General features: G+C 66.9%; 55 protein-coding genes and 1 pseudogene (2 of these 56 cut by a window edge). 18 read left to right on the forward strand and 38 right to left on the reverse strand.

From position 1 onward, the window contains the following. A protein-coding gene (locus ASF65_RS02150; RefSeq protein ID WP_055884413.1) for a hypothetical protein crosses the window boundary here: on the reverse strand, positions 1 to 5401 show its 5' portion. Its footprint begins 1628 nt before the window's first position; only the first 5401 of its 7029 coding nucleotides appear in the window; it begins with the start codon at positions 5399 to 5401; the stop codon falls past the left edge of the window. A 494-nt stretch (positions 5402 to 5895) separates the two neighbouring features. Here ASF65_RS02150 and ASF65_RS02155 point away from each other — a divergent pair, with 494 nt between their 5' ends. Continuing rightward, a complete protein-coding gene (locus ASF65_RS02155) occupies positions 5896 to 6216 on the forward strand; it encodes a 2Fe-2S iron-sulfur cluster-binding protein (protein WP_055884414.1) in 321 nt (106 codons plus the stop codon). Positions 6217 to 6233: 17 nt separating this feature from the next. Here ASF65_RS02155 and ASF65_RS02160 read toward each other — a convergent pair whose 3' ends face one another. Next, positions 6234 to 6791, reverse strand: a complete 558-nt coding sequence (locus ASF65_RS02160) for a DUF922 domain-containing protein (RefSeq protein ID WP_162239440.1) — start codon at positions 6789 to 6791, stop codon at positions 6234 to 6236. Positions 6792 to 6946: 155 nt separating this feature from the next. Here ASF65_RS02160 and folP point away from each other — a divergent pair, with 155 nt between their 5' ends. Beyond that, the gene (gene folP / locus ASF65_RS02165; protein WP_244486528.1) at positions 6947 to 7807 is read left to right on the forward strand and encodes a dihydropteroate synthase; all 861 of its coding nucleotides are present in this window, start codon (positions 6947 to 6949) and stop codon (positions 7805 to 7807) included. After that, complete coding sequence (gene folK / locus ASF65_RS02170; RefSeq protein WP_055884419.1) at positions 7804 to 8307, forward strand: 2-amino-4-hydroxy-6-hydroxymethyldihydropteridine diphosphokinase; 504 nt, start codon at positions 7804 to 7806, stop codon at positions 8305 to 8307. Before folP ends, folK begins: the two co-directional genes overlap by 4 nt. Positions 8308 to 8311: 4 nt before the next feature. Here the strand turns inward: folK and ASF65_RS02175 are convergent, their stop codons facing one another. From ASF65_RS02175 to ASF65_RS02190, 4 genes are all read right to left on the reverse strand, one after another. Then, entirely contained in the window at positions 8312 to 8845 is a 534-nt protein-coding gene (locus tag ASF65_RS02175) for a hypothetical protein (protein WP_055884422.1), read from the reverse strand. Between the two features lie 94 nt (positions 8846 to 8939). After that, entirely contained in the window at positions 8940 to 9980 is a 1041-nt protein-coding gene (locus ASF65_RS02180) for a TIGR01620 family protein (RefSeq protein ID WP_055884425.1), read from the reverse strand. Further along, positions 9977 to 11434, reverse strand: coding sequence for a YcjX family protein (locus ASF65_RS02185; RefSeq protein WP_055884428.1), 1458 nt, complete (start codon positions 11432 to 11434; stop codon positions 9977 to 9979). Before ASF65_RS02185 ends, ASF65_RS02180 begins: the two co-directional genes overlap by 4 nt. Positions 11435 to 11515: 81 nt before the next feature. After that, the gene (locus tag ASF65_RS02190; RefSeq protein WP_082505112.1) at positions 11516 to 12007 is read right to left on the reverse strand and encodes a histidine phosphatase family protein; all 492 of its coding nucleotides are present in this window, start codon (positions 12005 to 12007) and stop codon (positions 11516 to 11518) included. Between the two features lie 282 nt (positions 12008 to 12289). On the opposite strand from ASF65_RS02190, the gene dksA reads away from it, so the two are divergent. After that, on the forward strand, positions 12290 to 12706 hold the full coding sequence (gene dksA / locus ASF65_RS02195) for an RNA polymerase-binding protein DksA (protein ID WP_055884433.1): 417 nt from the start codon (positions 12290 to 12292) through the stop codon (positions 12704 to 12706). Between the two features lie 65 nt (positions 12707 to 12771). Here the strand turns inward: dksA and ASF65_RS02200 are convergent, their stop codons facing one another. Continuing rightward, positions 12772 to 14520, reverse strand: coding sequence for a flagellar biosynthetic protein FliO (locus ASF65_RS02200; protein WP_055884435.1), 1749 nt, complete (start codon positions 14518 to 14520; stop codon positions 12772 to 12774). Between the two features lie 252 nt (positions 14521 to 14772). Between ASF65_RS02200 and ASF65_RS02205 the strand changes: the two genes are divergently transcribed. Beyond that, entirely contained in the window at positions 14773 to 17319 is a 2547-nt protein-coding gene (locus tag ASF65_RS02205) for an ATP-binding protein (RefSeq protein ID WP_244486529.1), read from the forward strand. Between the two features lie 4 nt (positions 17320 to 17323). On the opposite strand, the gene ASF65_RS02210 is transcribed toward ASF65_RS02205, so the two are convergent. Beyond that, positions 17324 to 18235, reverse strand: coding sequence for a pseudouridine-5'-phosphate glycosidase (locus ASF65_RS02210; RefSeq protein ID WP_082505113.1), 912 nt, complete (start codon positions 18233 to 18235; stop codon positions 17324 to 17326). Between the two features lie 11 nt (positions 18236 to 18246). Next, complete coding sequence (locus ASF65_RS02215) at positions 18247 to 19215, reverse strand: PfkB family carbohydrate kinase (RefSeq protein WP_082505114.1); 969 nt, start codon at positions 19213 to 19215, stop codon at positions 18247 to 18249. A gap of 148 nt (positions 19216 to 19363) precedes the next feature. Between ASF65_RS02215 and recA the strand changes: the two genes are divergently transcribed. Then, on the forward strand, positions 19364 to 20437 hold the full coding sequence (gene recA / locus ASF65_RS02220; RefSeq protein WP_055884443.1) for a recombinase RecA: 1074 nt from the start codon (positions 19364 to 19366) through the stop codon (positions 20435 to 20437). A 56-nt stretch (positions 20438 to 20493) separates the two neighbouring features. Here recA and ASF65_RS02225 read toward each other — a convergent pair whose 3' ends face one another. The 14 genes from ASF65_RS02225 to phnG form a co-directional block, all read right to left on the reverse strand. Beyond that, positions 20494 to 21537, reverse strand: a complete 1044-nt coding sequence (locus ASF65_RS02225; RefSeq protein WP_055884447.1) for a zinc-dependent alcohol dehydrogenase family protein — start codon at positions 21535 to 21537, stop codon at positions 20494 to 20496. 74 nt (positions 21538 to 21611) lie between these two features. After that, positions 21612 to 22205 (reverse strand): phosphonate metabolism protein/1,5-bisphosphokinase (PRPP-forming) PhnN, encoded by a 594-nt coding sequence (gene phnN / locus ASF65_RS02230; RefSeq protein WP_055884452.1) that lies wholly within the window; start codon positions 22203 to 22205, stop codon positions 21612 to 21614. Continuing rightward, positions 22198 to 23346 (reverse strand): alpha-D-ribose 1-methylphosphonate 5-triphosphate diphosphatase, encoded by a 1149-nt coding sequence (locus ASF65_RS02235; RefSeq protein WP_055884455.1) that lies wholly within the window; start codon positions 23344 to 23346, stop codon positions 22198 to 22200. The genes phnN and ASF65_RS02235 overlap by 8 nt, the downstream gene beginning before the upstream one ends. Continuing rightward, on the reverse strand, positions 23343 to 24020 hold the full coding sequence (locus ASF65_RS02240) for a DUF1045 domain-containing protein (RefSeq protein WP_055884458.1): 678 nt from the start codon (positions 24018 to 24020) through the stop codon (positions 23343 to 23345). Before ASF65_RS02240 ends, ASF65_RS02235 begins: the two co-directional genes overlap by 4 nt. Then, a complete protein-coding gene (phnE, locus tag ASF65_RS02245) occupies positions 24020 to 24832 on the reverse strand; it encodes a phosphonate ABC transporter, permease protein PhnE (RefSeq protein WP_055884461.1) in 813 nt (270 codons plus the stop codon). The genes ASF65_RS02240 and phnE overlap by 1 nt, the downstream gene beginning before the upstream one ends. Before the next feature lie 70 nt (positions 24833 to 24902). Further along, positions 24903 to 25895: a phosphonate ABC transporter substrate-binding protein gene (gene phnD, locus ASF65_RS02250; RefSeq protein WP_055884464.1), complete on the reverse strand. Its 993-nt coding sequence runs from the start codon at positions 25893 to 25895 to the stop codon at positions 24903 to 24905. 26 nt (positions 25896 to 25921) lie between these two features. Beyond that, positions 25922 to 26770 (reverse strand): phosphonate ABC transporter ATP-binding protein, encoded by an 849-nt coding sequence (gene phnC, locus ASF65_RS02255; RefSeq protein WP_055884466.1) that lies wholly within the window; start codon positions 26768 to 26770, stop codon positions 25922 to 25924. Positions 26771 to 26802: 32 nt separating this feature from the next. Next, positions 26803 to 27465, reverse strand: a complete 663-nt coding sequence (locus ASF65_RS02260) for a DapH/DapD/GlmU-related protein (protein WP_055884468.1) — start codon at positions 27463 to 27465, stop codon at positions 26803 to 26805. Then, entirely contained in the window at positions 27465 to 28178 is a 714-nt protein-coding gene (phnL, locus tag ASF65_RS02265; RefSeq protein ID WP_082505115.1) for a phosphonate C-P lyase system protein PhnL, read from the reverse strand. The genes ASF65_RS02260 and phnL overlap by 1 nt, the downstream gene beginning before the upstream one ends. 2 nt (positions 28179 to 28180) lie before the next feature. Further along, on the reverse strand, positions 28181 to 28960 hold the full coding sequence (phnK, locus tag ASF65_RS02270) for a phosphonate C-P lyase system protein PhnK (RefSeq protein ID WP_055884471.1): 780 nt from the start codon (positions 28958 to 28960) through the stop codon (positions 28181 to 28183). Beyond that, positions 28957 to 29832: an alpha-D-ribose 1-methylphosphonate 5-phosphate C-P-lyase PhnJ gene (locus tag ASF65_RS02275; protein WP_055884474.1), complete on the reverse strand. Its 876-nt coding sequence runs from the start codon at positions 29830 to 29832 to the stop codon at positions 28957 to 28959. Before ASF65_RS02275 ends, phnK begins: the two co-directional genes overlap by 4 nt. Next, the gene (locus tag ASF65_RS02280) at positions 29829 to 30908 is read right to left on the reverse strand and encodes a carbon-phosphorus lyase complex subunit PhnI (RefSeq protein ID WP_055884475.1); all 1080 of its coding nucleotides are present in this window, start codon (positions 30906 to 30908) and stop codon (positions 29829 to 29831) included. Before ASF65_RS02280 ends, ASF65_RS02275 begins: the two co-directional genes overlap by 4 nt. Before the next feature lies 1 nt (position 30909). Continuing rightward, a complete protein-coding gene (gene phnH, locus ASF65_RS02285; RefSeq protein ID WP_055885039.1) occupies positions 30910 to 31515 on the reverse strand; it encodes a phosphonate C-P lyase system protein PhnH in 606 nt (201 codons plus the stop codon). 5 nt (positions 31516 to 31520) lie between these two features. Beyond that, the gene (gene phnG, locus ASF65_RS02290) at positions 31521 to 31997 is read right to left on the reverse strand and encodes a phosphonate C-P lyase system protein PhnG (RefSeq protein WP_055884478.1); all 477 of its coding nucleotides are present in this window, start codon (positions 31995 to 31997) and stop codon (positions 31521 to 31523) included. Between the two features lie 121 nt (positions 31998 to 32118). Here phnG and phnF point away from each other — a divergent pair, with 121 nt between their 5' ends. The 3 genes from phnF (at position 32119) to ASF65_RS02305 (ending at position 36143) form a co-directional block, all read left to right on the forward strand. Further along, positions 32119 to 32838 (forward strand): phosphonate metabolism transcriptional regulator PhnF, encoded by a 720-nt coding sequence (gene phnF / locus ASF65_RS02295; RefSeq protein WP_055884481.1) that lies wholly within the window; start codon positions 32119 to 32121, stop codon positions 32836 to 32838. A gap of 150 nt (positions 32839 to 32988) precedes the next feature. Then, positions 32989 to 35643, forward strand: a complete 2655-nt coding sequence (gene alaS / locus ASF65_RS02300; RefSeq protein WP_055884483.1) for an alanine--tRNA ligase — start codon at positions 32989 to 32991, stop codon at positions 35641 to 35643. Further along, entirely contained in the window at positions 35643 to 36143 is a 501-nt protein-coding gene (locus tag ASF65_RS02305; protein ID WP_055884486.1) for a hypothetical protein, read from the forward strand. Before alaS ends, ASF65_RS02305 begins: the two co-directional genes overlap by 1 nt. Before the next feature lie 62 nt (positions 36144 to 36205). Here the strand turns inward: ASF65_RS02305 and ASF65_RS02310 are convergent, their stop codons facing one another. Both ASF65_RS02310 and ASF65_RS02315 read right to left on the reverse strand, forming a co-directional pair. Beyond that, complete coding sequence (locus ASF65_RS02310) at positions 36206 to 36574, reverse strand: PRC-barrel domain-containing protein (RefSeq protein WP_055884489.1); 369 nt, start codon at positions 36572 to 36574, stop codon at positions 36206 to 36208. A gap of 449 nt (positions 36575 to 37023) precedes the next feature. Continuing rightward, the gene (locus ASF65_RS02315; protein ID WP_055884492.1) at positions 37024 to 38241 is read right to left on the reverse strand and encodes an NADP-dependent isocitrate dehydrogenase; all 1218 of its coding nucleotides are present in this window, start codon (positions 38239 to 38241) and stop codon (positions 37024 to 37026) included. A gap of 195 nt (positions 38242 to 38436) precedes the next feature. Between ASF65_RS02315 and ASF65_RS02320 the strand changes: the two genes are divergently transcribed. The 6 genes from ASF65_RS02320 to ASF65_RS02340 all read left to right on the forward strand — a co-directional run bounded on the left by ASF65_RS02320 (position 38437) and on the right by ASF65_RS02340 (position 42949). Next, positions 38437 to 39210 (forward strand): RNA methyltransferase, encoded by a 774-nt coding sequence (locus ASF65_RS02320; RefSeq protein WP_055884494.1) that lies wholly within the window; start codon positions 38437 to 38439, stop codon positions 39208 to 39210. Then, positions 39207 to 39989 (forward strand): glutamate racemase, encoded by a 783-nt coding sequence (gene murI, locus ASF65_RS02325; protein ID WP_055884497.1) that lies wholly within the window; start codon positions 39207 to 39209, stop codon positions 39987 to 39989. The genes ASF65_RS02320 and murI overlap by 4 nt, the downstream gene beginning before the upstream one ends. A 167-nt stretch (positions 39990 to 40156) precedes the next feature. Beyond that, a complete protein-coding gene (locus ASF65_RS20675) occupies positions 40157 to 40315 on the forward strand; it encodes a YqaE/Pmp3 family membrane protein (RefSeq protein ID WP_082505117.1) in 159 nt (52 codons plus the stop codon). Positions 40316 to 40524: 209 nt separating this feature from the next. After that, a complete protein-coding gene (gene rpsD, locus ASF65_RS02330) occupies positions 40525 to 41142 on the forward strand; it encodes a 30S ribosomal protein S4 (protein WP_055884500.1) in 618 nt (205 codons plus the stop codon). Between the two features lie 101 nt (positions 41143 to 41243). Continuing rightward, positions 41244 to 42125: a tRNA 2-thiocytidine(32) synthetase TtcA gene (ttcA, locus tag ASF65_RS02335; protein ID WP_055884501.1), complete on the forward strand. Its 882-nt coding sequence runs from the start codon at positions 41244 to 41246 to the stop codon at positions 42123 to 42125. Next, on the forward strand, positions 42122 to 42949 hold the full coding sequence (locus tag ASF65_RS02340) for an inositol monophosphatase family protein (protein WP_055884504.1): 828 nt from the start codon (positions 42122 to 42124) through the stop codon (positions 42947 to 42949). The genes ttcA and ASF65_RS02340 overlap by 4 nt, the downstream gene beginning before the upstream one ends. Positions 42950 to 42965: 16 nt before the next feature. Here the strand turns inward: ASF65_RS02340 and ASF65_RS02345 are convergent. The 9 genes and pseudogenes from ASF65_RS02345 to purC form a co-directional block, all read right to left on the reverse strand. Continuing rightward, a pseudogene (locus ASF65_RS02345) lies at positions 42966 to 44258 on the reverse strand (multidrug effflux MFS transporter); the annotation flags it as partial. Between the two features lie 123 nt (positions 44259 to 44381). Then, on the reverse strand, positions 44382 to 44726 hold the full coding sequence (grxD, locus tag ASF65_RS02350; protein WP_055884511.1) for a Grx4 family monothiol glutaredoxin: 345 nt from the start codon (positions 44724 to 44726) through the stop codon (positions 44382 to 44384). A gap of 105 nt (positions 44727 to 44831) precedes the next feature. Beyond that, positions 44832 to 45065, reverse strand: coding sequence for a BolA family transcriptional regulator (locus tag ASF65_RS02355; protein WP_055884514.1), 234 nt, complete (start codon positions 45063 to 45065; stop codon positions 44832 to 44834). 99 nt (positions 45066 to 45164) lie between these two features. Further along, on the reverse strand, positions 45165 to 47381 hold the full coding sequence (gene purL / locus ASF65_RS02360; protein WP_055884516.1) for a phosphoribosylformylglycinamidine synthase subunit PurL: 2217 nt from the start codon (positions 47379 to 47381) through the stop codon (positions 45165 to 45167). 69 nt (positions 47382 to 47450) lie between these two features. Beyond that, on the reverse strand, positions 47451 to 47855 hold the full coding sequence (locus ASF65_RS02365; protein WP_055884519.1) for a hypothetical protein: 405 nt from the start codon (positions 47853 to 47855) through the stop codon (positions 47451 to 47453). Then, positions 47848 to 48261 (reverse strand): hypothetical protein, encoded by a 414-nt coding sequence (locus ASF65_RS02370; protein ID WP_055884522.1) that lies wholly within the window; start codon positions 48259 to 48261, stop codon positions 47848 to 47850. Before ASF65_RS02370 ends, ASF65_RS02365 begins: the two co-directional genes overlap by 8 nt. Further along, positions 48258 to 48941: a phosphoribosylformylglycinamidine synthase subunit PurQ gene (gene purQ / locus ASF65_RS02375; RefSeq protein ID WP_055884526.1), complete on the reverse strand. Its 684-nt coding sequence runs from the start codon at positions 48939 to 48941 to the stop codon at positions 48258 to 48260. The genes ASF65_RS02370 and purQ overlap by 4 nt, the downstream gene beginning before the upstream one ends. Before the next feature lie 11 nt (positions 48942 to 48952). Then, complete coding sequence (purS, locus tag ASF65_RS02380) at positions 48953 to 49195, reverse strand: phosphoribosylformylglycinamidine synthase subunit PurS (protein WP_055884529.1); 243 nt, start codon at positions 49193 to 49195, stop codon at positions 48953 to 48955. A 67-nt stretch (positions 49196 to 49262) separates the two neighbouring features. Continuing rightward, positions 49263 to 50027: a phosphoribosylaminoimidazolesuccinocarboxamide synthase gene (purC, locus tag ASF65_RS02385; protein ID WP_055884531.1), complete on the reverse strand. Its 765-nt coding sequence runs from the start codon at positions 50025 to 50027 to the stop codon at positions 49263 to 49265. Positions 50028 to 50238: 211 nt separating this feature from the next. Between purC and ASF65_RS02390 the strand changes: the two genes are divergently transcribed. Further along, positions 50239 to 50556, forward strand: coding sequence for a DUF1476 domain-containing protein (locus ASF65_RS02390; protein ID WP_055884535.1), 318 nt, complete (start codon positions 50239 to 50241; stop codon positions 50554 to 50556). Then, a complete protein-coding gene (locus tag ASF65_RS02395; RefSeq protein ID WP_055884538.1) occupies positions 50556 to 51317 on the forward strand; it encodes an aldolase/citrate lyase family protein in 762 nt (253 codons plus the stop codon). Before ASF65_RS02390 ends, ASF65_RS02395 begins: the two co-directional genes overlap by 1 nt. A 4-nt stretch (positions 51318 to 51321) precedes the next feature. Here the strand turns inward: ASF65_RS02395 and ASF65_RS02400 are convergent, their stop codons facing one another. Next, on the reverse strand, positions 51322 to 51855 hold the full coding sequence (locus ASF65_RS02400; protein ID WP_055884540.1) for an alpha/beta hydrolase: 534 nt from the start codon (positions 51853 to 51855) through the stop codon (positions 51322 to 51324). 45 nt (positions 51856 to 51900) lie between these two features. Then, positions 51901 to 53346 (reverse strand): cardiolipin synthase, encoded by a 1446-nt coding sequence (cls, locus tag ASF65_RS02405; RefSeq protein ID WP_055884542.1) that lies wholly within the window; start codon positions 53344 to 53346, stop codon positions 51901 to 51903. A 170-nt stretch (positions 53347 to 53516) separates the two neighbouring features. Between cls and ASF65_RS02410 the strand changes: the two genes are divergently transcribed. After that, the gene (locus ASF65_RS02410) at positions 53517 to 54350 is read left to right on the forward strand and encodes an endonuclease/exonuclease/phosphatase family protein (protein WP_156369124.1); all 834 of its coding nucleotides are present in this window, start codon (positions 53517 to 53519) and stop codon (positions 54348 to 54350) included. Positions 54351 to 54356: 6 nt separating this feature from the next. On the opposite strand, the gene purB is transcribed toward ASF65_RS02410, so the two are convergent. Both purB and ASF65_RS02420 read right to left on the reverse strand, forming a co-directional pair. After that, positions 54357 to 55664 carry an adenylosuccinate lyase gene (purB, locus tag ASF65_RS02415; RefSeq protein ID WP_055884547.1) on the reverse strand — a complete coding sequence of 436 codons (1308 nt, stop codon included), beginning with the start codon at positions 55662 to 55664 and terminating at the stop codon, positions 54357 to 54359. A gap of 84 nt (positions 55665 to 55748) precedes the next feature. Further along, positions 55749 to 56224 carry the final stretch of a P1 family peptidase gene (locus ASF65_RS02420; protein WP_055884550.1) on the reverse strand. 538 nt of this gene lie beyond the right edge of the window, so 476 of the gene's 1014 nt are visible here — the last part of the coding sequence; its start codon lies off the right edge, out of view; it ends in the stop codon at positions 55749 to 55751.

Consider the following 56224-nt stretch of genomic DNA (forward strand, 5'->3'; position numbering starts at 1 on the left):
CCGAGATCAGCTCCGACGACGAATGGCTGAGACGCTGGACGCGCTCCTCCGTACGCTGGATGAAGTCCGCCACGACGGCGGCATTCTCGGCGCGCAGACGCTTCGCGACCTGATCCGAAGTTCCTTCCAGCGCTTCGATCGCCGCGGTTCCGGTCTGCGACAAGGCGTCGACGATGGGCTGCGTCCGGGTCTCGATGAGGGTCGCGAGTTCCGCGTTCCGATCAGCCAGAAGCTGCGACAGCGCGCGCGTGCGCTCTGCCATCCGCTCCGCGACGCGATCCGAGCTGTCCGACAGGTCGCGCTCGGAGGAGGCGACGCGATCGGCGATCTCGGCACCGAAGCCGGTGGTGACCTCGGCGATCTGGTCGCGAGCCCGTTCAGCTTCCAACCGCAGCGCGGTCGCGGCGGCCGAAAGGCCGAGCACGACCTGTGATCCTTCGGCGCTGAGCGCCGTGCGGGCCTGCTCGGCCTCGCGCAGGATCTCGCTGGAGACGTGAGCCGTCTCGTCGCGGATGTTGGCGGCGACCGCCAGGATGTCGCTGCGGATACTCTCCGACGTGCCATCGATCTCGGCGCGCAGGTCCATGATCGAACGCGACAGGCTCTCGTTGAGACCGCCGGACGTGTTGGACAGAAGCGTCGCGAGGCGATCGGACAGGGTCGCCAACTCTCCGACGAAGCCATCCGTCCGCTCGCCGAGCATCGTCACGCTGCGACCGGTTTCGTCGCGGATCAGCGTCGAAGCGCCGCGAACGCGCTCGGCGAAGCTCTCGGCATCCGACAGGAAGCGTTGGCGGGCGCTTTCGGCCTGCTCGGACATCGACGACGCGACGGCGTCGATCTCGCCGACCACGCGGGCAGCGTCGGCCGCGAACCGTTCGCGGACATCGCCGGAACTGGCTTCGAAGCGATCGGTCGCGCCGGTGAGTTCGGCAACGATCTGCCCGGCCGTCTCGCCGATCCGCTCGCGGACGCGGTCCGTCTCGCCGCGCATCGCCTCGACGACGCGTGCGACCTCGCCGGTGATGCGACCCGCATCGTCCAGAAGGTTGCGGCGCGACTGCTCGCCCGCTTCACGGAGATGACCGCTGGCATCGGTGAACTCGGCGCCGATGGCGGCGGTCTGTTCCGCAACCTCGCGACGGAGCGAGTCGGACTGCTCGCGCACCTGAAGGGCGGCCGCAGCGACCTCCTCGCGGATCTGCGCCGCGTCGGTCGCGAACTGCTCGCGCGTCCGGTCGCCGATGAGGCGAAGCCGGTCCGACGCATCGGTGATGTCGCCGGAGAGGGACTGCGCCTGGTCCTGAACGATCTGGCGAGCCGCTTCGGCGTCGTGACGCAGGCGATCCGCCATGGCTTCCAGGCCGCCGGCAAACTCGTTGGCGACTTCCGAGAGGCGCTCGCGCGCCGCTTCGGCCTCGCTGCGCATGGCGAGCGAAGCACCGCCGATCTGCGTGGTGAAGGCGTCGCCTTCGAGAGCCAGCGCCTCGCGAAGCTCCTCGGCGTCGGCGCGCATCCGCCCGGCGACGTCGGTGACCTGCCGGCCCAGCTGCTGGGCTTCGGTCGCGAAGCGCTCCTGCGCTTCCTGACCGATGCGGCGGATCGACTCCGCCGAAAGGACGATGCCCTCGGCGATCTGCGCGCTCTGACCCGTCAGTTCGTCCCGGGCCGTCCGGCTCGTCTCCTGAACAGACTGGACGACCGCCTTGATGCGCTCCTCGAAACGGCCGGCCTCGGCCACGAACTCGGCCTGGGCCTCGGCAGACGAGGACCGGAACGTGGAACCGAGTTCGCCGATGATGATGGCGATCTTCTGGGTTTCGGTCTCGAGCCCGGACCGAGCGCGGTCGGCTTCCTCGCCCATCCTCGCGGAGGCCGCCACGATCGACTCGCGCAGCGTGTCGGCGATCAGCGCCGTGCGGCCGGAGAGCGTGCGCTCGACGTTGCCGAGACCGCGCTCGAGGCTGGCCGTGATGGCGTTGGTCCGCTCGTCAACAGCAGCCGCGAGGCTGACCGTTCCGGCGGCGAGCGCCGCGACGATTTCCTCGCGCTTGGTCTCCAAAGCCGTCGTGACGTTGCCGGCGCTCTGCTCCAGCACGCGGCGAACGTCGTCAGCGCGATCGCCCAGGGTCGCGGCCAGCGAGCCGGCGACGTCCTCGATCGCTGAGGTGAGATTGTCGCGACGCTCGTCCATGGCGGTCGCCAGCAGGCCGTCGGATTCGACCAGCGCCTGGCGCAGCGCGGTGATCCGGGTCTCGAGCGTCAAGAGAATCGTCGCGTTGCCGCCGTCGAGAGTGGCGGCGAGGCGGGTCGTGCGCTCGTCGAGATCGGAGATCAGCGAGCTTTCCGACGCATCGACCATCTGGCGCATCGACAGGACGCGCTCGTCGAGGCCGTCGAGGATGGCGCCGCGCGCGTTCTCCACCGCATCGCGCAGCGACGTGCCGCGGCTGTCGAGGCCCTGGATCAGAAGCGAAAGCGCGTTCTCGACCGCAGACAAGACGGTGCCGGCGTTGTGGTCGATGTCACGGGCGAAGCGAGCGGTGCGCTCATCAAGGCTTGCGGTCAGACCCTGATGCGACGTGTCGACCGTGTCCGACAGTTCGCGGACGCGCACGGCAAGATCGTTGACCACACGTTCCACGGACTGTTCGAAGCTCGCCTCGATCCCGGCCGTACGCGTCTCGAGGTTGGCGAGGAATTCCTGGCGACGATCGTCGCCCATCATCAGAGCCGCCTCGAGCCGCCCGATCACGTCGTCGCCGACGCGGGTTGTGTAGAGATCGAGCGAGGTGGACAAACGCTCGCCGCTGTCGCGCATGAACGCTTCGCTGGCGGCGATCCGGTCCGAAAGGCCTATCGTCAGCGTTTCGTTGCGCTCGTCTAAGTCGGCCACGAACCGCTCCGTTCGGCTGGCCAGCATGCGGTCGAGCGAAACCAGGCGGGTCTCGAACTCGTTCGACAGAACTTCCGTGCGCTGGTCGATCGCCACCTCGATGGCCGATCCGCGTTCGGCGAGAAGCGCGTTCATCCGGTCGAGGCGAGTCTGGAACCGATCGTCGGCCTGGGTATCGGCCGCTGCGAGCGCCGCCTCGAGCTTCTCGGCGCGCTCCGCGACGCCCGACACCATCCGGCCTTCCGCACCGTCGATGATCGCCTCCATGCGAGCGACATTGCTTTCGATCGACTGGGTGAGGGCGCTTCCGCGTTCCTCGAACTGCGAAAGTAGCGTCTGCTGGGCGAAGGCGAGCGACGTGTCGATGTCGGCGGCGCGATCGCTGAGAACGGCGCCGAGCGAACCGATCTGGGCGTCGAAGGTCGATCGGACGTGATCGGAATGGTTCGTGAAGCTGGCGTCGATCCCCTGGCGGGCACTCTCGGCGGCCGCAGTCAAACCGTCGCGACCGCTGTCGATGGCCTGACGGATTTCTTCGGCGCGCTCGGCGACGGTGCGTGCGAAACTGCCCGAGCTTTCGGAAAGGGTAATTGTCAGTCGCTCGGCCGTGCGATCGATGGCCTGCGCCTGCCCCTCGATCGTCTGGACCAACTGGGCGCCCTTGCCGGACAGCGCCGCTTCCAACTGAGCCAGCCGGTCGTCGAAGCGGCCGAGGACGTCGTCGTTGCGCGAGCCGAGGAGGGCGGCCGCGTTCTGGATGCGGCTGTCGAAGGCCTCGTCGAGACGGCCGAGAAGGCGCTCGGTCTCGGTGGCCAGATGCGAAAGGCGCTGATCGAGGCCCGCGGCGAGCGAAGCGATCAGGGCCTCGTTCTCACCGATCATGCGCGCGGAGCGCTCGTCGAGCGTCTCGGTCAGGCGACGATCGAAGGTCTCCGAGCCGGTCGCGAGGTTCTCGGTTCGCTCGGCCAACTGGCGCAGGACCACCTCGTTGGACTGGCGCAGGCGCTCGCCGGCATCCTCGCTGATCGAAGAGACGCGCTGGACCAGTTCGTCGGAACGCGCCTGCAGCTCTTCGGCCTGGGCGCGCAGCGAACGCGCGAGGTCTTCGCCGGTCTGAGCCAGACGCCGCGTGGTTTCCTCGGCCGTCTCGCCGATCCGCTGAATGACCGTTGCGCTGCTACCGGTGAGTTCGCTCTCGATCTCGCGGCTGCGCGCATCGAACATCGCCGTCAGCGCCTGGCTGCGATCCTCGTAGGCCTGCGAAAGAGCGGCACCGCGTTCGTCGAGCAAGGCATGGAAGCGCTGTGTCGCTTCCTCGACCTGCCGGATGATGCGGGTGGAGGCGGTGTCGACGTCGCCGATCAGTCGGTCGTGCGAGCCCACCACGGAAGACCGCAGGTTCTCCGCGTGGCTCAGCATGGCCTCGCGCTCGGACGAGAGATCCGTCACGAGCGAGCGGATCTTGACCTCGTTGTCGGCGTAGGCCCGCTCGAGCGACGACACCTCGTTGTGCACGATGCCCTCGAGCTCGCCCATGCGCGAGAGGGCCCGCTCGACGCCTTCGCCGAGCGCCGCGACTTCGCGGCGGATCGCGTTGCCGACGCTGGCGACCTTCTCGGAGGCGATGTTCTCGGGTTCCGCTAGCCGCAGGGCGACTTCGGCGAGAGACCGGCTCATCAGGCGAAGGTCCTGAGAGCGGCGAACCATCACGGCGAACGCCATGATCAGGAGAGCCGGCAGGACCACGGCCGACGCGGCCAGCGCGAGCGTCAGTCCTTCGGGAACCGGCGAACTGCCGGAGCTGATGAAGGCGTAGGAGGCAGCGCCTGCCAGAAGCGCCCATGCCGCGGCGACGATGCCGCCAATCACGAGCGTTCGGCGGGAGGAACGACGGGTCAACAGCGCGTCGGCACGGACGGCTGCGGATCGCTGCTCATCGTTGGCGACGGCCGATTTGAAATCTCGGGTCCGAGAGGGGCGGACGGGTTCCGGCGCTACGCTGGGCTCGGAACGCTTCACGGCCGGTTCCGAACGAGCGGCGCGGGGAGGCGGAGCGTCGTGGGCGGCGGTGCTGGCCGTTCCAGCCGCGATGGCGGCGGCTACCGGCGGCACGGCGCTGCCGAGGCGATCGGAGGCAGCGGGCGGATCGACGCGCTCGATCTCGCCGAGCGAGGCGATGAGTTCCTCTTCCGCGATCTGGAAGTCGGGCTCGGGCGGAACCTCGTTCTCGGCGGCAAGCGGCTCGGCCGACGCAGCAGGCTGAACGGCGCTTTCCTCTCGCAAGGCGCTGGTCGCCTCCTCCACGGAGCGGTCGAACTCGTTCAGGGCGAACTCAATGTTGATCTCGGACGCGGCGAGCGTGTCGTTCTCGACATGCCCCTCGGCCGTGCCGCTGACCTGCGGTTGCTCGGGGTCGGATCCCAAGAAATCCGTATCCTGAAGCGCCGCCTCCAGCTCGGTGACTGCTTCGTCCGATAGCTGTTCAGCCGTCTTGATCTTCGACATGACCCGCCGCCCCGTACTCGTTTACTCGCAGGATGATCGGTGGCCCGCCGCCCTGTCGCGCGCCAACAAACATCCGGCCATTAACGGCTCACCCTCGAATACACGGAGGGCGGGCCTTTTACATGCCATCAAATTAGAGGCCCGCGCGGCGGAAGGAAACCCGCAATTCCGGGCTTTGATACAAGTTTAAACATTTGGTTAACGCCGATTTGGAAATGCCGGTTTCGCCGATAGCCTTCTCTTGACTACCATCGGAGGAACGGACGCCGGGTCCGCCTTCCACATGACGTCGCGTCGTCCTGCGTTTGCGGGGGCGAATCGAAACGAACGCTCCGCTGGGGCCAACGTCGCGTCGACCGCCTCTGTCGCATTCGATCGATCTTGGCCGGCGAGGCGGCAGTCCCAAGCGCTTGTTGATAACCATCGGACGTCGCTGCGGATCGACGGGATACGAGACGGTTGACCCGGAACCGGCGTCGTTCTACCGGCGGAGCATGACCGCGATCAGCTTCATCACCTCCGACGGGACCCGCTACGACCTTGACGCCCCCGACGGAGGGAGCGTGATGCAGGCTGCGATCCGCAACGACGTCCCCGGCATCGATGCCGACTGCGGCGGCGCATGCGCCTGCGCGACCTGTCATGTTTATGTCGACGAGGCCCGGCTTGCCGAACTCCCGCCAATGGAGGCGATGGAGGAGGACATGCTGGATTTCGCGCTCGATGTTCGGCCGAATTCGCGACTGTCCTGTCAGATCCGCGTCAGACCCGAACTGGCGGGACTGACGTTGACGGTTCCTGCCCGACAGGCTTGATCGGTCGCCTCGCGGTGCTAGCGCACGGATTTGATGGCCGCGCTCAGCTTGGCGTTCAACCGGGAATCGACGACACGCGTCTCCGCTCGGTCGAAGCCGTTCTGCTCTTTCGCGTGGGCGAGCTGCATTTCCTGCGAGCGTCGCCCGGCTGTCATTTCCATGCGGGCGCATGTGGCTTCGGCGGGAAGCGCCAGAAGCTCGCGGTTCATCCGGTCGAGCCAAGTCTTGGCGATGGCCGTGTGCTTCGCCTCGTGATCGGCGATGTCGCGCTGCAGCACCTTCCACATCGTTCGCGTATGGGCGTCCACCCCTCGCGGCGCGTTCCAGCGCGGCAGCGTCGTGACGAGGTCGAGACGAAGGTTCGTGCGCGAAACACGGCAGCCCGTCTTGTCGGTCTTGAACTCGAGGTCGCGGCTGAAGGTCACCTTGGTCGATCCCGCGTGCCGCTCGCCGCCTCCCAGAAGCGGGCCGTTCGACCCCAGCGCCTTGTCGAGTTCGGCAAAGGTCGCACCGCGCACCATGAAATAGGTGGTTCGCTCGGTGATCTCGGCCGCGTGGGCCAAGCCGGTGGACATGCATCCAGCCGCGAGGCTGCAGATCAGAAGTCGCCGCATCGTCGCTGGCCTCGACCCTTGAAACACCTGACCCCTACGCTACGCAGGTTCCCAAGAGATACAAGATACGATTGCGGAAATATTGCGGTCGTCAGTAACGGGCGGGGGAACTACGGATGATGTCGCCCACGGCCGTGACAACCGACCGCATGTGGCGCCTTGCGCACAGTCGTACGCTGCAACTCGGCACCAAATCGACGATCATGGGCATCCTGAACGTCACGCCGGACAGTTTTTCCGACGGCGGACGCTTCGATGGAAAAGTCGAACGGGCGGTCGAGGCTGCCTTGGCGATGGTGGCGGATGGCGCCGGGATCATCGACGTGGGCGGCGAATCCACGCGGCCGGGCGCCGAGCCTGTCGGGCCAGCGGAGGAGCAACGACGGGTCCTGCCGGTGATCGCGGCGCTGCGCGCCCGCTCCGACGTCGCCATCTCGATCGACACCTATCGCGCCGAGACGGCGTCGCTGGCTGTCGAGGCCGGTGCGTCGATCGTCAACGACGTGTGGGGTGCCCAGCGCGAGCCTGATATCGCACGCGTGGCCGCGCGAAGTGGCGCGGGGCTCTGCCTGATGCATACGGGCCGCGAGCGGCGGAAGCTGCCGGATGTGATCGAGGATCAGATCGCCTTCCTCACCCGTTCGATCGCAATCGCGCGGGCGGCAGGCGTCGCCGACGAGCAGATCGTCGTCGATCCCGGTTTCGGGTTCGCGAAGGATGCGGGCGAGAATCTCGAGCTGATGGTGCGCCTTCAGGAACTCGCATCGCTCGGACTCCCGATCCTGGTCGGTACGTCGCGCAAGCGCTTCGTTCGCGGCGTCCTCGATCGCGATGCCGGCGACATCGACGTGGCGACCGCCGCGACGAGCGTGCTCCTGCGCGAGCGCGGCGCTTCGATCTTCCGGGTGCACGCGGTCGCACCGACACGCGACGCGCTCGCGGTCGTGGACGCGGCGCTGGCGAGGGGGACGCGATGACCGCGGCGTATCTCGGGCTCGGCGGGAATATCGGCGATCCCGTCCACACGATGGCCGAAGCCCTGCGCGCGCTCGACCGGGAGAGCGGCACGCGCGTCGTGGCCGTCTCGCCTGTCTACCGCACGCCTCCGTGGGGGCCGATCGAACAACCGCCCTTCCTCAATGCCTGTGCATGCGTTGAAACCAGCCTCGAAGCGGAGACTCTGCTGGCGCTTTGCCTCTCGGTGGAGGCGGCCCTGCATCGCGACCGAAGCGTGCGCTGGGGACCGCGAACCGTCGATCTCGACCTTCTCGATTTCGGCGGCATGAGCTTGCGGAGCGACAGCTTGACCCTGCCTCACCCGCGGATGGCGGACCGGGCCTTCGTCCTCGTGCCCCTGGCCGACATTGCTCCGCAGCTGTCGGTCGACGGCGTTTCGATCGCCGAGCGCCTTCGCTCGCTCGATACCACGGGCATCGAGCGGCGCGATCTGGCGCCCGATTGGTGGCGAACGGCCTGACCGGTTAGTCGGCGAGCGCGGCGCGCTTGACGCTCTCGTCGCGCTTCAGCGTCATTCCGATGACCGGGACGAGCTCGCCCGCGACCTGCACCGAGATGGTGATCATCAGCTTGTTTTTGTCCTCGAGCCGGGCGACCATCGCGCCCTTGAGCTGCTTGCGATCGAGGCCGACGACCACCTTATTGCCGGACACGTCGCCCGACACGATATCGAGACCCTTGCCGCCCGATCCGTCCAGGAAGGTGCCCTTGTAGGAGGAGCCGCCCTTGGTGAACGTGGCGTTCATCGGCTGCGAGAACATGCCGACGCGGCAGGCGCCGTCCAGCGACATGCCGACCGCCTTCTCGGTCTGGAGCCCGGACAGGTCGCAGACGAACTTCGTGCCCTTGTACTTGCCGGCGACGATCTCGCCCGGTCCCGACCAACGCCCGAACACGGAGTTGAAGAAGGCTTGGTCGACATCAGCCGCGCGTGCCGGCAGGGAGCCGACGCAGGCGAGCGACAGAAGCGACAATCCGGCGACGACGGGACGGAACATGGCGGGCCTTCGGAGCGGCAAGGACATGGGCCTATCTATCGCGCGGAACGGTTAACCGAACCTTTCGCACGCCGCCCTCTCGTCTTGGCAACGCTCAGGGCTTCTCGCCACCCATCGGCTTGAGTTCGTTGAGGAAGTCTCCGATCCGGGGACGCTGGACCCCAAGAAAAGGCAGGGGGCGGCAGAGGTCCATCGCGGCAATGCCGATGCGGGCGGTCAGCAGGCCGTTGACGAGACCCTCGCCGAGTTTGGCCGAAAGCCGGGCCGCGAGGCCATGTCCCACGACCTGCCCGACGATGCCGTCGCCGATGGCGATGGAGCCCGTGACGGCCAGATGCGCCAGAACGTCGCGCACCAGCCGAACGAGGCCGAGGGCCCCTGGCCGGGCGCCGTAGAGCGACGACACCGCGCGGATCAGCCTGACCGTTTCGAACAGGACGAAGGCGAGATCCATGAAGGCCCGAGGGCTGACGGCCGTCACCACCGACACACGCTTCGACGAAGCGAGGACGAGCGCGCGCGCCCGCGCGTCGAGCGGCAGGAGGAGTTCGCGTTCGGCGAGGGTGATGAGGTCGCGCCCGTCGATGACGTCGTCGCGTGAGGCATGCAGCCTCTCGCGGCCGGCCGCAGTCTCGGGACGCGACGCCACGATCTTCGAGAGCCGAGCCACCACGGCCTCCGCCTCGGCGGCGGAGTCGGTCTCGAAGGCGCGGCGACCATCCCGCCGTTCGCGCTCCACGTCGTTCAGCCGCATGATTCCGATCGCCTCGCGGCCGACGACGCCGATGAGACCGACAATCAGAAGTCCGGCAAGGCCGAGGGCCGCCCAGCCCAGCCAGTCCGAGCGCTGGAAGAGGTCGCGCACGAAGCTGTCGAGGGCCAGACCGAAGGCGAGCGAGGCGAGGGCGCCGAGCGCGCCCATGGCCAGTTTTCCGAAGGAGAAACCACGTCGGCGGCGGGTGGCGGGATCCGCGTCCAGTCGCGCGGCGGCTTCCGCCTCCAACGTATCGTCCGGCTCGATCTTAACGCGCGCCAGATCGGAGATGCTGCGTGGCTCCCGGGCTGCCTGGATCGGCGGCAGCGAAGCGGGCGGATCGATCGGGAAGGCGGACGGGCGGCGGGGCGTTTCGCTCATGCCAGACGATCCCCCACCAGAAACTGAAGCGCGCGGTCGAGACGGATCTGCGGCAGCGACAGCGTCGCGCCCTCCGTGGTTCGCTCCAGCCGAGGCGGGCGGAACCTGACGAACGTCAACGGATCGAGCGCCCCCGTGCCGTCCGGGCGTGTTCGCAGAATGCGGGATGCATCGTCCGGCAGGTCGCCGGGGAACACCGCCGTCTCGATGCGACCGTCGAAGCGTTGTCCTCCGATCTCTTCGCCTTCGATCGGCGTGCCGACGATCACGGGCAGCGTCTCGCCCCGGTCGGTGACGGTCGCTTCATGGGTTGCGCGGACCGCGGCCATGGCGGCGACTTCGGTCTGCGCGCCCGAAAGCCGGGCGCGATCCACTGCGCCGTCGACAAGCCTGCGAACGATATTTTCGAGGCGCTGGTGGCTGGTGCGGTGAAGGTGATCGGCCTTGGTCGCCGCGACGAGAATGCGGTCGATGCGGGGCGTCAGGAGCGAGCCGAGCCAGGATGCCCGGCCCGGGCGGAAGCATGCCAGAATGTCGCTCAAGGCCGTTTCGAGGTCCTGGACAGCCTCGGGGCCGGCGTTGATCGCTTGGAGCGCGTCGATCAGGATGATCTGCCGGTCGAGGCGGGCGAAGTGGTCGCGGAAGAATGGACGAACGACCACGGTCTTGTAGGCCTCGTAGCGCCGCGCGTGGACGGCGCCGTAGCTGCCCTTCGGGTAGCTGCGGCCGGCCTCGACGGGCAGCGGGGCGAAGGTTAGGGCAGGCGAGCCTTCCAGATCTCCCGGCATCAGAAAACGGCCCGGCGGAAGGGTCGAAAGCGCCGTCCGGTCTTCGCGGCAGGCGCGCAGATAGTTGGCGAAGGTCGAACTCAGCCGTTGGCTCGTCGTCTCATCGGCCGCTGCGGCGGGATCGATCGCCGCGAGCGCCTCGAGAAAGGGGCGCGCCATCCGATCGCGGGACGGCAAACGCGCGCGCTCCAGCGATTCCGCCGAAAAGGTCGCGAAGTCCTTCTCGAGAAGCGGCAGGTCGAGGAGCCACTCGCCGGGATAATCGACGATGTCGATCGACAGCTTGCCCGGCGATAGGAACCGCATCCAGCCGGAAGCCGTCTCGTATTCGACCGTCAGGCGAAGCTGCGAGATCGCGCGGGTCGACTGCGGCCACACCCGATCCTCGAGCATCGCCCGCAGATGCTCCTCGTACTGGAAGCGCGGCACCGCATCGTCGGGCTGCTCCTCGAGGTAGGTCCGCGAAATGCGCCCGGAACTTTGCGCCTCGAACATCGGCAGCCGCCCGCCATGCAGGAGATTATGCACGAGCGCGGTGATGAAGACCGTCTTGCCGGCCCGAGACAGTCCCGCCACGCCGAGACGGAGCGTTGGATGAAACAGCCCGGACCCTCGATCCGAGAGATTGTCGAAGACGATCCGCGCTTCGTCGGCAATGGAGGGCATGGGCAACCGATCGGGTCTGGAAGAGGCAGTCTGGTCGCCCTGATATAGTCGGCCCTCGGCCCTCCCGACAGACCGGGACGCTCAAGGCTTGATGATGTCGCGCAGCACACCGGCAAGGTCTCCACCGTCGGCCAGGTCGACGATCAGCCAATTCGCCGTGCCGACGCCGCCTGTCAGCCGCTCCTGCGACGCTACATCCGTTTCGCAGAGGGTCATGGCAAGGTCCTCAATCGTTGGATTGTGACCGACCAGCAGCAGTTCGCCTGGTCCGTCGAAACCCTCGATTTCGGCCCTATAGGCTTCCACTCCGAGTGCGTAGAGATCGTCGCTGAACCGCACCGGCACATCGACGGGCAGCGCGCTGCGGACGAGATCGAGCGTCTGCCTCGCCCGCACGGCGGTCGAGCACACGACCGATCCCACACGAACATCTAGGTCTCGAAGTTTCGTGGCGAGCCGTGACGCGTCGGCGCGCCCCCGATCGTCGAGGATACGCTGATGGTCTCGCTGGCCGGGGACCGCCCATGAGGAATGGGCGTGGCGGAGGATGTGGATCGTTCGTTCACCCGTCATGCCTCATCGTTAGGACATGCCGGGCCGAAGGTCGAGAATCGGGGCACGACCGGGCGAAGCGACGCGCAACCGCAGCGCGAAGTCGACATGCGCCTTTTCGCTGTCGCCGGAGCTGATCCGGAGCGGACGGCGCAAAGCGCATGGCATCGAGCTGTCACAAATTCGCTGCGATTTTCGCAGTTTAGGCCTGTCGAATGCAAAAGCCACAGCGTCCTTGGGGCAACTTGTTAGGTTCTGCAACGGTCGCTATAAGCCCGCGCAAGGTGCAGATGGAGGATCCGCATGAGTGAAACCCTTCCGTTGGGAACCGGCTTGCCGGAAGACGGGCCCTTCATGAACGACCGCCAGAAGGAGTACTTCCGCAAGAAGCTGCTTGGATGGAAGGCGGACATTCTGCGCGAATCCCGCGAGACGCTGGAGGCGCTCGCCAGCGAGAACGCCAATCAGGCGGATGCGGCCGACCGGGCCTCGTCCGAGACGGACCGGGCCATCGAACTTCGGGCCCGCGACCGGCAGCGCAAGTTGATCGCCAAGATCGACGCGGCCATCGAGCGCATCGACGATGGGACGTACGGCTATTGCGAAGAGACCGGAGAGCCCATCAGCCTGCGTCGGCTCGATGCTCGGCCGATCGCCACCCTTTCGCTGGAAGCGCAGGAACGCCACGAACGCCGCGAGAAGGTTTACCGCGACGAGTGATGCGGTCGACACGATGATCCGACCAAAAAAGGGCCGCTCGCGCGGCCCTTTTTCGTTCGTCTCGCCTAGCGTCGTTCGGAAACGTCGATCGTGAAATCGTGGAGAAGGCGCTCCATCTCTTCCTCGAGCGTCAACGCTCGTTCCGTTTCCTCGTGCGGCGGTGTCCGCGGATCGTCCGCCTGCGTCTCCGATGCAGCAGCAACCGGCGGGGCTGCGGTGATCGGAGCGGCCGCATAGACCGGCGGCGCGGCGACCGGTGGCAAAGGCGCCGTGCGCGTCGGCGCGGTTACGGCAGGCGCGGTCTCCACCGCGGGCGAGGTGCGACGATCCTGGATGGTCGATGCGAAGCTGCGCACCGATAGCGGAGCGGGACCGGCCGTATCGGCGTCCGCTTTCGGACCGGCAAAGCCCACTTCCGCATCGGCATTGGAATCAGCGCGCGGGGCAACCGGCGCGGACGGCCAGCGCACCGGGATGCGGTCCGGCAGCGGTGGAACGATCGGCGCAGCGCCGCGCCCGTCCTCGGGCTCGGAACGGGGAGCATCCGCGTCGCGTCCGGACTGTGTCGGAGCGTCGGTCGGAACGGCAGGCGTCGTTGACCAGAAGGAGCGCGCCGGGGTCGCCTCGATGTCGTTGCGAACCGGCGGTGCGACCGGAGTGGCGCGCGACGGCTGGGGCAGGGTGGGGGTCGCCATCGAGCGGGGGGGCGCTGACACGGGCGGTGAAGCGGGAGGCTGCGTCGGCTGCGCCACCGGAGGACGCTCGGCATTCGGCTGCGGCTGCGGCGCTGGCGGCATCTGCGCGGGGGGTGGTGCAGCCACCACCGGCGCGACCGGCGCAACGGGTTGGCGATGGATCGGTGCCGGCGGAATGATCGCCTGGCGCGGCGGCTCGTAGGTCTGCGCGCTGGTGGGAGGGACAGCGGGGGTGGCTTCGGAGCGGCGCGCTGCCGGCTCCAGGAAGGTCGTCGTCGGCAGGCCGCGTGACGACAGCGGAGGCACCGGCGCCGACGCCTCTACGGTACGGCGCGACGGCATGACGGGTTCTGTCGGACCATGGGGCTCGGGGCGCCGAGCGGGTGTCGGCTCTTCCGCGACCCGTACGGGCGGCGCGGCGGCAACGATCGGTGGCTGGACAGCGGGAACGGGCGGGACAACGACGGGGGCCGGCACGACATCGGGCTCGACACGGGGCACCGCAGCCTGCGGATGCACCGAGGTTGTGGGCGTGGAAACGCGCGGCTCGACCTGCGGGGCCCTATTCGGCACCGGCACCGGCGCCTGTGCTCGCACATCGGGCTGTTGCCGGAACTCCTGAACCGGAGCGACCGGCGTCTCGGCAACCGGCGCCATCGGCGGATGTTCCCCCGGCTGCTGCGCATCGCTCGGAACCGGCTGGACGCTCGGTCGCGGCGTGCGGCGATGGGGAAGGGCTTGTTGGGGCTGGGGCTGGGGCTGCGCGGCGACGCGCTGATCGGGTTCCGCGAAACCCGGCTCTTGACGGGCCTTGCGCGGCTGGCCCCGAACGATGCCGGGCTCCACGACGAGATCGTTCTGTCCTCCGATCAGAATCAGATGTTCGACATCGTCGCGGCGAACCAGCACGAGCTTGCGCTTGGGATCGACGGGCGCCATGTCGAGCACCGCGAGGCGCGGAGCGCGGGAACGGCCACCGATGCCTCCGCTGCCGGCGAACACGCGCTTCGCCAGTCCGATGAGGACGAGCGCCAGGAGCACCACCAGCGCGGCTGCCAGAATCACCGTCATGATCGGGGCCAGGCTTTCGCCGACGATGCTCGCGAGCCACTCACGCATTTACCATATCCTCCTGGGCCTTCGTATGCGATGGAACCGCGACGGTTCCGTCGGACGACGCCTTGTCTGCCATCTAGGGTTCCACCGACCAGGCTCCAGCGCCGCGTCAGCTTCGGAACATAGTGCCGTGCCATCATGTCGAGAGATTGCGGATGGCGCAAATTCGACAGATTCTCATGCCCGTGCCGTCCCGCATTAATCTGTTCGGCTTTGCCTCGGAAGGGTCGATCGTTCGCATATGGAACATCTGCTGTGGACCAGACGCCCGCTTCCGCCACGCACATGAGCGATAAGCCGCTGATCGACGGACGGTCCGATTCGAGCGGCGTCCGCCGTCTTCTGTTCCTTGCGGGCTTCGTCTTCGTCTTCGCGGCGACCCTGGCGCTTCTGGGACATTCCTATGGCGCGCTGGCGCTTCTGGTCATGTTCGCCATCCTGGCGATGTGCGGAATTGCGGCCGTGTTCGGCCTGGCGCTCGGTTTCCTGCACATCGGCCCGCGCGTCGCCGATGCCGACATCGCCCGCGAGGCGCTCAATTCGCTGCCGGTTGGCATGCTGGTCACCGACCGCAAGGGGCGAATCATCTACGCCAACAAGGCCTACGGCGAGGAAACGGGCGCCGCGGGCGCCTCGTCCGTCCGCACGCTGGAGCGTCTTCTGTCGCGCGAGGCGGAGGCGTCCGAAGCGATCTATCGGTTGGCGAACCTCGCGCGAGAGAACAAGCCGGGCCAGGAGGAGTTTCGCCTGACCCGCCGTCTCGGAAGCGTCGGACCGTCGTCGCCTCACTGGTATCGCGCCTCGGTCGGTCCCTTCGGCGAGGCGGCGGCCGGGCTTCAACTCTGGCAGATCGCCGACATCACGCCCGAGCGCGAAGAGCAGGAGTCGTTCTTCAAGAACCTCCAGCACGCGATCGACTATCTCGACCATGCTCCGGCTGGGTTTTTCGCCGCCGACGAGCAAGGGCGCATCGCCTACATCAACGCGACGCTGGCGGACTGGCTGTCGCTCGATCTCGCGACCTTCAAACCCTACTCGCGTTCCATCCAGGACTACCTCGGTGAGGGTGCTTCGAGCTTCCTGCGACGCTCCGGCGATCAGCGCGTCGCCGGCGCGGTCGAAAGCTTCGACCTCGATCTCGTCACCTCGGCGGGCCAGCGCCTGCCGGTCCGTCTCTTGCGCAACGCGACACGGACGGCCGACGGCGCGCCGGGGCTGACACGCACCCTCGTGCTCGATCGCGCGCCGCGCGGCGACGACGAGAACGCGCTGCGAGCGGCGGAAATCCGTTTCATGCGCTTCTTCAACTCCTCGCCCATGGCGATCGCCGCGATGGACGCCAACGGTCGCGTCAGCCGCGCGAACGCCGCCTTCACGAGCCTTTTCGGCGACGAGGCGGCAATGGGGCGCGCCGCGGTCTCGGACTGTCTGCGCGAGGAACATCGCGAAGCGCTGCGCCAGGCGGTGTCGGCCGCGATGCGTGGACAGGCGGGCATCCCGTCGCTCGACGTCGACCTGACCAGCGAGCCGACCCGCTCGGCGCGCCTCTATCTCAGCGCCAATGCCGATGTCAGCGACGGCTCGGGCGAGGTCGCGATCCTCTACGGCGTCGACATCACGCAGCAGCGGACCTTGGAGGACCAGTTCGCCAAATCGCAGCGCATGCAGGCGATCGGCAATCTGGCCGGGGGCATCGCGCACGACTTCAACAACGTGCTGACGATCATCACCGCGTCGGTCGACTTCCTGCTCCTGAACCACCGGACGGGCGATCCCTCGTTCCAGGATCTCCTGCTGATCAAGCAGAGCGCCAACCGCGCCGCTTCGCTGGTGCGTCAGCTTCTCGCCTATTCCCGTCGCCAGACGATGCGTCCCAAGATGCTCAACCTGACCGACGTGATCGCCGATATGCACCTTCTCCTGAAGCGCATTTCGGGCGACCTCGTGAAGCTGGAACGGCAGCACGCGCGCGACCTGTGGCCCGTGATGGCCGACATCGGCCAGTTCGAGCAGGTCGTGACCAACCTCGTTCAAAACGCGCGCGACGCCATGTCGACGAACGGCCGCGTCATCATCTCGACGCGGAACGTGCCGGCCGAGGAGGCCGCCCAGTTCGGCTACAGCGAGCTCGGCGAGGGCGATTATGTCCTCATGGAAGTGTCGGACACCGGCTCGGGCATGCCGGCGGATGTCGCCGAGCGCATCTTCGAGCCGTTCTTCACCACCAAGGAGATCGGCAAGGGCACCGGTCTCGGCCTCTCGATGGTCTACGGCATCGTCAAGCAGTCGGGCGGGTCGATCTTTGTTGAGACGAAGCCGGGCGAAGGCACGACCTTCCGCATCTTCCTGCCGCGGCACATCCCGGTCGATGTTCCCGCCGCCAAGGGTGAACTGCCGTCCCCAGCCGCCTCCAACGCCAAGCAGGACCTGTCCGGCACCGCGTCGATCCTCCTCGTCGAGGACGAGGACAATGTGCGCGCGGGCAACGTGCGCGCCCTCAAGATGCGGGGCTACGAGGTCCATGAGGCGTCGAGCGGCCTCGAGGCGCTGGACGTGATGGAGGAGATCGGCGGCAAGGTCGACCTCGTCGTCTCCGACGTGGTGATGCCTGAAATGGATGGCCCGACCCTTCTGCGCGAGATGCGCAAGCAGCGGCCGGACCTCAAGTTCATCTTCGTCTCGGGCTATGCCGAAGACGCCTTTGCCAAGAATCTCCCCGATGGCGAGAAGTTCGGTTTCCTGCCGAAGCCGTTTTCGCTCCGCGAGTTGGCCGTGGCGGTGAAAGAAGCGCTCGAAGAGTAGCCGATCAGCTCCGGGCCGTGGCGACGGCGATCTGCGCCGCGAGCCGCGCGTTCGAGCGGACGAGTTCGATGTTCGCCTCCAGCGAACGACCGCCGCTCAACTCGAAGATGCGCTTTAGCAGGAACGGCGTCACCGACTTGCCCCGCACGCCCTCCGTCTCGGCGTCGGCGAGGGCGGCTTCGATCCAGGCCGCGACCGTCTCGCGGTCGATCTCGAGTTCGGGCGCGAGCGGGTTGGCGATCAGCATCCCGCCCTCCAGCCCGATCGCTTCGCGCGAACGCTGGAACGCCGCGATCGCCTGCGGGCTGTCCAGGCGCAGGGGCGCTGGAATGCCGGAACCGCGCGACCAGAAGGACGGCAGTTCGTCCGTTCCGAAGCCGACGACCGGAACGCCTTTGGTTTCGAGCACTTCGAACGTCTTATGAAGATCGAGGATCGCCTTCGCACCGGCGCACACCACGATCACCGGCGTTCGTGCCAGCTCTTCAAGATCGGCCGACACGTCGAAGCTGGATTCCGCGCCGCGATGCACACCGCCGATACCGCCGGTGGCGAACGTGCCGATGCCGGCGAGCGCCGCGGCGATCATGGTTGCCGCAACGGTCGTGGACCCGGTGCGTCCCATCGCCGTCGCGAAGGCCAGATCGGCGCGCGACAGTTTCATCGCGTCCGTCGTCTGGGCCAGCGCGACGAGGTCTCCATCGGAAAGGCCGATGCGCAATTCACCGCCCAGCACGGCGATCGTCGCAGGTTCGGCGCCTTCGGCGCGGATCAGGGCTTCGACACCTCGCGCCATCTCGACATTCTGCGGCCATGGCATGCCATGGGTGATGATGGTCGATTCAAGGGCGACGACCGGGCGCCCGACGTCGAGGGCGGCGCGGACGGATTCGGAACACTGATAGGGCTGGGGCACGGGGCGCTCCGTCAGACTGGGATGATGTCGGGTTCGGGAAGAGCGGCGGCGATCACGTGGGCTTTCCCCGCCGAGCCGTCGTCGAGACCGTGCCCGATCCGCAGCGATGCCGCGGCCAGACCGAGACGCACGGCATCCGCGAAAGCCAGGCCGAGGAGCCAGGCGCCGAACGTGGCGCCAGCCAGCGTATCGCCGGCGCCGACGACGTCACCGACAACGTCGACAATCGGCGGCGCTTGGCGCCAGACCGCATCGGGTTCGACGACGAGGACGGGTCGGGCCCCGTCCGTGACAACCGCCCGCGCCAGACCGGCCCGCCGCACGGCCAAGGCGAGGTCGGCGTCGCTCGTCGCATCGGGAAGCTCGAGAAGCGTGGCGATCTCGGCGCGCGAGGCGAAAAGGACCGAAAGGCGTTCCAGGATCGGCGCGAGGCGGCCGGTCTTGGCGGGCGAGACCGCGATGGCGCCAAGGCGGGGCGGCCCGAGGCCGGCAAGGTGACCAAGCGCTGCTGACGAGAGGTTGGCGTCGACGAGGACACCATCGGCGTTCGCAACCCGATCGAGAAAATGGCGGCGTGACAGGACACGCGGGTTCAGCCGATCGTAGATCTCCATATCCGCGATACCGCCGACGAGATCTCCGTTCGCGTCCACCAGCGCGGTGTAGGTCGCCGACCGACGATCGAGCCAACAGATGCGAGCGTCGGAGACTCCGACGCGGTCGAGTTCGATGCCGACGCGTTCGGCCGCCTCGTCCCCGCCGAATGCGCTGACGATGGCTGCGTCATGCCCGAATGTCCGCAGCGCAACCGCGGCGTTGAAGGCAGCGCCCCCTGGACGCTCGGTCACGCGGCCGGGATTGGAATAGCCGAGCCGAAAGGCAGCATCGGACGCTGCGATCCGATCGACGTGGGCGGCCCCGACGACGACCACCGAGGCCGGGAGGACACCCGGAGCGACTGTTAACGATCGATCAACCATTTAGCGGACGACCACCCACACGAATCACGAAGGAGACGCCGGAACAAATCGGGATCACGCCTTGCAAAACGAGAACAAAAGAGGTACATGAAGAGCCACGGTAACGACGTTGCACCCCACCATCGCTCATGGAATAAGGTCCTGACCCATGGCCCAGAATTCACTCCGTCTCGTTGAGGATACATCGGTGGACAAAACAAAGGCGCTCGACGCAGCCCTGTCGCAGATCGAGCGGGCCTTCGGCAAGGGCTCGATCATGCGGCTCGGTGCCACCGAGAAGCTCGACATCGAGACGATCTCGACCGGCTCGCTGGGGCTCGACATCGCGCTCGGTGTCGGCGGTCTTCCGAAGGGTCGTATCGTCGAGATCTACGGCCCGGAGTCGTCGGGCAAGACCACGCTGGCGCTCCACACGGTCGCGGAAGCCCAGAAGGGCGGAGGCGTCTGCGCCTTCGTCGATGCCGAGCACGCGCTCGATCCGGTCTACGCCCGCAAGCTCGGCGTCGATCTCGACAGCCTTCTGATCTCGCAGCCGGACACGGGCGAGCAGGCGCTGGAGATCGTCGATACGCTGGTCCGCTCCGGCGCGATCGACGTTCTCGTGATCGACTCGGTCGCCGCACTCACGCCGCGCGCCGAGATCGAGGGTGAGATGGGCGACTCGCTGCCCGGCATGCAGGCTCGCCTGATGAGCCAGGCGCTGCGCAAGCTCACGGGCTCGATCTCGCGTTCGAAGTGCATGGTCATCTTCATCAACCAGATCCGCATGAAGATCGGTGTGATGTTCGGCTCGCCCGAGACGACGACGGGCGGCAACGCCTTGAAGTTCTACGCCTCCGTGCGCCTCGACATCCGCCGCATCGGATCGATCAAGGAGCGTGAAGAGGTCACGGGCAACCAGACCCGCGTCAAGGTGGTGAAGAACAAGCTCGCACCCCCGTTCAAGCAGGTCGAGTTCGACATCATGTACGGCGAGGGCGTGTCGAAGGTCGGCGAACTGGTCGACCTCGGCGTGAAGTCCGGCATCGTCGAGAAGTCGGGCGCCTGGTTCTCGTACAACTCGCAGCGCCTCGGGCAGGGCCGCGAGAACTCCAAGCAGTTCCTGCGCGACAATCCGGCGGTGGCTGCCGAGATCGAGTCCGCGATCCGCCAGAACGCAGGACTGATCGCCGAGCAGCTGCTGCAGAACGGCGGTCCGGATCCGAACGACGACGCCGAGTGATCGTGACGGAAGAGGGCGCCGAAAGGCGCCCTTTTCGTTTGTGCTGCGGGAACGGTTCAGATCGTCGGATCGATCATGGCGATACCGTCCGGGGCGCTTCGTCCCATGGCGACGAGAGCAGGGACCGCCGCTTCCAGCGACAACGTTTCGCCGATCAGTCGATCGGGACGGAGCGAGCCCGCGAGAATCATTTCGAGCATCGCGTCGTACCGCCACGACTGCATCCCGTGACTGCCGTAGATTTCGAGCTCGTGGGCGATGACCTGCGCCATGGGAATTGCGGCCTTCGCGTTGTCCGCCAGCATCAGCCCGACCTGCACGTGGCGGCCGCGGCGGCGAAGATTGGCGATGGAGTTGAAGCAGGTCTCGGGATGACCCAGCGCATCCAGAGAGACATGCGCGCCGCCCCCGGTGATCTCGCGGACCGCCTCGACCACGGAGGGGACCTCACGGGAGTTGACGGTCGCCGCCGCGCCCATCCGGCGCGCCAGTTCGAGCTTCGTTTCCGCGACGTCGATCGCCACCACGCGCGCCCCGAGCGCCGAAGCGATCATGACGGCGGACAGGCCGACACCGCCGGCGCCATGCACCGCCACCCATTCGCCGCCGCGCACGCGTCCCTGATCGACGACGGCGCGGAACGACGTGGCGAAACGGCAGCCGAGACTGGCCGCCGTCCGGAAATCCATGCTCTCCGGCAGGCGCACCAGGTTGTTGTCCGCCCGGTCGATCGCCACGAACTCGGCAAACGATCCCCAGTGCGTGAAGCCAGGCTGGAACTGCGCCTCGCAGACCTGCTGGTGTCCGGCGTGGCATTCGCGGCAGTGCCCGCACGCCGCGATGAAAGGAACCGTCACGCGCTCCCCCGGCGTGAAGCGCCTGACATCCCGCCCAACGGCGGTGACGACGCCCGCGAACTCGTGTCCCGGCACGTGTGGCAGGCGAATGTCGGTATCGTGCCCCATCCAGCCGTGCCAGTCGCTGCGGCAAAGACCCGTCGCCATGACCTCGATCACCACGCCGTCCGGGGCAGGGGTCGGATCGGGAACCTGCCGGATGTCCGGCTTGGTCCCGAACGTCTCGAAAATCATGGCTTTCATGGCGCGGCGCTCCGTCTGGTGGCGACCATGCTCCAACCCAGCGGCATCGGAAGGTCAAGCCTTCGCCAGCACCGTCAATCAAGACGTTGGGCGGACGCCGCGAGCCGGAGGAGGTGGTTGCCGAGAGCATCCGCGTTTGGACGAGGCGGACCGCTGTTGTCGATCGTCAGGGAGCTTTCGCACCGAGCGGGGATATCGAGACCGACCTGACGGGCGAGACGTCGTCCGATCTCATCCGCACTCTCCCGGCCGCGGGCGGCGATGCGCTCGACGAGGACAGAGCGCGGGGCGGTGATCTCGACCACCGCGATCCGGCCGAAGCGAGCGGCGGCGTCCGCGAGGGAACGGCGGGAAAGGTTCGCCACCACGATCTGACCTGCCCGCACGCGCTTTTCGATCGCGAGCGGCAGTCCGTAAGCGAGGCCGTGCGCCCGCCACGTCAGGCAGAAGCCTCCGGCGGCTTCGACGTTTGCGAACGCGTCCGCGTCGAGGCTGTCGTGATCCTCGGTCTCGCCGTCCGGCGGCCGGGTGATCGTCCGCCGGGCGAGCTCGATGCGGGGCTGGTCGCCCAAACTCTCGAACGCGAGACGGATCAACGTGTCCTTGCCGGCGCCGCTCGGGCCGACCACGGCCACGAGAAGCCCCTGCGGCGTTCCGTCGTCACGCAACGCGCCGCCCCTCGCGCCAGACGCTGCGCACGACTGGCGGCTTGGCGGCGCCGGTCTGCGCGCGCACGCGTACCAGATCCACCCGCAGACCCACGGCGATCTCGCCGCGGTCATCGAGACCGGCGACCCGCGCGGGCGTCCGCGTGACCATCGCGGTCGCCGCGGGCAACCCGATCGACCCCGCCAGCACGAAGGTCGCCTGGATCAGGCTGAACGGCACGTAGTCCGACGACAGCACATCGAGAACGCCGATCTCGACGAGGTCCTTCGCCGACACGTTGCCCGAATGCGAGCCGCCGCGCACGACGTTGGGCGCCCCCATCAACACCGACAGTCCGGCTTCGCGCGACAGGCGTGCCGCCTCCAACGTGGTCGGAAACTCGGCGAGCGCGATACCGAGCTCGCGGCTTTCCTCGACATGCGCGGCCGTCGCGTCGTCGTGGCTGGCGAGCGTGATGCCGGCTTCGCGGCAGCGCCCGGCGATATGGCGTCGGTTGCCCGGCGAGTTCGCCTCGGACTCTGCCACGCGCCGCGCGCAGAACGCGTCGAACACGACATCCGTCATCCGCATCTTACCCTGGTAGTAGGTGCGGTACGTCTGGATATCGACGAACTGGCGCTGGCCGGGCGCATGGTCCATCAAGGACGCCAGCCGCACGCGCTCGTTGCCGATCATGGTCTCGAAGGCCGGTACGACGTCGGGTGCCGAGACCTCGCACCGCAGATGGATGAAGTGTTCGGCGCGTAGCCGGTCGTCGCGCGTCGCGTCGAGGATCGCGTCGGCCATCGCCGACATGTCGGTCGAGCCGAGCGCGGCGTCCTCGTCCATGCCGACCCGCAGGGCGTCGAACACGGTGGTGATGCCGGAGGCCGAAACCTGGGCATCGTGGGCCTGCAGCGCGGCGTCGATATTCCAGCGTACCTTCGGGCGGGGGAGGTAATGGCCTTCGAGATGATCGGTGTGAAGCTCGACGAGGCCGGGCAGAAGGTAGTCGCCCTCCAGATCCGTCCCCACATTGGACGTGCCGTTCGAGATGTCGGCAATCCGGCCATTGCGAACGAGGATGCTGCCCTCGATCACCTCGTCGGCCAGGACGATGCGGGCGTTGTGGAAGACCTCTTCGGTCGCTGGACTGCTCATGTCGGGCTCGTTGCGCTATCGGAAGACAGGGAATGGAGGGTGTGGACGCGGAACGGCCCGCCGGGGCGCGGTTCGACGAAGAGCGCGAGACCGTCGATCGCCAGCGATTGCCCGATCACGGGCGCAAAGCGTTCCCGAAGTCGAGCCTCGACCGCTGCGGCGTCCTCGTCGGCGACGGGGCCGGTGAGGGTCATGTGGAAACGGAATTCGTCGAAGACGTATGGGTAGCCCCAGCGGTCGAGGTGCTCGCGCTGCCGCTCGGTCAGCCGGTCCGGCGCCCGGCGCGCCAGTTCGGCCGCGTCGAGGGGGGCTCGGAAGGGCTCGAACTGCCGCACGGTCTCGTCGGCCAGGGCATGGAGAGCCGGCTCGCGCCCGCCGGGAACCAGCGCGAAGAAGCGTCCGATGCGGTGAAGCTCCAGTTGCGCGATCTCGGCCCGGCGGTGCCGATGGCAAAAGTCGGCGAGCGCCTCGTCGAGTTCCTCCAGCGTCCGACCCTCGGCGAGGCGAAACGGCGGCTTAATCGTGGCATGGAAACCGTACCGGGCGGGCTCCGCGACGAGGGGTAGAGGCGCCTCGGTCGGACCGTCCGAGAAGGCGTCGCGACCGAGCCATGCGGCGGCAAGACGGGTCAGCGGCGCGTCGCGCGGCGGCGTGAAGTAGATGGCGGCGCGCATTAGATGGCGCGCTTTCGAAGGCTCTGCGAGATGACGTCCATGACCGTGACCGTTGCGACCACGATGATGAGGATGGCCGATGCCTGCGGATAATAGAAGCCGCGGATCGACTCGAACAGCACCTGTCCGATGCCGCCGGCTCCGATCACGCCGAGCACGGTGGCGGCGCGCACGTTGGATTCGAGACGGTAGAGGGAGAACGAGATCCACAGCGGAAGGACCTGCGGGATGACGCCGTAAACGATCTCCTGCAGCCGCGACGCACCCGTGGTGCGGATCGCCTCGACGGGCCGTGGATCGATCGCCTCGACGGCTTCCGAGAAGAGCTTGGCGAGAATACCGGTCGTGTGGATGAAGAGCGCCATGACCCCGGCGAACGGCCCGAGTCCGACAGCCACGACGAAGAGCACGGCGAAAACGACTTCGTGGATGGCGCGGAACAGGTCCATCAGACGTCGCGCCAACTGATGAACCCACCACGGTGAGACGTTGGCGGCCGAGAGGATGCCGAACGGGATCGACAGTAGGACGGACAGGAACGTGCCCCAGACCGCGATCTGCACCGTCACGATCATCTCGGAGAGGTAGTAACGCCAGTCCGAAAAGTTCGGCGACAGGAAGCCCTTCGCGTACTCCGCCATGTTGGCGGAATCAGTGAAGAGGTAGGTCCAGCGCCCCATGTCGGCCGGGCCCCAGCTCCAGACGAGAAGAAGCGCCAGCCCCAGCCAGACGGCGAGGCTGCCGAGCGAGCGCTTCGGCGCGGTGTCCATCGCCGCGGCGGCCTTGGCGTCTGCGGTGGGCGCGTTCGTCATCTCGGTGTCTCCTGGACTGACGGTCCACCGCCGCGCGTCCGGCGCGGCGATGGACGCTTTGGATCGGGCTTCAGCCCTGCGGCGCCGCGGCGAGCTTTGCTTCGTAGCCGGCCTTCTTGTCCTCCAGCTCCTTCAGCTTGGCGGCCTTGGCGTCGGCGGAGAGGGAGGCGTCGTTGCGGGTCGCGGCCATCGCCTTCGACACTTCCATCACACGGACCGGCAGAAGCTGGTCGTCGCTGGACGCGCGGAACGGCGACCAGGTAAGGCCAGCGAGCGTCTTCAGCTCTTCAGCCTTGTCGCCCTTGGTGCGATCGGTGCCGTAGTTCAGCACGAACGTGCGCAGCTTTTCCTTGGTCTCGGCGGAGAGGTCCTTCGACCAGACGATCGGGTCCGATGAGATCAGCGGGGACTTCCAGATGATCTTGACCTTCTGGAAGGCAGCCGGCTGGTTCTTCTCGATCAGCGCGAGGTTCTCGGTGTTGTTGGTCGCGGCGTCGAGCTGACCGTTGGCCACGCCCATCGCGTTGGTCTCGTGATTGGCGTTGGTCACCGTCTTGAAGCAGGACTTCGGATCGATGTTCCGGGCGCCGAACACGAAGGTCATCGGCACGAGGTAGCCCGACGTCGAGTTCGGATCGCCGAGGCCGAAGTTCAACGTCTTGTCGCACTTCAGGAGGTCGTCGACGCTGTTGAGCGGCGAGTCCTTGGGCGCCAGGATCAGGCCGTAGTAGCCGGGCTCGCCGCTGAACGGCACGGACTGGGCGAAGACCTCGCCCTTGGCGCGGTCCACCGCCTCCATCGCCGACTTGTTGCCGAACCAGCCCATCTGGACCTTGCCGAAGCGCATGCCCTCGATCACGCCGGCATAGTCGGTGGCGAAGAAGGGCTCGATCTCGAGACCCGTCTCCTTCTTCATGTCGTCGAGGAACGGCTGCCATTTGGTGCGCAGGTTCTGCTGCGACTCGGTCGAGATGATGCCGAAGTTGATGGTCTCGGCGATGGCCGAGCCGGCGAATGTCGAAGCGAGCGCGAGCGCCGCCAGACCCTTAAGGATCGCGTTCATTGTCGTCTCCGGTTGGTTGAGTTGGTTCAGGCGGCCTCGAAGGCTCCGAGCCGCTTGGTAACCGCCGGCTCGGACCGGGGGTCGGGATGCGCTGCCGGTGCTTCCGGCAGAACGAGTTCTTCCGAGGCCGCGCCGTAGAGCTCGGACAGGAAGGCGTTGGTCAGCGCCGAGGACGGACCGTCGAAGACGATCTGGCCGTCCCGCATGGCGATCGTGCGTGGAAAGTAGCGGCGCGCGTATTCGACCTGATGCAGCGACACGAGGACCGTGATGCTGTCGGTGCGGTTGATGTCGGACAGGATGTCCATCACGCGACGGGCGGACGCGGGGTCGAGCGAGGCGATCGGCTCGTCCGCGATCAGGATGCGCGACTTCTGGACGAGCGTTCGGGCGATCGCGGCCCGTTGCTGCTGGCCACCCGAAAGCGTCGACGCGCGCTGGCGCCAGACCTTCTCGATGCCGACGCGGGCGAGGGCGCTCCTGGCTTCCGCCTTCTCGCCGGCGCTGAAGACGCCGAACGTGCCGCGCCAGTGCGGGATCCGTCCGAGCTTGCCGACGAGAACGTTGGTGAGCACCGACAGGCGCGACACGAGGTTGAACTGCTGAAACAGGATCGACACGTCGCGGCGCATCGTCCGCGCGCCCGGCAAACGGCGGCCGCCCGCCTGCGTCGGCACGTTGAAGATCGAGACCCGGCTGTCTCTGCCGTCGCCGAGTTCCAGTCCGGCGATGTGACGGATCAGCGTCGACTTCCCCGAACCAGAAGCGCCGATCAGGCAGACCATTTCACCCGAACCGATGGACAGGTCGATGCCGGACAGGGCTTGCGTCGTTCCGAAGCGCTTCGACAGGCGAGACACGGAGATCGCGGTCATGGCGGTCGTCCTTCCGATTTTCGCGGACAATGTCAGGAGGCGATGCGACTTGCGTGACGCGCGGATGAAGGTTGCGTGACGCCTTCGTAGCGATCGAGGAAGGCGCTGGCGTCGAGGGTGCGGAAGTCTTCGAGCGCGGCATGCAGCGTGTCGTGCGGCCAGTCCCACCAGCCGAGCGCGTCCATCCGTTCGCCGACGCCCGGGTCGAACCGGTCGCGGATCGGACGGGCCGGCACGCCGCCGACGATCGTGTAGGGGGCGACGTCGCGCGTCACCACCGCGCCCGAGCCGACGACAGCCCCGTTGCCGATCGTGATGCCCGGCAGCACCGTCACGCCGTGGCCGATCCAGACGTCGTGACCGATGTTCACGGTGTTCTCGCGCCGCGCCTCGAAAAAGTCCGCCTCGTCCTCGGCGCCCTCGAAATAGTCGCCGGCGCGGTAGGTGAAGTGGTGCAGCGTGGCGCGCCAGACCGGGTGGTTCGTGGCGTTGATGCGCACCGAAGCCGCGATGTTGACGAACTTACCGATGCGAGCGGCGAAGATCCGGCAGTCCTGCATCACGTAGGAATAGTCGCCGAGGACCGCCTCGGAGAGAACGGACCGCGCCTCGACCTCGGTGTATCGGCCGAACGATGTGGTCTCGATCTCGGCCGTCGGATGGATCCACGGCTTGTGTTCGCTGAGCTTCGGCATCAGGCGGCCTTTCGAGCTGAAAACGCTGAGACGTCGAGGATGCGGGTAGCGACGGCCGCGCGGACGGGCTCGTCGTGGAAGATGCCGAGGATCGCGACACCGGCAGCGAGCTTCTCGCGGATCATCGCCACCACGACGTCACGGTTGGCGGCGTCGAGCGAGGCCGTCGGTTCGTCGAGAAGCAGGATCGGGTGATCGGTCAGGAAACCGCGCGCGATGTTCACGCGCTGCTTCTCGCCGCCGGAGAAGGTCGCGGGCGGCAGGTCGAAGAGGGCATCCGGCAGGTTCAGCCGACGCAGCATGGCGGCCGCCCGCCGGCTCGCATCCTCGCGCGGCACGCCGATCCGGACCAGTGGATCAGCCACAACCTCAAGAGCGGACGCGCGAGGCACCGCTCGCAAAAACTGGCTGACATAGCCGATCGAGCGCTCGCGGAGGCGGAGCACGGTGCGCGGGTCTCCGGCACCGAGGTCGCGCATCTCGCCGTCTGCGGCGTCGCGCACGAGGATCGAGCCGCGATCCACCGCGTAGTTGCCGTAGATCATGCGCAGGATCGAGCTCTTGCCGACGCCGGACGGACCGCCCAGCACGACGCATTCGCCGGGATGAAGCTCGAAGCGGACGTTCTCGACGACGGGCAGTGTCAGCCCGCTGCGCAGGTGCATGGTGAAGGACTTGGCGACGCCCTCGACGGACAGGAACGGAGCGGACACGATCAGGACTCCGGGATCGAGGCGACGAGAAGCTGGGTGTAGGGATGGTGCGGATCGTCCAGCACCCGGTCCGTCAGGCCCTCCTCGACGATGCGCCCCTCCTTCATCACGATCATCCGCTGCGACAGGAGCCGCGCCACGGCGAGATCGTGGGTCACGATGATGACGGACAGCCCGAGGTCGGCGACGAGCCCGCGCAGGAGATCGAGAACGCGCGCCTGTACCGACACGTCCAGCCCGCCCGTCGGCTCGTCCATGAAGACGAGTCGCGGATGCGTGACGAGGTTGCGGGCGATCTGAAGCCGCTGGCGCATGCCGCCGGAGAACTCGGTCGGCCGATCGTCGATGCGGCTTCCGGCGATCTCGACCCGGCCGAGCCAATCCTGCGCCGTTTCGCGCAACGTCCCATAGTGACGTTGGCCGACGGCCATCAGTCTCTCGCCGACATTGGCCCCGGCGGAGACGCGCATACGCAATCCGTCGGCGGGGTTCTGGTGGACGAAGCCCCAGTCGGTCCGCATCAGGAGCCGCCGCTCGGCCTCGGTGAGGCCCGCGAGATCGCGGGTCACGCCGTCCCGCATGGCGTAGGAGACGCTGCCGGAGGTCGGCTCCAGGCGCGCGGAGATGCACGACAGAAGGGTGGTCTTGCCGGAGCCGGATTCGCCAACGATGGCGAGCACTTCGCCCGGCCAGAGATCGAACGAGATGCCGGTGCAGCCGACGCGCGATCCATAGCGCTTTTCGAGGTCGCGGACGTGGAGGAGAGGAGCTTCCAGGGTCATTCCGCGGCCTCCCCAAGCGCGAGACCGTTCTCCGCGGCGTCGCGCTGCGTCTCGCAGTGATCGGTGTCGGAACAGACGAACATGCGTCCGCCCCGATCGTCGGTGACGACCTCGTCGAGATAGACGCCCGTCGAGCCGCAAAGCGCGCACGGCGTGCGGAAGCTCTGGACGCGGAACGGATGGTCCTCGAAGTCGAGGCTGACGACCTCGGTGTAAGGCGGCAGCGCATAGATGCGCTTCTCGCGGCCCGCTCCGAACAATTGCAGTGCCGGGGACCGGTTCATCTTCGGATTGTCGAACTTCGGGATGGGTGAGGGGTCCATGACGTAGCGACCCTCGATCTTCACAGGATAGGCGTAGGTGGTCGCGATATGGCCGTGACGCGCGATGTCCTCGTAGAGCTTGACGTGCATCAGCCCGTATTCCTCGAGCGCGTGCATCGTGCGCGTCTCGGTCTCGCGTGGTTCGAGGAAGCGCAGGGGCTCGGGGATCGGCACCTGATAGACGAGGATCTGTCCGTCCCGGAGAGGCACCTCGGGGATGCGGTGGCGCGTCTGGATGATCGTCGCCTCGCCCGTTTTCGTCGTCGTCGCGACGCGCGCGACGGACTGGAAGAACGCGCGGATGGACACGGCGTTTGTCGTGTCGTCGGCCCCCTGGTCGATAACCTTGAGAACGTCGTCCTGCCCGATGACGGCCGCGGTGACCTGCACGCCGCCGGTGCCCCAGCCGTAGGGCATCGGCATCTCGCGGCTGGCGAAAGGCACCTGATAGCCGGGGATCGCGATCCCCTTGAGGATCGCGCGCCGGATCATGCGCTTGGTCGCCTCGTCGAGATAGGCGAAGTTGATGGCGGGAAGCTCGGTGCTCATTCGGCAGCCTCCTGGCGGGCGTCCCGCTCGGCGTTGAGCTGACGCACGAGGTCGAGTTCGGCCTGGAAATCGACGTAGTGGGGCAGCTTGAGGTGCTCGACGAAGCCGGTCGCGGCGACGTTGTCGCAATGCTCGAGCACGAACTCCTCGTCCTGCGCCGGGCTGCGCCGTTCCTCGCCGTACTCGTCGGCCCGCAGTGCGCGATCGACGAGGCTCATCGCCATCGCCTTGCGCTCCGACTGCCCGAACACGAGACCGTACCCACGCGAGAAGCGGGCCGGCTCGTCGGGACCGCCGGTGAACTGCGCCACCATCTGGCATTCCGTAACGCGCACGCGCCCGATGGTGATGGCAAAGCCGAGTTCGGGGAGCTCGACCTCGACATCGACATGCCCGATCCGGATTTCGCCGACGAAGGGATGGGTGCGCCCGTAGCCGCGCTGCGTCGAGTACCCGAGCGCCAGAAGGAAGCCCTCGTCGCCGCGGGCCAGCGCCTGCAGCCGCAGGTCGCGTCCGGCGGGAAAATCAAGCGGATCGCGCGTGATGTCGCCGGGCTCGCCGCCGGGTTCGCCATCGCCTTCCATCAGGCCTTCCGCACCGAGAAGATCGGTGACGCGGGGCGCGACAGCGGTCGGCGCCGCGCGGCGTTCCGGCTCGGCCACGGCTTCGTCGCGTGCCATCGTCGGGTCGAGCAGGCGGTGGGTGTAGTCGAAGGTCGGCCCGAGAAGCTGGCCGCCCGGCAGGTCCTTGTAGGTTGCCGAGATACGTCGCTCCAGCCGCATCGAGCCCGTGTCGAGCGGTTCGGCGGCGCGGAAGCGGGACAGGGTGGTGCGAAAGGCGCGCAGGAGGAAGATCGCCTCGATCAGATCGCCCCGCGACTGGCGAATGGCGAGCGCCGCGAGGTCGGGATCGTAGAGCGAGCCCTCCGCCATTACGCGGTCGACACCGAGCGCCAGCTGCGACGCGATCTGCTCGATGGTCAGCGCCGGGAGGCTTCGGTCTCCACGGCGGCGGTCGGCGAGCAGCCGGTGCGCCTTTTGAATGGCGGCTTCACCGCCTTTGACGGCAACGTACATCTCACGCTTCCTCGACGCGGGTCGTGCGCGGCAGCACGAGGCATTGCGCATCGGTTGCCAAAACGAGGTCGTGCCCACGCGGAAACAATGCGCGGTTCGCCGTGCGCGCTGCGACGAACCCGGCGGTCAGGCCGAGCGGTGCGATGCGGCGCGTCGTCTCGATGCCGGGGCCCGACAGCGTCAGCGACGCGCCGCCCTCCAGCGCCTGGACCGGCAGGATCAGGGTCGCGGAGCGGTCGGGATAGACGTCGGTACCGACCGGGTATCGCTGCCACTGCGCGGGATCGGACTTCAGCGACAGGACCGCGAACGCGGCATTGGCCGGATCGGCCAGCACGGCCGCGCCGGTCTGGAACGCGATCCACGACGACGCCTCGGTCACGTCGTCGGTTTCGAGGAAGACCGGTGCATCCGCATCGGCGAGCGTCGCCAGCAGCGTCGCGATCGCGGGCGTCAGGGGCCTTGGCGCCGAAACGAAGGCGCCGAGGTCGATGATGGTGCCAGGCTCCGCGAAGGCGCCCATGATCCGTCGGAATGCGGCCTGCGAGCCGAGGATCGGATCGACGAAGCCGCCGGAGACGGCAGAGGTGGAAAGCGCAGCGGACATGACGTTCAATCCTCGCCTCGGGCGACGGTGAAGAAATCGACGCGGGTGGCTTCCGTCTCCTCGGCGCGGCGCTCCAGCGCTTCGGCGTCGGCGGCGAGTGCCGGCGTCACGACCTCGGCCTCGATCCGCTCGCGCCAGGCATGGGTCTGCCAGAGGGCGTCGAGGTGAGCGGCGATGCGCGTGGTCTCGGCGTCGCGTCCGAGGATCATGGCGTGCCCCACTTCGCCGGTCGCAAGCCGCACCGTGGCGCGGCAGACGCTGGCCTCTCCGAGGTTGAACGCCGCACCGCCGCCGCCGGCCCGGCCGCGCAGCATGACGAGACCGACCTCCGGCCCGCGAACGGACAGGGCCGTCGGCACCTCGTTCGCGAAGCCGGCGAAGCGATCCTTCAGGAAGCCTCGCGGCGCCAGCGCCAGCGCGTTCATGGCGCGCTTGCGGGCATCCTCAGCTCGCGCGTTCGAGGGGGTGGCAGTTTCAGGCATCGTGTACGACCCGCTTCCAGTTGTCTATTTGTCTAGACTACCGGTCTTAACGGGGATGGTATAGCGCCTTGATGGTGACACCTCTATGACGGCGGCGCGGTGTCGGATGGAGCCAGACGGAATGAACGATGCGGACGAGGGGGTGACGCGCTGGCGACGCGTGGCGGACCGCATTCGTGCCAGCATCGCCGACGGCTCGGTGGCCGACCAGCTTCCGCCCGAGATGGAGCTTGCCGAGCGATATGCGGTCAACCGGCACACCGTTCGCCGCGCCATCCAGTCGCTCGCGGCCGAGGGGCTTCTGCGCTCGGAGCGGGGACGCGGCACCTTCGTCAACGCACCCGCACCGCGTCTTGCCTATCCGGTCGGCCCGCGGACCCGCTTTTCCGAGAACGTCACGGCGCAGGGCCAGCGGCCCGCCGGGCGTCTGATCCGTTCGGAAACGGTGCGCGCCGATCAGGCGCTGGCCGCATTGCTCAACTGCCCCCTCGGCGCGGCGCTGGCCCGCCTCGACACCCTGTCCGTCGCCAGCGGCCTGCCGCTATCGGTTTCGACCGGCTATTTTCCGGCCGATCGCTTTCCCAACATCGTGCGCGACTATGCCGAGACCGGATCGATCACCGAAGCCCTGAAGCGGCACGGATTGCCGGACTACCGTCGGCTCGAGACCCGAATCACGGCCGAGCGCGTGCATCCGGTCGACGCCGAGCATCTGGACCTGCCGCCCGACAGCATCGTGCTGATCTCCAGCGCCATCGACGTCGATGCCGACGATCGCCCGGTCCAGGCGCTGCGGTCGCGCTTTCCCGCCGATCGCATGGAACTCGTGATCCGTCTCTGAGCCATCCGCGGGGATCCGGCGCTCGGCAGCCTGTGCGCGTTGCCCGCAGGCCGTCGCGCGCGAGCATGGACAGGGTTTCAGCCCCTCGCTAAAAGGCTGGCGCTGCGGCGTTCCTGCGCTGCGATCCTATCCAAGCCCTGAAGGTTTCCCATGAGCGGCGTGAACGAGATCCGGTCGACGTTCCTCCAGTATTTCGCGAAGAACGGCCACGAACCGGTCGCGTCCTCGCCGCTGGTCCCGCGCAACGACCCGACGCTGATGTTCACGAACGCCGGCATGGTGCAGTTCAAGAACGTCTTCACCGGGCTGGAAAAGCGCCCCTACACGCGCGCCACGACCGCGCAGAAGGTCGTGCGGGCCGGCGGCAAGCACAACGATCTCGACAATGTCGGCTACACCGCCCGGCATCACACCTTCTTCGAGATGCTCGGCAACTTCTCGTTCGGCGACTATTTCAAGGAAGAGGCGATCAGCCTCGCCTGGAACCTCGTCACCAAGGAGTTCGCGCTCGACAAGTCGCGCCTTCTCGTCACCGTCTACTCCGAGGACGACGAGGCGGCGAAGCTGTGGAAGTCGATCGCCGGCTTCTCCGACGACCGCATCATCCGGATCCCGACCTCCGACAACTTCTGGACCATGGGTGAGACCGGACCCTGCGGTCCGTGCTCGGAGATCTTCTACGACCAGGGCGAGAGCGTCTGGGGCGGCCCTCCGGGCTCGGCCGAGGAGGACGGCGACCGCTTCCTCGAATTCTGGAATCTCGTCTTCATGCAGTTCGAGCAGGTCTCGCCCGGCGAGCGCCTGAACCTGCCGAGACCCTCGATCGACACCGGCCTGGGTCTCGAGCGCATGGCCGCGATCCTCCAAGGCGTCACCTCGAACTACGAGACCGACCTGTTCCGCCGCCTGATCGCGGCCGTCGAGGAGGCCATCGGCTCACGTGCCGAGGGGGATGCGCTCGCTTCGCACCGGGTGATCGCCGACCATCTGCGCGCCACCGCCTTCCTCATCGCCGACGGCGTGCTGCCGTCGAACGAGGGCCGGGGCTATGTCCTGCGCCGCATCATGCGCCGCGCCATGCGCCACGCGAAGCTTCTCGGCGCGCGCGAGCCGGTGATCTACAAGGTCCTGCCGACGCTGGTCGCCGAGATGGGGCGCGCCTATCCGGAACTCGCCCGCGCCGAGGCTCTGATTTCCGAGACGCTGAAGCTCGAGGAGAAGCGCTTCCTCGTCACGCTCGACCGTGGCCTGTCGCTTCTGAACGACGCCTCGGGCTCGCTCGGGCAGGGCGACATGCTCGACGGCGAGACGGCATTCAAGCTCTACGACACCTACGGCTTCCCGCTCGACCTGACGCAGGACGCGCTGCGCGCCCGTGGCGTCGGTGTCGATCTCGATGCCTTCAACGCCGCCATGCAGCGTCAGAAGGCCGAAGCGCGCGCGAGCTGGGCCGGTTCGGGCGAGGCGGCTGCCGAGACGATCTGGTTCTCGATCCGCGAGCGCGAAGGCGCCACCGAGTTTCTGGGCTACGATACCGAAACTGCCGAGGGTCAGGTCCGCGCCATCGTCCAGGGCGGCAAGGAGATCGGTAGCGCCGGAGCGGGTGAGGAGGTCGCGGTCGTCCTCAACCAGACGCCGTTCTACGCGGAGTCCGGCGGTCAGGTCGGCGACACCGGGACGATGAAGGGGGAAGGCGTTCTCTTCACCGTTACCGACACCCAGAAGGTGGCCGACGGTCTCTTCATTCATCGCGGCAAGGTCGCAGAAGGCACGCTGAAGGTCGGCGCGCCGCTGGAGCTGGTCGTCGACCACGAGCGGCGCACCCGCATCCGCGCCAATCACTCGGCGACGCATCTTCTCCACGAGGGCCTGCGCGAGGTTCTCGGCACCCACGTCGCCCAGAAGGGTTCGATGGTTTCTTCCGACCGTCTGCGCTTCGACTTCTCGCATCCCAAGCCCGTCGAGGCGGACGAACTCTCTCGCATCGAGGCGCTCGCCAACGACGTCATCCGCGAGAACACGCCGGTCGAAACCCGCCTCATGGCGGTCGACGACGCGATCGCGCTCGGCGCCATGGCCCTGTTCGGAGAGAAGTACGGTGACGAGGTCCGCGTCGTGTCCATGGGCGGGGCCAAGGATGGCAGCGGGAAGGCAGCCTACTCGATCGAGCTTTGCGGCGGCACGCACGCACGGGCGACGGGCGACATCGGTCTCGTCCACGTCGTCTCCGAGAGCGCGGTGGGCGCCGGCGTGCGCCGCGTCGAGGCGCTGACGGGCGCTGCGGCGCGAGACTACTTCCTGGAGCAGGATGCGCGCGTCCGCCGGATCGCCGCCTCGCTCAAGGTCGGACCGTCCGAGATCGCGGACCGCGTGGATTCGCTGGTCGAGGAGCGTCGGCGGCTGGAGCGCGAACTGACCGAAGCGAAGAAAAAGCTGGCGCTGGCCGGTGACGGATCGTCGTCCTCGTCCGCTCCGAAGGATATCGGCGGAATTTCCTTCATCGGACGCGTGCTGGAGGGTGTCGCCGCCAAGGACCTGAAGGGCATGGTGGACGACGCGAAGGCTGGCCTTGGCTCGGGCGTCGTCGCATTCGTGGGCGTCGCGGACGGCAAGGCGAGCGTGGTGGTCGGCGTCACGGCCGATCTCACCGAGCGCGTCAGTGCGGTCGATCTGGTCCGCGCCGCCTCGGAGGCGATCGGCGGCAAGGGCGGGGGCGGACGCCCCGACATGGCGCAGGCCGGCGGCCCGGATGCGGACAGGGCCGATGAAGCAATCACCGCCATTGAGGCGAGGCTCGCAGGCTGATGGCGACGGTTACGAGATTGCGCGTCGGTTTCACGGCCGTGGCCCTGGGGGTCCTGTCCGGCTGCGTGTCAGCGCCGAAAGAACTTCCGCCGCTCGACGCAACCCGTTTCGGACTCTCCGCCTGCGAACCGTCCGTCATGGAAGACTGCCGTCGCATCGCCGACAAGACGTTCCATTCGATCGGACCTCGCCAGGTGGAGTATCACGCACCGGATGGGCGGGTGTTCCTTTGGGTGGGGGACAAGATCGTGCGCGGGTACTGGGGCATTCACCCGAAGCGCGGCCTCATCAGCGGAACGAACATCTGTTACCTCTATGAAGGCGAGATCACCGCTGAATGCTCACCCCTTGGGAACAAGGGCGATGGTGGGGTGAATGTGCGGGATGGGGACCCCTACGAACTCGCAACACGGTCGGCCCCACCTTACAACCTGCGCGACCTTCCCGCCTTTGCTGGAAGCTTCGATGTGGTGGACGCAAGGTTGAACGAAGTTCGCTGACCTGATTGTCAGCTTTCTAGCCGATGAAAAAGGGGGCGCCCTGTGGCGCCCCCGATGACTGATCAGCCCGCATACTCGGGGAACGACGCGATCTCGGCGGCCGAGGTCGTCAGCGTCAGACGGTTGCCGTCCGGCGAGAAACGATCGATCGGGATCACCTTGGAACCCGTGAAGCCGGTGGTCGTGCCCTTGAAGTCGACCACGAGGGCGACCGGGGTGTTGGCGTCGGTGCCGAGCACCGCCTCGACTTCGCCGAGTTCGACGCCGTCACCGCTCTTCAGAACCTTGGCGCCTTCGATGGCATCGACGGACTTGTTCCAGGGCATGAGCATGACGTTCTCGTTCACTTCGACGGCGGCGGCCTGCTGGGCCTGAACGGCGGCGCCGGAGAGAAGGAGAGCGCTGGTGGCGGCGAGAATCATGCGATGCATTCGATGCACTCCTTGATGATGGATGCACCCCTAACGGGATTGTTTCGAATGCGGTTCCGCGATCTTATCGTGGTCGATGAGATGCGAGATTCGCTCTCCGCTTTTTCGTCGTCATTTGGTCATTTTGGCCGGGAAACCGCCCGAGTGCGAAAGTCCCGCTTTGAAGGGATCTCCGAAGGCTTTAGGCCAACTCACTGATGGCCAGCCAAACTTTTGCCCCAGCGCCGCCAATTTTTCGGGCGCGGAAAGTTTTTTGCTTTTTGGATCGGTTCCTCGGTTTTCGGCTCGCAAAGAGGATGCCGGCGTCGGGGAGACTTTATCAAGCGGGTCCGGAAACCGTTCAATCCGACCGAACTAGGAAACGTCGCAAAGCTCGGCCCTACTGCTCGGCGCACGAAAAAGCCGGCGCGTGAGACGCGCCGGCTCCCATCTCGTATCGGTGCGGCCGCTTAAGCGGTCGCCATCGCCTTGCGCAGGTTCTCGTCGATCTTGTCGAGGAAGCCGGTGGTCGAGAGCCACGGCTGGTCCGGACCGATCAGGAGCGCGAGGTCCTTGGTCATGTGGCCGGCCTCGACCGTGTCGATGCAGACCTTCTCCAGCGTGTCGGCGAAGCGCTTCAGTTCGGCATTGTCGTCGAGCTTGGCGCGATGCGCGAGGCCGCGCGTCCAGGCGAAGATCGACGCGATCGAGTTGGTCGAGGTCTCTTGACCCTTCTGGTGCTGGCGGTAGTGACGCGTCACCGTGCCGTGCGCGGCCTCCGCCTCGACCGTCTTGCCGTCGGGCGTCATCAGAACCGACGTCATCAGGCCGAGCGAGCCGAAGCCCTGCGCCACGATGTCGGACTGCACGTCGCCGTCGTAGTTCTTGCAGGCCCAGACGTAGCCGCCCGACCACTTCAGCGCCGAGGCGACCATGTCGTCGATCAGACGGTGCTCGTAGGTCAGCTTGCGGCTGTCGAACTCGGCCTTGAACTCGGCGTCGAAGACCTCCTGGAAGATGTCCTTGAAGCGGCCGTCATAGGCCTTCAGGATCGTGTTCTTGGTCGACAGGTACACGGGGTAGCCGCGCAGCAGGCCGTAGTTGAACGAGGCGCGGGCGAACTCGCGGATCGAATCGTCGAGGTTGTACATCGCCATCGCGACGCCGGCGGACGGGGCCTGATAGACCTCGTGCTCGATCGTCTGGCCGTCCTCGCCGACGAACTTGATCGACAGCGTGCCCTTGCCGGGGAACTTGAAGTCGGTCGCGCGGTACTGGTCTCCGAAGGCGTGGCGGCCGACGATGATCGGCTGCGTCCAGCCCGGCACGAGGCGCGGCACGTTCTTCATGATGATCGGCTCGCGGAAGATCACGCCGCCGAGGATGTTGCGGATCGTGCCGTTCGGCGACTTCCACATCTTCTTCAGCTTGAACTCCTCGACGCGCTGCTCGTCGGGGGTGATCGTGGCGCACTTCACGCCGACGCCGTGCTTCTTGATCGCGTGGGCGGAGTCGATCGTCACTTGGTCGCCGGTCGCATCGCGGTTCTCGACCGAGAGGTCGTAGTACTCGAGATCGATGTCGAGGTAGGGGTGGATCAGCTTGTCCTTGATGGACTGCCAGATGATCCGGGTCATCTCGTCGCCGTCGAGCTCCACGACCGGATTGTCGACCTTGATCTTCGCCATCGCTGTCTTCCCCTTGCGACGCGCTCGGCCGAACGGGACGAGCGCTTTCGAATGATGGGGGCATGTGCGCCCCCGGCACGATGCTCGGGCCTATAGCATCGCCCCCCTGCCGCGCAAAGCCGCGCCGGGCTTTGCGCCGCCCGCTTCCTTCGGATAATCGTGCCGGCCAACACGGATCATCGAGGACGGGCGCACTTGGCCGGCACCAACAGAAGCGACGAGAACCGGACCGGCGGACCGGCGATCATTCTCGTCGAACCCCAGCTCGGCGAGAACATCGGCATGGTGGCGCGTGCGATGGCCAATTTCGGCCTCGACGACCTGCGCCTCGTCAACCCGCGCGACGGCTGGCCGAACGAGAAGGCGAGGGCGAGCGCCTCGCGTGCGGACCACGTGATCGATGCGGTCCAGCTGTTCGATACCGTCGAGGCGGCGGCGGCCGACCTCACCTACCTCCTCGCCACCACCGCCCGCCCGCGCTACTCGATCAAGCCCGTGCGCGGGCCGGAGGAGGCCGGCGCTGAGCTGCGCGCCCGTTTCACGGCCGGGCAGGGCGCGGGCATCCTCTTCGGGCGCGAGCGCTTCGGCCTCTCGAACGAAGAGGTCGATCTCGCCGACGAGATCGTGACTTTCCCGGTGAACCCCGCCTTTGCCTCATTGAACATCGCGCAGGCGGTGCTTCTGATGAGTTACGAGTGGATGAAGTCGGGCCTTGGCGAGGGTGCTGCGCCGCGCTTCCAGGCGCCCGAGATCGCGCCGGCCGCCAAGGAAGACCTCTACCGTCTCTTCGACCATCTGGAGAGCGCGCTCGACACGACGAACTTCTTCTTCCCGCCGGAGAAGCGGGAATCGATGGTCCACAATCTGCGGATCATGCTGACGCGTGCCGGTTTCTCGGATGCCGAGGTGCGAATGCTGCGCGGCGTGCTGCGCGCGTTCGAATACCGAATTGAAAAAGGCGAGCCGTGAGCGACAAGCCCGTTCTCCTCTTCGATTCCGGCATCGGTGGGTTGACGGTGCTGCGCGAAGCGCGCGTCCTCATGCCCGAGCGGCGCTTCGTCTACGTCGCCGACGATGCTGCGTTTCCGTACGGCGACTGGGAAGAGGAGGCGTTGCGGACGCGGATCGTCGGCCTGTTCGGCGATCTTCTCGCCGAGCACGACCCCGCGCTCTGCATGATCCCGTGCAACACGGCGTCGACGCTCGTGCTGGGGGACCTCCGGACCACGTTCCCGCACATGCAGTTCGTCGGCACCGTTCCCGCCGTCAAGCCGGCGGCCGAGCGGACGCGCTCCGGCCTCGTCTCGGTCCTCGCGACGCCCGGCACCGTCAAGCGACAGTACACGCGCGATCTCATCACGCAGTGGGCTTCGAGATGCGAGGTCAACCTCGTGGGCAGCGTCCGGCTCGCCGAGCTGGCCGAACATTACATGCGCCATGGCTTCGTCGAGGAAGAAGCCGTGGCGGCCGAGATCGCGCCGTGCTTCGTCGAGCGCGACGGTCGGCGCACCGACATTGTGGTGCTGGCGTGCACGCACTATCCGTTTCTCGCCAATCGCATGCGCAAAACGGCGCCATGGCCCGTCGACTGGCTCGATCCGGCCGAGGCCATCGCCCGGCGGGCCCTGTCGCTGCTGTCGGCGCCGTCGGGCGACATTCCGTCGGGACCGGACCGAGCGATCTTCACCAAGGGCTCGCCGGATGCCGCGACGCGCTCGCTGATCCGCGGCTTCGGGCTTGCTGCCTGAGATCGGGAGGTGTTCCCTGGGCAGGCCGACAGCATGGCGGTCGGCCTGGCAAGCCGCTGGGACGTGCTCGGGATTGTGATCGAAAGAGCGCGGGGCCGGGCCCCGGCAAAGGAACGGCTGCAGCGCGTCATCGTTCGTCAGGCGGTATCAAACCAACGGATCGATCCATGGACCTGATCAAGATCATCTTCGCCATCCTGCTGCCGCCGCTCGGCGTGTTCATGGAGGTCGGGCTCGGCAAGCACTTCTGGATCAACATCATCCTGACGCTCCTCGGCTACATCCCCGGCATCGTCCACGCGATCTGGGTGATCGCCCGCAAGTGACCGCCGCGGCTTGACTTCTCGGGCTTTGGCCAATAGGGACAGCCTATCGGCGGATCGAAGGGTCCGCCGGTTTCATTTTACGTGTCCCGTGGGCCGCCGTGCGCTTCGTTCGGCAGCCCTGTCGGTCTCGCTCCAAAGGTGAGACAAAGGAGGGCGCGTTTCCTCGCGCAGCGGATGGTCCGCGTGCGCCTCATCCTTTGGGAAATGCGATGTCAAAGCGCGAGTCGTCCAAGTACAAAATCGATCGCCGCATGGGCGAGAACATCTGGGGCCGTCCGAAGTCCCCGGTGAACCGCCGCCAGTACGGCCCGGGCCAGCACGGCCAGCGCCGCAAGGGCAAGATGTCCGACTTCGGCACGCAGCTGCGTGCGAAGCAGAAGCTCAAGGGCTACTACGGCGACATCTCCGAGAAGCAGTTCCGCAAGACCTACGAGGAAGCCGCCCGTCGTCGTGGCGACACCTCGGAGAACCTGGTCGGTCTGCTTGAGTCGCGTCTCGACGCGATCGTCTACCGCGCGAAGTTCGTGCCGACGATCTGGGCCGCCCGCCAGTTCGTCAACCACGGCCATGTCAACGTCAACGGCGTGCGCACCAACATCGGTTCGTACCGCTGCAAGGCCGGCGACGTGATCGAGGTTCGCCAGAAGTCGAAGCAGCTGACCGTCCTCATCGAGGCGACCCAGCTCGCCGAGCGCGACGTGCCGGACTACATCGAGGCGGATCACTCCAAGATGGTCGCGACCTTCCAGCGCATTCCGGGCCTCGGCGACGTGCCGTACCCGGTCGTCATGGAGCCGAACCTGGTCGTCGAGTTCTACTCGCGCTGATCGGTTCGCCGAGAGCTATCGAATGCGAAGGCCGCCTCCGGGCGGCCTTTTGTTGTGGGGCCGTCCTTGTTAATCGAGGCCCGAAGCGAGGACCTGGCCCGATGCTGGACGACGTTCCGAACCAGCCGATCAACGAGACGGCCGACGAAGCCGACACCGGCGGCGCGCATCCGATGTTTCGCGATGCGCCCGATTCGGTATCCTTCAAGAAGCTCCGCAAGCGTCTCCTGCGCGAGATGCGGGAGACGATCGGGACCCACGCCATGGCGCGGCCCGGCGCACGCTGGCTGGTTGCGATTTCCGGCGGCAAGGACTCCTACTCGCTGCTCGCTCTGCTGCTCGACCTGAAATGGCGCGGGCTCCTGCCGGTCGAGCTTCTCGCCTGCAATCTCGACCAAGGCCAGCCGAATTTCCCGAAGCACGTCCTGCCCGACTGGCTGACGGCGAACGGCATCGCCCATCGGATCGAGTATCGCGACACCTACTCCATCGTGAAGGAGAAGGTGCCGACGGGCGCGACCTACTGTTCGCTCTGCTCTCGCCTCCGCCGAGGCAATCTCTACCGCATCGCGCGGGAGGAGGGCTGCGAGGCGCTGGTGCTCGGGCACCATCGCGACGACAGCCTCGAGACCTTCTTCCTCAACATGTTCCACGGCGGCAAGCTGTCGGCCATGCCGCCGAAGCTCCTGAACGACGAGGGTGACCTTCTCGTCCTGCGTCCGCTGATCCGCTCGGCGGAGGATGATCTTGCGCGCTTCGCCGCCGCCATGCGCTTTCCCATCATCCCCTGCGACCTCTGCGGCAGTCAGGACGGTCTTCAGCGCAACGCCATGAAGGCGTTCCTGTCGGACATGGAAACGCGCTTTCCGGGCCGTCGCGAGACGATCGGACGGGCGCTCGCTAACGTGCGTCCGAGCCATCTCCTCGACCCCGCGCTCTTCGACTTCGCCAGCCTCCAGCCCCGATTGGACGAAACCCCGTGACCTTCGATATCGACACGCTTGCCACCATCCTGCGCGACGCCGCCAAGGCCGAGGTCATGCCGCGCTTCCGGCGCTTGGATGAAGGCGACATTCGCGAGAAGACGTCCGCAATCGATCTTGTGACAGAGGCGGACGAGAGCGCCGAGCGCTTCATCAAGGCGGCCTGCGGCAGCGCCTTCCCCGACGCGCTCTTCGTGGGTGAGGAAAGCGTCGCGGCCGATCCGGCCCTTCTGGCCAAGATCGCCGAGGCCGACCTCTCGATCATCGTCGATCCGATCGACGGCACGGCCAATTTCGCGATGGGCGTGCCGCTGTTCGGCGTGATGGCCGCAGTCGTCTCGAAAGGACAGACGATCGGCGGCATCATCTACGATCCGCTCGGCGACGACTTCATGATCGCCGAGCGCGGGGCCGGATCATTCCTGGTGCGTCCGAACGGCGAGCGTCAGCGCCTGCAGGTCGCAGCACCTGCTCCGGTCGAGGAGCTGTTCGGTGTCGCGTCGTCGAGCTTTCTGCCGAGGGAGGAGCGCCGTCAGCTCCTTCAGCGGATGGCCGAGATCCGGGTTTTCGCGAACTATCGCACAGCCGCCCATGAGTACCGCCTCGCGGCGTCCGGCCACGTCCACTTCCAGTTCTATCTGAAGCTCATGCCCTGGGATCACCTCGCCGGGTCGCTGCTGATCGAGGAAGCCGGCGGCTACGTGCGCAAGCTCGACGGTTCGCCCTACCTGCCGACCGACGTCGAGGGCGGCCTTCTGACCGCCCCGGACGCGGCGACCTGGAAGGCCGTGCGCGAGCTCGTCGGCCCCGAGATCACCGCCTGAACCGTTTGGCGGCGGCCTACTCGGCCGCCGCGGGTTCCACGACGCGGGGCCCGCCGTCGCGCGGGCTCGGCCGCTCGTTGAAGAGCTTGCCGTTCTCGGCGACGAGCGTGCAGCCGAAAGCGCCGAGCGACAGGACGACGTAGCCGACGAGGAGCGGGATCAGCGTCCCGTCGTACATGAAGCCGACGATCCCGCCGAGGACGCCACCGCCGAAGGTCTGCATGAAGCCCAGCACCGACGAAGCCGTGCCGGCCACGTGGCCGAGTGGGTCCATGGCCAGCGCGTTGAAGTTCGTGCCGATGAAGCCGAACATGCAGAGCGAGAGGATCGTCATCGGTAGGTAGACCGAGAAGGGCGGCACGCCGCCGTTCAAAAGCGCGATGACGAGGTGCAGGACGTTCAGCCCGAGGAAAACGCACATCGCGCCATGCGACAGGTGCCGCATCCCGAAGCGCTCGACCAGACGCGAGTTCCAGAACGACGCGAACGCCATGAAGATCGCGCCGGCCGAGAAGTAGAGCGTGAACTCGGGGCCCATGCCGTAGATCGAGACGTAGATCTGCTCCGCCTGGTTGATGAAGGCGAAGAGGACGCCGAAGGTCAGAGCGGTAGAGAGCGTGTAGGCGAAGGCCGTGCGATTGGTCACGACGACCCGGAACGCCTGCCCGACACGTGCGATCGTCAGCGGCAGCCGGTCTTCAGGATGCTGCGTCTCGGGCAGGCGGAAGTAGGTCCACAGCGTCACGAACGCGCCGAAGGCCGCGACCGCGATGAAGATCTCGTGCCAGTCGCCCACGAAGAGCACGAGCTGGCCGAGATTCGGCGCGATCACCGGGATCGCCATGAAGATCATCATGACGAGCGACATGACGCTTGCCATGCGCGCGCCGCCGAAGCAGTCGCGCACGACCGATACCGCGATGACGCGCGTGGCGGCCGCACCGATCCCCTGGATCGCACGAAGCGTCAGGAGCATGGCGAAGCTCGTCGAGAAGACGGCTGCGACCGACGCCAAGACATAGACGCAGAGGCCGAACAGCAGCACCGGCCGCCGGCCGAAGCGGTCCGATAGCGTACCGTAGAAGATCTGCGAGATGCCGAAACCCATCACGTAGGCAGTGATGACGAACTGGGCGTGGTTCGGGTTGGCCAGTTCCAGCGTCTGCGTGATGTTGGTGAGCGCCGGGATGAAGATGTCGATGGCCGCGGCGTTCAGCGCCATGATGCAGGCGATCAGGGTCACGAGCTCCCAATAGGGAATCCCGCGCACGGTCTTGGGCGCGCTCGACATGAGGTCCGGTCTTTCGTTGGTCGCGTTCGTTCTAAGCCGGGCGGTACAAAAAGCAAGGTCGCCTGACGAACGCTGCGGCTGGTCCGCAAACGAAAAAGGCCCGCTCGGATGAGCGGGCCTGTCTGAGTCGGCGAATGGCGGTCAGGACGCCGTTGCCGGGGCGTTCAAGGCGATTCCCTTATCGCCCATGAAATCCTGCAGCTCACCCGCCTGGAACATCTCGCGGAGGATGTCGCAGCCCCCGACGAACTCGCCCTTCACGTAGACCTGCGGAATCGTCGGCCAGCCGCCGTATTCCTTGATGCCGCTGCGAAGCTCGTCCGAGCTCAGGACGTTGACGCCCTTGTAGGGCACGCCGAGGTAGTTGAGGATCTGGACGACCTGACCGGAGAAGCCGCACTGCGGAAAGTCCGGCGTGCCCTTCATGAAGACGACCACGTCGTTTGTCTTCACCTCGTTGTCGATCCACTCGATGATGCCGGCCATGGCCAAATCCCGTCTTGTCGCGCCCGCCGACCCGGCGGGCAATGGTGCGTCTCGGCTCACATACGATGTCCGGGTCGCGCTTTAAAGGTCGCGTGGATCGGATGCCTACTTCGGAGCGCTCGTCTGTAGGGCGAGGGCATGCAGGACGCCGCCCATGTTCCCCTGCAGCGCCTTGTAGACCATCTGATGCTGCTGAACGCGCGACTTGCCGCGAAACGATTCCGCGACGACTTCGGCGGCGTAATGGTCCCCGTCGCCCGCAAGGTCGCGGATCGTGACCGTCGCGTCCGGAATGGCGTCCTTGATCATCGCTTCGATGTCGTGAGCGTTCATGGGCATGCGGTAATCTCCTGCCGGCGACGACGATAGGGAGGCGTCGCCGCAATGCCGAGGATAGGGCCATTGCCGGGTCCGAGCAATCGAACCCGGCCGCTCGCGTCAGGCCGCGGCGGCTTCCGCGGTGAGGGTGCCCGACATGAAGTTGGGGAACCAGCTCTCGTGCGCCACCGTGAGGTCGGCGACCGCGACCGCCAGCGCGCCATCTACCTCCAGCGCCACGCCCCCGACGGTTCCGAGGCGTCGATGGGGCAGGGAGCCCAGCTCCGACGCGACAGCCTCCGCCGCTTCAGCCGCTACGGCGACGACATATCGCGCCTGATCCTCGCCGAAGAGCAGCGCATGACGCGCGCCCTCGCCGGCGGACACCCTGGCGCCGATGTTCGACGCGATGGCCATTTCGGCGAGAGCAACGGCAAGGCCGCCGTCGGAGAGATCGTGGCAGGCGCTGACACGGCCTGAGCGAATGAGGCTGCGGACCGCATCACCGTGACGACGCTCGGCCTCGAGATCGACCACCGGCGCGCCGCCATCCTCGCGACCGGCTATCTCGCGCAGGAAGATGGACGCGCCGAGATGCGTCCCATCCTGTCCGACGAGGAAGAGGACGTCGCCGTCCTTCCAGCCGCCGATCGTCGCCGTCTTGGTGCGGTCGTTGATCAGGCCGACGCCGCCGATGGTGGGCGTCGGCAGGATCGCCTGGCCCAGCGTCTCGTTGTAGAGCGACACGTTGCCCGACACGATGGGGAAGCCGAGCGCCTCGCAGGCCGCGCCGATGCCCTGGATCGCCTTCACGAGCTGGCCCATGATCTCGGGCTTCTCGGGATTGCCGAAATTCAGGTTGTCGGTCGCGGCCAGGGGCTCGGCGCCAACGGCCGTGAGGTTGCGCCAGCACTCGGCAACGGCCTGGGCGCCGCCCTGGTAGGGATCGGCCTCGCAGTAACGCGGCGTCACGTCGGACGAGAAAGCGAGCGCCTTCGTCGGGTGGCCGTCGACGCGCACGACGCCGGCATCGCCGCCGGGCCGCTGCATCGAGTTGCCCTGAATCAGCGTGTCGTACTGCTCGAAGACCCAGCGCCGCGAGGCGATGTCGGGCGAACCCATGATCTGGAGAAGCGCGGCGCCATAGTCCTTCGGCTCGGCCACGTCGGATGCCGAGACCGGCGCGGCTGGCTTCGGCTCGACCCACGGGCGGTCGTATTCCGGGGCCTCGTCACCCAGTTCCTTGATCGGCAGGTTGGCGACCTCCTTGCCGTCGAAGAGGATGCGGAAGCGCAGATCGTCCGTCGTCTTGCCGACGACCGCGAAGTCGAGCCCCCATTTCACGAAGATGGCCTTTGCCTCCTCGTGCTTCTCGGGACGCAGGACCATGAGCATTCGCTCCTGGCTTTCCGAGAGCATCATCTCGTAAGGCGTCATGCGCGCCTCGCGCACCGGCACCTTGTTGAGGTCGAGTTCGATGCCGAGGTCGCCCTTCGCACCCATCTCGACCGCCGAGCAGGTGAGGCCTGCCGCGCCCATGTCCTGAATCGCGATGACGGCGCCGGTCTGCATGAGTTCGAGGCAGGCTTCCAGCAGGCATTTCTCGGTGAACGGGTCGCCGACCTGCACGGTCGGGCGCTTCTCCTCGATCGTGTCGTCGAACTCCGCCGAGGCCATCGTCGCGCCGCCGACGCCGTCGCGGCCGGTCTTGGCGCCGAGATAGACGACCGGCAGGCCAACGCCTTCCGCCTTGGACAGGAAGATCGCGTTCGACTTCGCGAGGCCCGCGGCGAACGCGTTGACGAGGCAGTTGCCGTTGTAGCGCGGGTGGAAGTTCACCTCGCCGCCGACCGTCGGCACGCCGAAGGAGTTGCCGTAGCCGCCGACGCCCGCGACGACGCCCGACACGAGGTGCCGCGTCTTCGGGTGATCCGGCGCGCCGAAGCGAAGCGCGTTCATGGCCGCGATCGGGCGCGCGCCCATGGTGAAGACGTCGCGCAGGATGCCGCCGACGCCCGTCGCCGCGCCCTGGTAGGGTTCGATGTAGGACGGGTGGTTGTGGCTCTCCATCTTGAAGACCACGCAGTCGCCGTCGCCGATATCGACGACGCCGGCGTTCTCGCCCGGTCCCTGAATGACCCGCGCGCCCCTCGTCGGCAGCGTGCGCAGCCAGCGCTTCGACGACTTGTACGAGCAGTGCTCGTTCCACATCGCCGAGAAGATGCCGAGCTCGGTGATCGTCGGCTCGCGGCCGATCAGGTCGAGGATCCGCTGATACTCGTCCGGCTTGAGGCCGTGGCTGGCGATGAGCTCCGGGGTGATCTGGATGTCGGCCATGGAGACTCCGAAACCGTCTTCAGGAATGGCGAAAGGCCTTCGCCGCCGATCGGGCGGGAAAGCTGCGTCTTATCTGGCCGGTACCCAATCCGACCGGTTGCGGCAAGGGCCGACGTCGGCACTGGCGCGCAGGATCGTCGCGTCATCCTCGACCTGACTGACCGCGCCTTCGATCCGGCGCTGCAGGATCAGCAGCGTATGGTCGAGGCGACCGTCCCGCATCGGCGCGCGCAGGCAGACGGCATAGCCGGACGCGGCAACGCCGGCGACAAAACCCCGTGTCCGCTCGAACGGCTGGCGCCGGTAGATCGCCGACCCCGTATCGCGGATGTAGCGAATTTCCGCAGCGTTCGGAGCGGGCGCTCCAACGGCGGTCAACGGCGCCGCGTCGGTGCGACAACCGCCGAGAACGGTCGACGCCAGGACGAGCAGGCCGAAGCCCGCAATTCGCAGGATCGTAGGCGCTTCAGGCATCGCAGGCGGTCGAGCCGGCGCGCCAGCGGGCGAGATCGCCTTCCAGCCGTGCGCGCAGCGCGGTGTCGAGGAGAGGCCCGTAGGTCGCGACATCGGTCGATCCCGCCGCGCCTTCCACAACGAGCAGCGGACGCGCCTCGAGGCGGCCGCGAGGCACCAGGAGAAAACGCGGACGCCCAGAGAAAGACGACAGTTCTGGCGCGATGCTGTAGCTCGCGAAGGCGGGATCCTTGGACTTGAACCAGCAGCGATTGGCGGTGAGCGTCAGCCGCTCCATCCGGTCGAGACCGGTATCGGCCCGACGCGGGGCCGGCTTTTCCGGCGCCGGAGCGCGGGACGCGCAACCGCCCGCAACGAGAAGGGCTGCGAGCGCGAAGCCCAGCGTGGAGAGTCGTGCGGCGTTCAAGCCGCGAGGCCCCGTCCGACGAGGCCCAGCGCACCCTCGAACAGCGGACGGCCGTCGCTGCCCCCATGCTCGGGCTCGATCAGGTTTTCCGGGTGGGGCATCATGCCGAGCACGTTGCCGCGATCGTTGACGATTCCGGCGATGTCGTTGATGGCGCCGTTCGGGTTGGTGCCGTCCGCATAACGGAACACCACTTGACCTTCGCCCTCGATGCGCTCCAGCGTCGAGGCGTCGGCGAAGTAGTTGCCGTCGTGATGGGCGACCGGGCACCGGATCACCTGATCCTGCGCATAGCCCTCGGTGAAGCGCGTGCGGGCGTTCGTCACTTTCAGCTTCACCTCGCGGCAGACGAACTTCAGCGTCGTGTTGCGCATCAGCGCACCCGGAAGCAGCCCTGCCTCGCAGAGGATCTGGAACCCGTTGCAGACGCCGAGCACCGGCACGCCTGCCGACGCCTTTTCGGCCACCGCGCGCATCACCGGCGAGCGGGCTGCGATGGCCCCGCAGCGCAGGTAGTCGCCGAACGAGAACCCGCCGGGGACGACGATCAGGTCGACGTCGGGAATCGCGGTCTCGGTCTGCCAGACGGTGACGGGCGCCTGACCGGAGATCTTCGTCAGCGCCGCGATCATGTCGCGATCGCGGTTGAGACCCGGCAGAAGGACGACGGCGGACTTCATGGACTGATCCCTCAGGCGATTTCGATCGCGTAGTTCTCGATCACCGTGTTGGCGAGAAGCTTCTCGCACATGGCCTTGAGATCCGCTTCCGCCTTCGCGCGATCCACGCCGTCGACCTCGACATCGAAGACCTTACCCTGACGAACGCCGGACACGCCGTCGAAGCCGAGCGTGCCAAGAGCCCCCTCGATCGCCTTGCCCTGGGGATCCAGGACGCCGTTCTTGAGGGTGACGACGATGCGCGCCTTGATCACGTTGTCTGCCTGCCTTGCGAATGAACCAATCGGAGAGCCGGAGCCGGCTGCAACACGGGACGCCGTGCTACTTGACCAACACCGGCCCGGAAGGGCGGGGCGGCTCGTTTTCGTTCATGATGCCGAGACGCCGCGCGACTTCTTGATAGGCCTCGACGAGGCCGCCCATGTCGCGACGGAACCGGTCCTTGTCGAGCTTGTCCTGGGTCTGGACGTCCCACAGACGGCACGAGTCGGGCGAGATCTCGTCTGCGACGATGATGCGCATCATGTCGCCCTCGAACAGGCGGCCGGTCTCGATCTTGAAGTCCACGAGCTGGATGCCGACGCCGAGGAAGAGGCCGGACAGGAAGTCGTTGACGCGGATGGCCAGCGCCATGATGTCGTCGATTTCCTGCGGGGTCGCCCAGCCGAAGGCCGTGATGTGCTCTTCGGAGACCATCGGGTCGTCGAGCTGGTCGGCCTTGTAGTAGAACTCGATGATCGAACGGGGCAGCACGGTGCCCTCCTCGATGCCGAGGCGCTTGGCGAGCGAACCCGCCGCCACGTTGCGCACCACGACCTCGAGCGGGATGATCTCGACTTCCTTGATCAGCTGCTCACGCATGTTGAGTCGCCGGATGAAGTGCGTCGGAATGCCGATCCGGTTCAGATGGCTGAAGATGTATTCGGAGATGCGGTTGTTCAGGACGCCCTTGCCGTCGACGACCTCGTGCTTCTTCTTGTTGAAGGCGGTCGCATCGTCCTTGAAGAACTGAACCAGGGTGCCAGGTTCCGGGCCTTCATAGAGAATCTTGCCCTTGCCTTCGTAGATACGGCGGCGACGTGTCATGGATGATGCCTGATCGCGTAAGGGGCGAGTCGAACGGCGACCCGCTAAAACCATATGTCTCCCGCGGGTGAATAGACCAAACGCCCCGCCTAAACAATCGCAAACCAGACATGCGGCCGCGGCAGGGCGCGCGCGTGCGTCGCTGGACAAGGCCGAGCAGGCCGCTAGCATTCACTTCCGACCGCTGCATAGCTGACGAAAGGACATTGGAATGACGCTCAACGATCGTGGCCAGGACAACGAGCTGCTCTACGCTCACGACGAGGAGCGCAAGTTCAGGATCGAGGCGAGGGCCACCAAGCTTCTCGCGCTCTGGGCCGCGGGAAAGCTCGGCAAGACCGGAGCCGAAGCCGAGACCTACGCGACAGGACTGGTCAACCTCGATCTCGGCGCCGGCGGATCGCAGGACGTTCTCGCCCGGATCCGGACCGACTTCGACGCGGCGGGCGTGCAACAATCCGACCACCAGATCGAGCGTCATCGCACCGAATGCCTGGAGGAAGCCGCGAAGCAGATCGCGGCGTCCTGATGAGCCTCGATAGCCTTCGTGCCCTGCTCGGTCGTTCCGAGCCGGCGCTCTGCGGATGGTCCAGCCTCGCCGATCCCGTGGTCCACGAGATCCTGCTCAAAAGCTTCGACGCGCTCATCCTCGACGGACAGCACGGGCTTCAGGGGATCGCCGATCTGCGCGAGGGGTGCGCACGGGCGGCTCTGCTCGGGAAGCCTGCCATCGTCCGCGTCGCGCCGGGCGACCTCGCGCTGGCGGGACGCATCGCCGACCTCGGCGCATCGGCGGTGATCCTGCCGATGGTAGACAATGTCGACGAAGCCCGGCGTTTCGCAAAGGCCCTGCGTTACATGCCGGGCGGCACCCGGTCGTTCGGTCCGACGCGCGCGGCCGATCTTTTCGGCCTTGCGCCACGCGACTACTTCGCCGCGGCGGATGGGGCCGTGATGTCGTTCGCGATGATCGAGACCGCGGGTGCGCTCGCTGACCTCGACGCCATTCTCGGTGTTCCCGAACTCGGCGGCGTGTTCCTCGGGCCGTCCGACCTGTCGATCGCCATCGGCAACGGCGTACTCGACCCGAAGGGCCGAGCGACCGACGAAGCGATCGCCGACGTCGCCCGGCGCGCGCGCGCAGCCGGAAAGGCCGTCGCGATCTACGCGCTCGATACGGACGACGCGCGTCGCTATGCCGGCATGGGCTGCCAGATGATCGGCATCTCATCCGACGTCGCGATCCTGAAGGCAGGATGCGCACGGCTCACCGCCGAATTCCGCGGCTGACCTCTCAAGGGGTGGGAAGGCGGGCCAAGAACTTTCCGAAGGTCAGGAGACCCTCGGGCCAGGGACCGTGCCCGCTTTCTTCGTCGAGACGACCGGACTCGCCGGCGTCGACGAACAGCGAGCCCCAGGCCGCGGCGACGTCCTCGACCGCCTCGAAGCTGTGGTCCGGTTCGCCGCGGCTCGCGACCACGACCGAGGGAAACGGCAGCGGGTCCCGCGAGTAGGCGGGGAAACCGTGCGCTCCCTCGCCGAGATCGAGCGGGGCGACGAAGAAGGCGCCCACCACGGTCTGCGGGAGCTTCGGCACGGCATTCACGACCGCCGCCACGCCCAGCCCATGCGCGACGAGCATAAGCGGCCGCGTCGCTTCGGCGATCGCCGTTGAGACATCCTGCGACCAGATGGCCGCATCTCCGTCGGCGGGCGCCGTGACCCTCCGTGCTGTGGAGAGCTTGGCTTCCCAGCGGGACTGCCAGTGCTGCTCGGACGCACCGTTGAGGCCGGGAATGATGAGAATGTCGACATCGGAAACTCGCATCGCCCGCAGATGCGAAGAGGCCCGCGGGTTGTCAAGGCGATGGGGTCAGAGGAGCGGGCTGATCAGGCGTGTGACGTTCTCGCCGAGTTGGACGAAGAAGCCGCGCCGGTTCCATTCCTCAAGGTTGAGCTTCCGGCTCTTCGTCCGATAGTCGTCCTCGATGGCGCGCAGATCGCGCACAGTGTCCTCGCTATAGGTGATCAGCGTCACCTCGGAATTCAGCTCGAACGAACGCCGGTCCATGTTCGCCGAACCGATGATCGCGATGTCGTCGTCGATCGACAGGTGCTTGGCGTGCAGGAAGCGCTCGCGATAGAGCATCACCTCGACGCCGGCTTCCAGAAGCTCGTCGTAATAGGACTGCTGGGCGTGGTCGATCAGGAAGCTGTTCGTCGTCGAGGTGACGAAGAGCGTCACCCGAACGCCTTTCGCCACAGCCGTCCTCATCGCCAGTAGCAGCGGCTCGTTCGGAATGAAGTAGGGCGTCGCCAGCACCACGCGTTGCCGGGCGCTGTAGATGAGATCGGTGAACAGGATGTCGACGCCGGCCTCGGGGTAGTCCGGCCCCGAAGGGAGAACCTGTGCGGTCGCGGTCCGCTCGGCGGAAGGGGGATGCGGCGCGGGCATCAGTTCGTGCGAGCCGATATCCTCCGCGGTCTCGAGGTACCAATCACCGATGAAGATCGCCTGGAGCTCCAGCACCACCGGCCCTTCGACGCGCGCCATCAGCTCGCGGTAGAAGGTCTTCGGCTCGTATTCGATGCGGTGCATGTTCTGGGAGCCGACCCACCCCACCTTGCCGTCCACGACGACGATCTTCCGATGGTTGCGCAGGTCCATGCGTGTCGCCTGGTTCCAGAAGCGCAGCGGCAGAATCAGCCGCAACTCGACGCCCGTGTTCTTCAGGCGTTTCGCGATCGCCTTCCGGTCGCGCGACGAGCCGACGGCGTCGATGAGGAGGCGGCATTTGACGCCGCGCTTGGCGGCGCGCTGCAGGGCGCTCAGGACCTTGTTGCCGGCCTGGTCGTTCTGCAGGATGTAGACCATGACGTGCGCATGGTGGCGCGCGGCGTCTATATCGGCCGCGATCCGGTCGACCACCCGGTTGTAGTCGGCGTCGAGAACGATGCGGTTGTCGGCCAGACACGGGAAGCGACCGATCCGGTGGACGAGATGGGCCGTCATCCGGTGTTGCGGCCGCAGCGTTCGCATGCCGCCGGTCCCTTCCAGCGTCATGTGGGCGATGGCGCGGCGGATGATGTCGGGGACGTTCTTCAGTCGGTCCTGCCGCCACTTCGGATGCCGCGCGTTGCCGACCGCGAGATAGACGGCCAGCGCGGCCCACGGCAGAAAGAAGAACAGGAGCAGCCACGCCTGCGCCGCGACCGGGCTGCGGCGGAACGGGATGTAGATCACCGCGCCGATCAGGATCGCCCAGCTCATGAAGGTGAGCGCCACGGGCAGGATCGTGCCGTCGACGAATTCGATCATACGTGTTCCGACCTCGATCGTCGTGCCGTCCGCTGCGTCTTGCACTTCAGTGCCTACGGGGCGATATGGGCGACGCCGCGCACCGGGCGAGACGCTGGTGGAAAGATCATCGGCGGAACGAGCCGAACCCTCCCACGTTGAGAGCCACGGCCGCTGGCGGGACGCGGGCGATGCGAAGCGGTGAGGGCATGTTGCGGATCGTCTACGCCAACCTGGGTTACAGCCGCGACATCGACGGTTCTCTGAAGCACCATGTCCGCCGTGCCCACCATCACGTCTTCACGACCCGCAGCGTGCAGCTGCGCAGCCTTGGGCTGGTGCGCGAGCGCCTGCGCGAGCTCAAGCCCGATCTTTCGTGCTTCGCCGAGATCGACAAAGGGTCGTTGAACAACGGCTTCTTCGATCAGGTCGGGGCCTTGGCGGAGGCGCACCACACGACCGTGCGCATCGACAACAAGTACGGCGCAGGCCGAAATTTCCGCCGCTTGTCGGTCTCGCGGGGCAAGTCGAACGCCTTTCTCGCGTCGCGGCCTTTGAGCTACACCGCTCGCTACCTGTCGTCGGGCAAGAAGCGGCTCGTCTACGACATCGAGATTTCAGGTATCCGCATCCTGATGGCCCACCTGTCGCTACGCTATCACGTGCGCTGCCTGCAGATGACTGAACTCTCTCGGTGGGTGCGCGAGCGCGAGGGGCCGACCGTCGTCATCGGCGACTTCAACCTGTTCCGCGGCGTCGGCGAACTGCATCCGCTTCTCGCCGATGGACGGATGGTGCACGCGAACGCGCATTCGGGTCCGACCTTCCGGCTGGGACCCTATCGCGCTGCGCTCGACATCTGCCTCTTGTCGAAGGACCTTCAGGATCGCTGCCGGATCGCGATCCTCGACCAGCCCTATTCCGACCACCAGATGATCCAGCTCGACATCGAAGGGGCGGGCGAGGGCGGGACGCGTCCGCTGGAGACGCCCGTCCTCGTCGCCGCCGACGCCGAGGCGGCCTGACGTCCGTCAGGCCTTTTCGAAGACGCGCTGGAAAATCGTGTCGACGTGCTTGGTGTGATAGCCGATGTCGAACTTCTCGCGGATGTTGGCCTCCGAAAGGGCCGCAGTCACCTCGGCGTCGCTCAGGAGTTCGGTGAGGAAGTCGGCGCCGTGCTCCCAGACCTTCATGGCGTTGCGCTGGACGAGGCGGTAGGCGTCCTCGCGGCTCACGCCAGCCTGCGTCAGCGCGAGCAGGACGCGCTGCGAGTGGACCAGACCCTTGAACTGGTTGAGGTTGCGATCCATCCGCTCGGGGTAGACGAGCAGCTTGTCGATGACGCCGGTGAGACGGGCCAGTGCGAAGTCGAGCGTCACCGTGGCGTCCGGGCCGATGTAGCGCTCGACCGAGGAGTGCGAAATGTCCCGCTCATGCCAGAGCGCGACATTCTCCATCGCCGGCATCGCGAAGGAGCGAACCATGCGGGCGAGGCCGGTCAGGTTCTCGGTCAGTACGGGGTTGCGCTTGTGGGGCATGGCCGACGAGCCCTTCTGGCCCGGCGAGAAATACTCCTCCGCTTCCAGGACTTCGGTGCGCTGCAGATGCCGGATTTCCGTCGCCAGACGCTCGATCGACGAGGCGACGACACCGAGCGTCGCGAAATACATCGCATGGCGATCGCGCGGGATCACCTGCGTCGAGACGGGTTCCGGCTTGAGGCCGAGAGCTCTGGCGACATGCTCCTCGACGCGCGGGTCGATATTGGCGAAGGTGCCGACGGCGCCCGAGATGGCGCAGGTCGCGACCTCTTCGCGCGCCGCGCGCAGACGGTCGCGGCAGCGGTCGAACTCGGCATAGGCGAGAGCGAGCTTGACGCCGAAGGTCGTCGGTTCGGCATGGATGCCATGGCTGCGGCCGATGGTGACCGTGTCCTTGTGCTCGAAAGCGCGGCGCTTGAGCGCTTCCAGAAGCGCGTCCATGTCGGCGAGGAGGATGTCGGTCGCGCGCACGAGCTGGACGTTGAAGCACGTGTCCAGCACGTCCGACGACGTCATGCCCTGATGGATGAAGCGGGAATCGGGTCCGACGAACTCAGCGAGATGCGTGAGAAAGGCGATCACGTCGTGCTTGGTGACACGCTCGATCTCGTCGATCTTGTCGACGTCGAACTGCGCCGCGCCGCCCTTCTCCCAGATCATCTTCGCCGCTTCCTTCGGGATCACGCCGATTTCGGCCAGCGCGTCGCAGGCATGGGCCTCGATCTCGAACCAGATCCGGAACTTGGTCTCCTGCGACCAGACGGAGACCATCTCGGGGCGGGAATAGCGGGGGATCATCGGCAGGCCTTTCTGGCGGACGGCGAACGGGGCTCGGCCGCGCTGTAACAGACGAGCCGCCGCGCCTCAATCGAAGCCGGCGCGCTACGGCGCCAGCTCGGACCAGGACGGCTTGAGATCGCCGGCTGCGGGCCGTGCGGCATGAACGCCCCGCGCGATGGCCCGCGCCATCGCGCTGGTCGCCGCCGCCGCGAGCTCGATCCGCTCGGCCGCTTCGGGCCTCCAGCCGCTGGTGCCGGTCGCGGCCGCAAACACCAGATCGCCGTCGAAGTCGGTATGCGCCGGCCAGATGGCCCTTGCGAACCCATCGTGGGCGGCGACCGCCAGGCGGCGGGCCGCGCCCTTGTCGAGAATCGCGTCCGAGGCGATCACGGCGATTGTCGTGGCCGTGCCCGGCCGCGGCGAAAGTTTGGTGACCGGAGCATGGGAGAAGGCTGGCAGGGGAGCGGGCAGTCCGAGCCCTCCGAACTCGTCGCCGATCTCGAACGGCGCGGCATGGAAATGCCGGGTGGGTCCGACGAGGGGCGAGCCGAGGGCGTTGACTGCGACGAGGGCCGCCA

Source organism: Aureimonas sp. Leaf324, assembly GCF_001423245.1.
Taxonomy (GTDB): Bacteria; Pseudomonadota; Alphaproteobacteria; order Rhizobiales; family Rhizobiaceae; genus Aureimonas.

Coding starts and splice junctions, on each gene's coding strand:
- ASF65_RS02155 (WP_055884414.1), top strand. CDS start 5,896: ATGACCGCGATCAGCTTCATCACCTCCGACGGGACCCGCTACGACCTT.
- ASF65_RS02160 (WP_162239440.1), bottom strand. CDS start 6,791: ATGTCCACCGGCTTGGCCCACGCGGCCGAGATCACCGAGCGAACCACC.
- folP (WP_244486528.1), top strand. CDS start 6,947: ATGATGTCGCCCACGGCCGTGACAACCGACCGCATGTGGCGCCTTGCG.
- folK (WP_055884419.1), top strand. CDS start 7,804: ATGACCGCGGCGTATCTCGGGCTCGGCGGGAATATCGGCGATCCCGTC.
- ASF65_RS02175 (WP_055884422.1), bottom strand. CDS start 8,845: ATGTTCCGTCCCGTCGTCGCCGGATTGTCGCTTCTGTCGCTCGCCTGC.
- ASF65_RS02180 (WP_055884425.1), bottom strand. CDS start 9,980: ATGAGCGAAACGCCCCGCCGCCCGTCCGCCTTCCCGATCGATCCGCCC.
- ASF65_RS02185 (WP_055884428.1), bottom strand. CDS start 11,434: ATGCCCTCCATTGCCGACGAAGCGCGGATCGTCTTCGACAATCTCTCG.
- ASF65_RS02190 (WP_082505112.1), bottom strand. CDS start 12,007: ATGACGGGTGAACGAACGATCCACATCCTCCGCCACGCCCATTCCTCA.
- dksA (WP_055884433.1), top strand. CDS start 12,290: ATGAGTGAAACCCTTCCGTTGGGAACCGGCTTGCCGGAAGACGGGCCC.
- ASF65_RS02200 (WP_055884435.1), bottom strand. CDS start 14,520: ATGCGTGAGTGGCTCGCGAGCATCGTCGGCGAAAGCCTGGCCCCGATC.
- ASF65_RS02215 (WP_082505114.1), bottom strand. CDS start 19,215: ATGGTTGATCGATCGTTAACAGTCGCTCCGGGTGTCCTCCCGGCCTCG.
- recA (WP_055884443.1), top strand. CDS start 19,364: ATGGCCCAGAATTCACTCCGTCTCGTTGAGGATACATCGGTGGACAAA.
- ASF65_RS02225 (WP_055884447.1), bottom strand. CDS start 21,537: ATGAAAGCCATGATTTTCGAGACGTTCGGGACCAAGCCGGACATCCGG.
- ASF65_RS02235 (WP_055884455.1), bottom strand. CDS start 23,346: ATGAGCAGTCCAGCGACCGAAGAGGTCTTCCACAACGCCCGCATCGTC.
- ASF65_RS02240 (WP_055884458.1), bottom strand. CDS start 24,020: ATGCGCGCCGCCATCTACTTCACGCCGCCGCGCGACGCGCCGCTGACC.
- phnE (WP_055884461.1), bottom strand. CDS start 24,832: ATGACGAACGCGCCCACCGCAGACGCCAAGGCCGCCGCGGCGATGGAC.
- phnD (WP_055884464.1), bottom strand. CDS start 25,895: ATGAACGCGATCCTTAAGGGTCTGGCGGCGCTCGCGCTCGCTTCGACA.
- phnC (WP_055884466.1), bottom strand. CDS start 26,770: ATGACCGCGATCTCCGTGTCTCGCCTGTCGAAGCGCTTCGGAACGACG.
- ASF65_RS02260 (WP_055884468.1), bottom strand. CDS start 27,465: ATGCCGAAGCTCAGCGAACACAAGCCGTGGATCCATCCGACGGCCGAG.
- phnK (WP_055884471.1), bottom strand. CDS start 28,960: ATGACCCTGGAAGCTCCTCTCCTCCACGTCCGCGACCTCGAAAAGCGC.
- ASF65_RS02275 (WP_055884474.1), bottom strand. CDS start 29,832: ATGAGCACCGAGCTTCCCGCCATCAACTTCGCCTATCTCGACGAGGCG.
- ASF65_RS02280 (WP_055884475.1), bottom strand. CDS start 30,908: ATGTACGTTGCCGTCAAAGGCGGTGAAGCCGCCATTCAAAAGGCGCAC.
- phnH (WP_055885039.1), bottom strand. CDS start 31,515: ATGTCCGCTGCGCTTTCCACCTCTGCCGTCTCCGGCGGCTTCGTCGAT.
- phnG (WP_055884478.1), bottom strand. CDS start 31,997: ATGCCTGAAACTGCCACCCCCTCGAACGCGCGAGCTGAGGATGCCCGC.
- phnF (WP_055884481.1), top strand. CDS start 32,119: ATGAACGATGCGGACGAGGGGGTGACGCGCTGGCGACGCGTGGCGGAC.
- alaS (WP_055884483.1), top strand. CDS start 32,989: ATGAGCGGCGTGAACGAGATCCGGTCGACGTTCCTCCAGTATTTCGCG.
- ASF65_RS02305 (WP_055884486.1), top strand. CDS start 35,643: ATGGCGACGGTTACGAGATTGCGCGTCGGTTTCACGGCCGTGGCCCTG.
- ASF65_RS02310 (WP_055884489.1), bottom strand. CDS start 36,574: ATGCATCGCATGATTCTCGCCGCCACCAGCGCTCTCCTTCTCTCCGGC.
- ASF65_RS02315 (WP_055884492.1), bottom strand. CDS start 38,241: ATGGCGAAGATCAAGGTCGACAATCCGGTCGTGGAGCTCGACGGCGAC.
- ASF65_RS20675 (WP_082505117.1), top strand. CDS start 40,157: ATGGACCTGATCAAGATCATCTTCGCCATCCTGCTGCCGCCGCTCGGC.
- rpsD (WP_055884500.1), top strand. CDS start 40,525: ATGTCAAAGCGCGAGTCGTCCAAGTACAAAATCGATCGCCGCATGGGC.
- ttcA (WP_055884501.1), top strand. CDS start 41,244: ATGCTGGACGACGTTCCGAACCAGCCGATCAACGAGACGGCCGACGAA.
- grxD (WP_055884511.1), bottom strand. CDS start 44,726: ATGGCCGGCATCATCGAGTGGATCGACAACGAGGTGAAGACAAACGAC.
- ASF65_RS02355 (WP_055884514.1), bottom strand. CDS start 45,065: ATGCCCATGAACGCTCACGACATCGAAGCGATGATCAAGGACGCCATT.
- purL (WP_055884516.1), bottom strand. CDS start 47,381: ATGGCCGACATCCAGATCACCCCGGAGCTCATCGCCAGCCACGGCCTC.
- ASF65_RS02365 (WP_055884519.1), bottom strand. CDS start 47,855: ATGCCTGAAGCGCCTACGATCCTGCGAATTGCGGGCTTCGGCCTGCTC.
- purQ (WP_055884526.1), bottom strand. CDS start 48,941: ATGAAGTCCGCCGTCGTCCTTCTGCCGGGTCTCAACCGCGATCGCGAC.
- purC (WP_055884531.1), bottom strand. CDS start 50,027: ATGACACGTCGCCGCCGTATCTACGAAGGCAAGGGCAAGATTCTCTAT.
- ASF65_RS02390 (WP_055884535.1), top strand. CDS start 50,239: ATGACGCTCAACGATCGTGGCCAGGACAACGAGCTGCTCTACGCTCAC.
- ASF65_RS02395 (WP_055884538.1), top strand. CDS start 50,556: ATGAGCCTCGATAGCCTTCGTGCCCTGCTCGGTCGTTCCGAGCCGGCG.
- ASF65_RS02400 (WP_055884540.1), bottom strand. CDS start 51,855: ATGCGAGTTTCCGATGTCGACATTCTCATCATTCCCGGCCTCAACGGT.
- cls (WP_055884542.1), bottom strand. CDS start 53,346: ATGATCGAATTCGTCGACGGCACGATCCTGCCCGTGGCGCTCACCTTC.
- ASF65_RS02410 (WP_156369124.1), top strand. CDS start 53,517: ATGCGAAGCGGTGAGGGCATGTTGCGGATCGTCTACGCCAACCTGGGT.
- purB (WP_055884547.1), bottom strand. CDS start 55,664: ATGATCCCCCGCTATTCCCGCCCCGAGATGGTCTCCGTCTGGTCGCAG.